Genomic DNA, 53,355 nt, shown 5'->3' on the forward strand with positions numbered 1-53,355 from the left:
CGTATCCTAATTTCATATAAAATTCACGGAGAAAACGCTGAACTTATCTTTAACATAAAGTTCAGCGTTTTTATCATTAATCAAAAAATTATTATTTTTGATCAAAAACAATGTCCGTATTGACCTTTAATTCATGTGAAGGAGCCGCCCATCCAGTTGCATCAAGAGCTGCTTTACCAACTTTCTTTGCATAAAAGGTAGCTGCTTCCGTACCATAAACCCAAGCTTTTGCTAGCCCTGAAGTTTTACCATATTCTACAGTTGGCTCTTGACTAGAATTTTCTAAGCTTACAACTTTAGTACCTAAAGAACTTGCTGAAGCTTGTGAAGAGAATAATGTTGTTCCGACTAGACCTAGTCCAAATGCACAAGATAATGCCACAAATTTAAACTTCTTTTTCATAAAAGTAATTCCTCCCGTTGTATCTTTATATTTAGTATTCGTATTAGAAAATACTAACATTTAAGAATTTACCATCCTTTTACAAAAAAGACAATATTATTTTTTTTGATTTATTTGTATTTACAAAAAAATATATATATTTGTAAAATATAAAAACCAAGGATTAATCAATATATTACAGTATCTGGTAGTCAAATAGTTTTATATTAAAATAATTATTTTAACCTAAATTTATAAATTAAAATTTTGAAAATTAATTTGGAATAGTTTTTAATGCACTAAATATATTGAAAAAACAATATATTTTTATTATTATCAAAACGCTAGGATATATTTATTTTTTGAGAAGAGGGGAAAAAAATATGAAAAAAAAACCTTTTAAACTATTACCTATCTTTACTGTAGCGATACTACTACTAAGCTATACTTTGGGGTTAGACAATCACTCTACCTATGCAGCAACACAAAAAAATTATTTATATTCTATACCCATGGATGAAAATATCATACCTATGGAGCGACTTGCAGAATCCTTGAAAAAACAAGGTAGAATAAATAATTCTGCATCAAAAGAAGCAGAATTACAAGCTGTCGAAAATTATATTAAAAAAAAGAAAATGGACACTGAAAAAGACCTTGTATCTAGAGATGAGATTACACAAGAAGCTTCTAATTTTATGAAAAGAGTTAAAGAATCAAATATAGAATTAAAAGAAAAATCAGCTCAAGTAGCAAACAGTAACGCAAGTAATCAAAAAGCAGGGACAAGAAGCTTAAATGGTAAATTACCCGTTCCTCCAGCAAAATCAAAGGAATATCATGGAGATATTCGTACGGATAAAGTCCTAGTTTTACTCGTTGAATTTGATGATTTTAAACACAATAATATTGAACAAGTGCCAGGTTATATGTACTCAAATGATTTTAACCAACAACATTACCAGAACATGTTATTCGGTGATGAACAATTTACCCTATCTAACGGAACTAAAATTAATACATTTAAACAATATTATGAAGAACAATCTGGTGGGAGTTACACCGTAGATGGTACAGTTACAAATTGGATTACAGTCCCAGGAAAGGCATCCGATTATGGTGCTGACGCAAATGAAGGTCGCGATAATAAGGGACCTTTAAAACCAAGAGATTTAGTTAAGGATGCTCTAAAATCAGCTGTAGCTAGTGGGCTTGATTTGTCGGAATTCGATAAGTATGACCAATACGATGTAAATGAAAATGGAAAGTTAAATGAACCTGATGGAATTATTGATCACTTAATGATTATCCATGCTGGCGAAGGCCAAGAATCAGGTGGTGGAAAATTAGGAGATAATGCCATTTGGTCACATCGTTCAAAAGTTGCCTTAGAACCGTTTGCAATTGAAGAAACAAAATCTTCAGTGCCATATTGGAATAATAAGATAGCTGTTTATGACTATACAATGGAGCCTGAAGATGGAGCAGTTGGTATATTTGCTCATGAATTTGGACATGATTTAGGACTTCCGGATGAATATGATACAAAATATTCAGGACAAGGTGAGCCAATTGAATCTTGGTCTATTATGAGTGACGGAAGTTGGGCTGGAGAAATCGCAGGTACAACTCCTACAAGCTTTTCGCCTCAAAATAAAGAATTTTTTCAAAATACAATGGGTGGTAATTGGGCAAATATTATTGAAGTAGATTATGCTCAATTAAATAAAGGTATAGGGTATGCAACATTTTTAGATCAAAGTGTAACAAAATCAGATCGGCCGGGAATTATTCGTGTCAATCTACCTGATAAACAAGTGAGAGACGGAATCCAACCCGAATTCGGTAAAAAATATTACTTTAGTACACGTGGTGACGACATTCACACAACACTAGAAACTCCTACATTTGATTTAACAAATGCAACAAGTGCGAAATTTGATTTCAAATCCTTTTTTGAAATTGAAAGTAATTCTGATATCGTTGAAATCACCGCTGTAGAAGAAAATGGGAATAAAACAATACTTGAGCGAATTGGCGAAAATGAAACACAAGATAAGTTTACTTCTACCAATTATGAATGGATAGATAAATCCTATGATTTAAGTTCATTTAAAGGTAAAAAAATAAAATTAGTGATTGAATATATTACGGATGGAAGTTTAACTTCAATGGGATTTGCGATTGATAATGCTAGCCTAAGTATAAATGGAGACGTTGTATTTTTAGATGATGCTGAAAGCGAACCAAAATTTAAATTAAATGGTTTTATTATGGCTAATGGCATTGAAAATAAAAAGCATAATTATTATTTGGAGTGGAGGAATTACGCAGGTTCTGATAAAGGCTTAAGATTTGCACACGCAATTTACAATACCGGGCTTGTTGTATGGTATGCAGATTCAAGCTATACGGATAATTGGGTAGGAATTCATCCTGGACGGGGCTTCTTGGGTGTCGTAGATTCTCACCCAGAACCAATTGTAGGCGAGTTAAATGGAAAACCTACTGTAGCAAACAGTACAAAATATCAAATTTCTGATGCTGCATTCTCACTTAATCCAACACCCAGATGGATAATTGGAACCCCAATGTTTGGGACTTTTGATTATGCAAGTTTACCAGGTGTTTCAAAATTTGATGATTCTAATAAATATATTAACAATCAAATTCCAGATGCCGGACGTGAATTACCAAATTTCGGTTTAAAATTCGAAGTAGTTGGTCAGTCTAGTGATAACTCTGCAGGTGCAATTCGTGTCTATCGCTAATAGAATCTTAAACTAATATTTTTCAGGAAAAATATGTATAAAATGACACAACAAAGAAGGGTTTTTTATGAAGTTTATAAAGCGTTTTAAGTATGTATTTATTACACTTCTGATAGCTTTTATTTGTAATGATGCTATCTTTACTTTTACTTCAATAGACGGCAAATCTATGATGCCAACTTTACATAATAAAGATAAAATTTTTATAAACAAAGCTGGGTATATTTTTAAAGAAGCTTCTCGATTTGATGTAGTAGTAATTGTAGATAATGATAAAAATCAACTGATTAAAAGAATTATTGGTTTACCGGGAGATAGTATTGAATATAAGAATGATATTTTATATGTAAATGGAAAGTCTTATCAAGAAAAATATTTGGATTTCTCCCAAAAGAAGGATGACCAAGATCTAATAACTTCTGATTTCAATTTAAAAAATCTAACTGGAAAACAAGTTGTTCCATCAGGGCATTTCTTTGTTTTAGGGGATAATAGAAAAAACTCTAAAGATAGTAGGTCTTTTGGCTTTGTACCTGAAGCGAAAATTTTAGGAAAAGCAGAATATATTATTTGGCCTGTTACTAAGATATGAGTATCAAAATAATATTAAATATAATGATTGAAGAAAAGCAATTCGATACAGGTATTATCATGACAGTTTCCTTTGCAAAAATATCCATCAATTGTTGATTTGAAATAAAGTTTAATCAAAAAAGCTCCACAAACACATATTATATGGTAAATAAGAAGACTCCATTTTGAAAAAAGATTAATCAAAATGGAGTCTTTTGTTAGAAATCTGCATTTAGTTTTTATAAAAAAGATTGATCAAAACTCATGAACATATTATCTATTATAATCGTTTACATATAGCATATAGTCCATTCTCTTCTTTAAACACTATAGAAACTTTATTGTCATTTTAAAATATGGGTTCATTATTTTTAAATTCTTGGACAAGAGAATTCAGGTGCTTTCTATTCTATACGGCTATAGCACATAGAATGCAATTTTCTCTTTTATCATGCCAATTCCATCTTTATCTTTCCCCTAAATTCTTCATTTTTTAATGTTTTTAAATTAAATTCATTTAGACTCTTACGTAACTTGAAAGCATCAATTCTATTTAACTCGTTTGCCATAAATACAATTTCAAATGAATCGCCTTTTTTATTTGTTGCATATAAGCCATTAGTTAAAACAAATGCAGTAGAACCACCCTTTTGTCCTGCATGTAAAAACCATTTTTTATTATGTTCATTTTCTATTACAGTCTCTAGAATTTTGTCCAATTTTTGATGCACTAATTCATCATAATAATTTTTGGAATTAATTTTTTCTAGCAAAGAGATATAATCAGAAGCTGCTGCTGATGTCAAACGATTTGACCAATTCTTTTGCAAGTCTAGTGAAAACATATTCAAATTCGGCAGCTGATGTTCATTTTTCATTAATTCATTTATTTTAAACGCATACTTCTTATATTCTTCTTGAGAGAGATTATTTAGATGTTTTACTAATTCCTTCTTACTTAAATTAAATTTCTCCTGCAAGAATCCTGGAATATATAAAGCTGACACAAATGGATATACTTCTTCATGATGTTTAAGACCTAATTCCTTTATATTTTGATTAATATTTTCAATCCCAAGTATATTTATTAAATATTCTGTATTTGCATTCGAACTATATTGTAACATTCCCCTTGCTATATTCTGTAAAGTTACACAATCATTTTTAATCTGATTATTTTGTATCATATCCTGTTCCCATTTTGGATGTGCGCCACCATCTGTGTTTTTGATATAATATTTCTTTAATTCGCTTAAAGAAATATATTCGTTTTCATTAATGATCCCGTTAGCACTTTGTTTAGCAAATTCAATAGCAATTATTAATTTAACCATACTTGCTAACGGTAACCTCTTATCTTCATTAATAGAACATAGAATTTCATCATTTTTTTTTATAATTAATGCACATGTATTCTTCTGTGCGTTTTCTTTAATATACGACAAAATATATTGTGGATCCGTTTTATTCATATCCTTCCTCGCTTGCATAAACACAATAACCAAAACCACTATACAAATAACTACAATCCCTAACAAAACATTAATAAACATTATAAATTTCTCCTTATTTAATTTTGACTTATATTTTTTGAATTGATATAAATACCAGATTTAATCGATTACTAGGAGGAATCTATCCAATTAAATAAATACCTACTTCAAAAAAAAGAAATAAAAACTACCATTCCTTTCTTTAATTCGCAAGAAAGAATAGCGTATTTATTTCAATATAATCCATAACAATACAGTGTTAATCTGAAGACAATCCTGAAATTAATCCAGGAATCTTTTTCTTATTTCTGGTGATGGTAACATACAATGTTCTTGCTTACCAAACCACCTGTATCTATTTTTTGCGAATTTTTCGTAACAAAGGTTCCGAATCGGCTTTGGAATTAATAGAAAGATAATAAGAAATTTCCATATACCTTTTAAATTTTTACAAATGTTTAGTATAGCATCTGATTTAATATAACTATTATTTTTGTCTATTAATACTATGCTATCTATTGTTTCATCTATTTCATACTTTTTTAACAATTTTTTACCCAATTCACTTTGAAGCGATGCGAATTGAAAATATCCTTTAGGATCTCTGTTAATAATGAACTGAACACTCTGATTACAGAAATTGCAATCACCATCAAATAGTATAATACTTTTCATAATTTTCTCCTTTCGGTAATTAATAGTATCTTATATAATTATTACCAATATGTATTATCATAATTTAAATATTAAGAATAAACAAACTCGCAGACTTAAAAAAATATATTTTAATACTAAGAGATACTCTATGAAATTTCTAAATATCGACTGACATATATGTACACCAATATAGTTGTAACATATATTGTGGAAAAGCCCATTATACTACTAGTACAATGGGCTGAGCCTTGAAAGTTAAATTATCCAAGACATTTGTGATGGTAATAACAATTTAACATAAATATACAAAAAAGTGAAATTACTCATGACGAAAAAATTTTAGAACGTGTGGATAAAGTTTATGAACTTACTAAAAGGTATTTAGAACAAAGAGAGAAAAATTCAAAATATAAACATGTTATGACCAAATCATATATTTATCAAAAAACACAACTTTTTTATTTTTTTACATTAATTATAAAATATGTTATTTATATTAATTTCAATATGGTACAATACTTTTATACAATTGAGGGATATTATGTAATAAAGATCTGTAATTAAAGCCGCTTGGAAATACATATTTAATAGATAGTATGATATAATATTTCATTTTCAAATAGCATGAAAAAAGGGATATTTTTAATTTATTTTTTAACAAGCCTATCTCTATATAATTTAATGAATGTTCTCTTCTTTTCTGCTCAAATGATCTGTAATTAAGATATGGAAGTGATTAATATGTGGCTTTTGGTTTTGTATAATAAAATTCCTAGCCATTATATATTTCGAATTACTCTTAATATGGTACGTGAAATTATATGAATGGGACTAATTATATTTCCTTATCAAATCACTAAAAAACTATGTATGGATTTCTTTCATCAAACACATAGTCAAGAAACTACTAAAGTCTCGCCGGTAAATTTAATGTTATGGGCTGAATATGCAGATTTGTATATTCAGCCCATAACATTAATAACACGGTAAGATAATAAAGAAAGCGATTTCATTTTTTTATAATTATTAATCAATTAATTTCACATAAATAATAGGGATAACATCTAATCTTTATATTTTTCATTTAGCTATCTATATATCGAAATAATCAGAAAATTGACAAAAAGAAAAAAGTTGTTTTCCTAATTTTCCTAGTACAGAACAACTTCCAATTACTAAAAAAGATGCTTGTAAAGCATGTTTTATTGCTTTATTAAATATAGTGTACATTTTTAAAACGGTTTTTCAATAGGCTTGATTTCCTATAACTAAAAAAAGAAACCGGTCTTTTTCTTTTTGTCTCTAAAAGGAGCAATAATATCGTGAGTAATATAATTAAACGACGTCATACAAATCAATATGCTCAAATACATAATAACCCCTTACAAAATGATTTAGTTGATTTACGAGCAATTGGTCTTCTTTCCCATCTTATGAGCTTACCTAGCGATTGGGTAATTTATAAAACGCAACTCTATAAAAAGTTTAGTAGGAAAAATATAGATGCAGCTTGGAAAGAACTTGCAAATAAAAACTATATAATTGGTTTTAATTGCTACATAGATGGAAAAAAGAAATCTTTTTATAATGTTTCGGATATTCCATTCGTATCTGAGGAACTTTCCGAATTCATTCTTGAGACTTGCTCAGAACTAATAAATTCGGGTGCATCCGTAAAATCTTTAAACCTAATGAGTGGCGGAACCCTTGTTATTACGGAGAAATCAACTGATGTACTAATGGTACATCAGTTGATTTCTCCAAAGAAAATTAGTGATGTACCATTAGTACAGCACTCTCAGTACAGTACTAATGGTACATATACAAAAGAAAAATATACAAAAGAAAGAAAAACAAATATTGATGATGAAGATATATCGAATTTTTTATTTTCAAGTAAAAATAGCATTCAAAATTCAAAAATTAATCATACTAAACATGCCCCTACTGCAGATAAAATTTGTTTATCAGATAAACAAATTTCAATAATTACCAATAAAGTTCGAGATCTTTTTAAAGATAAAATACAAAAGAGATCCTTTGATTCTATCTTAAAGAAATGTGTTAATAACTATAAAAAAGGCAATGTACCAAATTATGAAAATTACTTAATTACCTCCATAGAAAATAAGATTACAGATCTTGAACTTCGGAGGGAACGTGAGAAACAATTATTAGACTTAGTACCAAAATCTAATAATCAGAGAACCAAAAGACGAGAACTTGTTCCAGAATGGCTACATGCAGAAGAAACAGAGCAACCTAGTAAACAGAATTCAGCAAAAGTCATTGAGGCGGAACGTCAAAAACTCTTTGAAGAACTCCAAAAATATAAACGGAAAAATTAAAAAGGTTCAACAAAATATAGTTTATAGAAATATTCGTTCATTAAAGTAGGGTAATAGCAACTTGTAGCTATTACTAGGAATACTAGATTCCATAAAAACATTATAAGTTTTTCTAATTTTACATTTTATTTATATGGACTTTAAGACGACCTAGTAGTAATAAAATTAAATTAAATTAATTAAAGCGAATATAATGGATTGGTTTGCTATCGACAAACTAAGAAATAAATTTAACAAATTCATAGATAGACACAATTTAAGTCAACAAGATCTAGTTAGAGAAAGTAGAGTGAGTAGCGGTACAATTAGTTAATAATGTAAAGTTAAATTTTTATTTGCATAAAAAATAGAACCTATAAATAGAATATACAACATTTTGAGTCTTTAACTTCATTCCACAAATTGGTATCATATATATAGTATTTTGTTTATATGAAAGGAGTAACTGAATGTTTTTACAAAAATATAAAGGTTTGATTATTGGGATAATTGGTGCTGTTATAGGGGTAATATCCTTTGTTTATCTTAAAGATTTAGATTATATATATAAGACATGTCTTAAGGTATTTTCTGTAACATTAATAGTTATTGGATGGGTTATTACCTCTAATTCAGATCATTTCTACAAAAAAAAGAAGAGTAGTGACAGATAAATGTCATTACTCTCCTTTTTTTATGCTTTATTAATAAGAGGAGCAAATAGCAGAGTTAAAACATGTAATTCAAATCAAACTTTTTTATAAGAGACCTTGCAACAGAGTGCCTTTTTGTATTTTTCAATAAACACATTTAATTTATTGTTAAACAAATTCAGATTTTATATTTATTTGTATTTTTTTAAAGTTCCTTCATAATAAGCTACAATCGAAAACTTGGAACGTTCCTGAGAAACAAGATTGAGTGTCCCATGATAAACACCATCATCATATGTAAAAGTATTAGGGATGCTTATTATTGGACCGAGGAAAGGATTTGGAAATGTTTTAAAACAGCTTTTCACATATTCGTTTGCTTCTACATTTTGTGTAACGTCTTTACATATCCCATTATTGCTAGGAACATTCAATCCCTCCGCTTGTGCAGAGATTCCTCCCATAACAAGAAATCCTAATGTTAATACACTTACAACAAATTTTTTAAACATATAATCATCCCTTTTTATTAGTTTTCATCCTGATGAGAATTAATAACCGTGAACTACTCGCCACTTAGCAAAGCTTGAAGTGGGAGCTTCTCAGTTCCACGACGAAAGTAACCTTTCGTCTCCCTGAGCGTTACTTCGGGGTGTTCCACCCCTAGATGTCCAACGCATGGATGCTCTTTTGGTACGGTTGATATTTTACGCAGGAACCGAATGGCTTGGTTTTCGCACTCTATTTTCTTCCTGCAACCTTCTATATCAAGTTATCAAAGAACTTCATATAGCAAGTTTATCAAAAGTTTTTGGCTATGCTAAACCGAAATTCATCTCCCACCTATCGTTGGGCTACGCCCTTCACACGCTTGAGGAAGGAGAATTCTTTCGGGGAATACGTTAAAATACAGTTATTTTTTCAATTATAAACAATCTAAAGAGTGAGTTCGTTTTGTAACACTAATACAAATTGAGCACTAGCTGTTATAGTATATTTCCACTTGAATATACAAAATCCTCCTTTTTTAGGGTATGGAGACATCGCCGTTAAGTTAACAAAAACAAGATACTCCATTCCTATCAAGTTAAGAAAAGCAAATACCCAAAATGAGAAAATTGACATATTTAGGTGAAAATGTACAATTTTTTGTTTTGGGAGCGTTATAAAATTCTTAAGTTGATGGGCATATATGGTGACCCCTATTAGAACTTAAGATAAGCAATTTTTATAAGATGCTAAAAGAATATGAGACCACACAAGACCAGCTTTAATTACAAGTCTAGTTCCATTAAAAGAATAGCGAAAGTTACAAAACCTTCAACTTTTTAAAAAATGAAATAATAACCAATACCTATATTTCACTTAGTCGTAGAAATCAAAAAAACATACAAACATTTAACATTTTTATACTCTAAGCTTAATAGTGATATAATACTTCCTCAAGAAATAAGCCCCCAAAATATAATGAATTCAAAGAAAAAAAGAACCCACTGGAGATCGGGTTCTTTCAGAAGTGATGATGTTTTCTCGGCTTCACAAAGTGAGAAAATACAAAAATATAATACATTGAGTGTTAGAGAATTTCAATATTAAAAAACTCTTTCGGAATGAAAATTTTTTTATGTAACACTAGTATCTTTTCTTACTTCTATTTCTTTTAATAAGTCCATAAATTTTATCCATAATAAACTCTTCTTGTTCTTTCCAAATAGCTTCAGCTTCCTCTAATGTAGCTACTCTCACTAACTCCTCAATTGCTGTATCTTTAACTAAAAATGTAGCTATAGCCCCTGTAGCTGTTGAATATTTAGTAATAACTGAATCTATAATAGTATCAATTTCTAGTAACTTATTATTAGACTCCTCTTCATTTTGACTACTTTCGTTTAATATTTTTTTATCAGAAAGTTCTTTTAATCGAGAATTTAGAATAAATTCTACATAACCGATTGGCGAATCAATATCTGAACGAAAACGTATATCCTCAATTATCTCTAATACAATTTCTTTATGCTCTGCCCATTTCTCAAGCACTTTAGGAAATACTTTTTCTTTACAACGTTCTTCAAATCTTTTGATTTTTTGTTCAAATGTATTTGGCTGTTGAAACTTATCTAATTTTTTTTCAAAATGAACTAAATCAGAATCTTTCTTTTTCTGAGCACGAATGATGAATCTAATTTTTTGTACTTTCCTACCTATTTTAATTTCCTCAAATTCAAAAGAAATATCTGTTTTTTGATTTAATTCTTTTTGAGAGGGCTTCAATACACGTTGCTTGAAATTTGCATAGTTAGGGTATACATCCATTGCATCTAAATAATACCTTAAATTTTCTAAACTAATTGTACGTTCTTTTAAATCTTCATATTGCTTAAGTAGCTCATAAATACGTATAGCATATGTACTTTTTAATTTAACAACATTAGCCAATCTATAGCTTGTAAATTTGCTACTTAGTTCTAATAAGAATGGCTTTAATAAAGGATCAAAACGCATGTCAATTGTCCCTTTATTTCTATTGTAAATTGCTGAAGAAAGCCAAGATACTTGTATTAATTCTTCCCCAGCTCGGATTTCAATTACTTTAGATAATAGTTCCTTTGTAATTTTACTTAACTCTGTATATTTAGTAGATCCATTCAAACCAAGTAAATCATGAAATTGTTTAATTGGGAATGTGTATGTTTTAAAGTCCCGGTCGTTGGGTTCAATATTACTAGCCAAACAAAGTAACATTTTTTGTTCAACTAAATTCAAACGTGAATTAGCTTCAATCAATGTATTTGATTTGGAGACAATATTATTCTCTTTAATTTGTAAATCTTGATTTATAGACATATCTACATACGTCATTCCTTTCCTACCCCTATTACTAAATTAACTATAACAAACAAAATCACTTTGTTATAGTTAATTTTTTTCAAACCCTTATAATCGATTTCCCACTGTAAGATATCTAAGTACTCTACATAACATAATTATGTTATGTAGAGTACTTAGATAATGAAACTTTATCTTTTTAAATTTATAAAAATGTATATCATGTACCAAATTTGTTATCTTTAGAACCGTTTTTGTTATAGATGAAACCAAATTTGTTATCTTTGAAACCATTTTTGTTATAGATAGATAACCAAATTTGTTATCTTTAAAACCATTTTTGTTATAGATGAAACCAAATTTGTTATCTTTAAAACCATTTTTGTTATAGATAGATAACCAAATTTGTTATCTTTAAAACCATTTTTGTTATAGATGAAACCAAATCTGTTATCTTTAAAACCATTTTTGTTATAGATAAGTATTATAACCCCTTATATATCAATATGTTTCAGCTTCCTAAAACATATAAACATATAAAACATATAAAACAATTATTATATAAACATACAAAACATATAAAATTATGTTGAATGTATTAAAATATATTATCTTTTTATAAAAACTCCATATGGAATTTCAAACTATGATGTGTTTATAAAACCAAATTTGTTACGTTTATCTCTTTTTACATAGTTATAAATCATGCAACAAGCTTGCGAGTTGTTGTCCCTCATCAAAATCCTTTTATGCTATACCCTTAGAAACATTATGCTAATTAAGATTAGCAACAAAGTAATTCCAACTAAAGATCAAGATTTGAAGCCAAATATCATTGAATGGATATATAATTATTATTGAAGAGCAATCTGTAGGTCACATAGGTACACTTCAAAAGAGGAAAGCACTTTAAGTAAGTGCTTTCCTCTCCTTCTTATTATCATAATGGAGGTACCACAATGAAAGAACATAACAAAAATCATATTATATAAGAAAATACACATAAAGAGATAAAAGTACAAAATCAATTAGAGTTGAACCCTGGCGCTCTTTTAAAGAGGAAATGAAGGTGCTTGGTATTACGGATAATGACATTTTTCAAATCCATTTGATTAAAAAACGCATGTGAAATTGCGAATCCTCTTGTAAGTGTTGTAATATAAACACAAAAAGAGAGCAACATGCTACCAACATGTGCTCTCCTTTAGATAGCTGCTACCATCAAATTGGCGGTGGCCACTAAATAATAACACCTACAATATTTTAGGTGTTGTTTTTAATCATTTAGGCTTGTAAAATATTTCGTATTTCTTCTATACGTAAATTTGTAAACTTTGCAATATCTTCTATTGGCATTCCGTTTTTGTGCATACCACGAATAAGCTGTATCTTCCCTTGTTCAATGCCCTTTTCAATCCCTTTTTGTTCTGCATAAGCAAACTTTGCAGCCTCATCCATAAGAGCTTTTTCCCTTGCTTCATACGCTTGTCGGAAAGAAGAATCTTGACTCATACATTCCCATTTATTCATGGCTTTTTGTAAAATCGGGTCTTGGTTCATCGCAATATCCTCCAATGTTTGGGTTAAATGTTCATCTTCATTCGCTGGAAGTAGTAATAACCAGCGAACAAACGAATCTTCCCAGGGATTTACTTGTTCATTCCGCCACTGTTGCATGAGTTTTGGAATCTCCACAATATGAACTTCAATATCATCACTTAACTTCTTTTGCTGTTGTTGATTCCATAGGATTCCTGTTGTATGGAACGCTTCATATTCTGGAAACATGACGAAATTTAACAAATTAATTGTAATTGTTTTGTGAAGAGAACTATATGGCATTCCCTTTTGTAGTTGGGATGTATATAGCCTTCCCCAATAATATAAACTTCTCTTAATCATGTCATGATTATTATTCAGTTGTATTTCTACATTTACCTTTGTTCCTGTATCTAATGTAGCGGAAATATCTAAAATCGATAATTTATCCTCTTCATGTTCTCGGTGCAAGTGTGGATCTTCTAGTTGTAACGAAACAATGGGTGATTCTAAAGAATCTTGTAACATCGCATTTAAAAAAGCAATGAGAATATCTTCATTTCCACTTGTGCCAAATAATTGTTTAAAAGCAAAATCAATGCGTAAATTCACTAACTGTTGGTTAGACATGGGTTTTCCTCTCCCCACCTCATACGATGTTTTTCTTTTATTGTACAAAATAGAGTGGTAACCATGCAAATAAGTCCTTATCACCACAGACATAAGAATTTACCAAGATATTTATAATATATCACTGATTCTTATGAATTTAACATTTTGTATCTTTTGTAAAACTCGTTTAATGAATTATTAAATTAAAAATGCACCAAAACTTTTAAGTTATGAACACACCCCTTGTGATTTATTCCATTCACTTATCTTTTTAGTATCCTTATTTTCATATAATTGAGAATTTATTCTTTAGGCACAACTCTAATCAATGTTAAAATATTACATGTACAACTTAACAAAATAGGGGGTCTTAATTTCATGATTACAAATTCTGTACCAGAAGTTTTAACAACAAATGAAATTCGTGCCTTTCTTTCATTCTTAAAATGTGAAGAAATTTCCAATGATAAAGCTCTAGACGTTTTAAAACGTGATTGTTTTAGCGCAAGGAAAGTTCGAGGGGCAAATTACTACGCTACAAGTGAAATAGAAGAAGTATATAATTATTTAAAAGAAAGATATGCATTGCATTTTAAAAGACGTAATATCAAAGACTTTGAAGATTTATATGAAAGAGCTTTTGATTATTGCGAAAAACATCGTGACAACTTCTGCAAACCAATTAATCGCTACATATAAAATTATTATATTACCAGGAGAAAGCTGTGATGTTTTATCATTTAAACGTAGACAGGAGGACGATCAACATTGAAATTAACAGGTCTTGAACCATTATATCAAAGCATGCGCGCGCAAAAAATGACGCGTACAAAATTCAAAATCACAATAAATAAGGCTATCTTTAGTATCATTTATTTTATTGATTCGAAACCTCATAAACTTGCTATTGGAATCCATGCTAAAAATGTATTCTTTGAAATTCCAGTAAACAAAGGTTTCACGATCAAAGCTTATATTGACAAACATTACAAAGATGTATACGAAGCCTTAGGGTTATCACCAAATTCTACAAATCCATTTAGCTCAAGGGCTTTTTTTGAAGAAATCAACAAACGTATACCCACAACCACCAATCCAGGTAACACCCCAAAACCAAGGGATGTTATATATTTTAGAAAAGACGTAGAAGAGGCTGAAAAAATCTATTTTTTCGGTTGGAAAGACAATGATATCCGTGGCGAAAAATTAAGTGATGAAAACCTTCATAAAACTAGACAATTATTGGATGAAAAGGCCTACATAATGTGCAAAACCTATAATATCAGTAGCCGTTGGACCGATGATTCAGCTAAAGAAGTCGCTTATACATCACCCCGAAAAGGAAGATTAGGAAAAAATATTCCAAATTAGACTTGGATTAAAATTTAAAATCGGTAAAGAAAATAAACTGTAATAAAAACAGCCTACTTTGCCCCTAAACGCAGCTACTCTGGTACTGGGCCTTATAGGTTCATACTTTTAGTAAATCTTAAATTTATCAAGTATACTTTTAGGTGAAGAGTAACTGTAAGTTAACGGAGAGAAAGCACTTGTTTAAGTGCTTTTTTCCCCTTATTATGATTGAGGATTCACGATGAAAGAACATGAGAAACAAAAATCATATTTAATAAGAGAATACACATTACAAGATAAAAGCACAAAATCCATTAGGGTTGAACCCTAGCGCTCATTTAAAGAAGAAATGAGAGTGCTTGGTATTACAGATAGTGACATTTTTCAAATCCAACTGATTAAAAAGCTCATAAAATAATAAAAAAGCCTTGCTGTATAAACAAGACTTTTCTCTTTTATTTTATTTAATTGCATACCGACTATCTTCGAAAGCACATAAACTTACTGTATTCACTTTTATGCTACATTTTCCTAATCGCCGCTTTACTTCCGATTGTAATTTCTCATTTGCTTCCTCTAAAGAACTTGCTGGAATAATCGTAGATTGTGAGTCTGTTACCTTGCCACTATACATCACTGAAAAGTTCAATTCATATTGATGTATCAAGTTTTCTCCACTCCTTTTTTCCTGGACTTCCTCACAGATCATTCTTACTTGTCGCTTCTTCTTGTAGTTTTTAAAGATAGGTATGTATTTGCGGTACATACCAGCTTTTTCTTAATCGGATGATCGCGATTCCTACAATTAAAATCAAAAAGACTTGTAGGAAAATATCTTGTGTTTCCCATAACGTGCACAAATACAGAAGACTTTCCGAACAAAAATAATACATGGCCAATAATAGATTTATATTTGCGATTATCATTTGTTTCTTTACAATAGCGGCTATTCCTGCTAAAACAACTGTACAAACTCCTGTACTTAACAAAATATATGCAATAACTTTTAAAAAAATCATTCCAACACCCCTTTTTCTCCAAAAAACTCATTTAAACCGCTTAAAAGGCCGCATAAAGAGCACAATCTTATTCGATACCAAAATGTATTAATACCTCTTCGAAAATTAATTACAAACGAATCTGAAACGTCATTTTTTCTGAAATGGAAACTTTTTGTGTTGAAAATCATATATACTTTGTTTTCCGACACATCCAATCGAAAAGCCTGTAAAAAAAGTTGCACCAATGATTTTCAATCCCCATTGCCACGTGTTTTCTTGTAAAAAATGATGCGATACATAGAGGCATACCCCTGTACAAATAATGATCCAAATTCCATATTCATCATATTTTCTTTGTTCTAATTTTTGTTCGTGGAACGGATACACCCGGATAAACAAAAAGGCTATCAGCAAAACTGACAGCCCAATTCCCAATACAATCATTCTTTATCGCCCCATTTCCACTCGATTAAACCTCTTTATAACGCTTCTGTAACAATTGCTGTACACGTGCCGCATACATTCTAAAATAAGGAATATTTTGTGCGGCAACCTTTCCAAAATCCATTTGCATTAATGTTTCTTCTAACAGTTTGAACTCGAATTCTAAAAATGTATCATGCTGTTTCTGAATCGAATGCGGGATATTATGCAAGGCATCCGCAATTTCTCTTACATATGTCACACTGGATTCATCTTGGCTTGAATAGGAAAATACATTTCGAATTAATACAAACGTTTCTTGCAATATTTCATACCCGATATGATGCAATACATTTTGATTTACCAACTCCCCTCATTCCTTTCTCTATGGTCCTTCAATTCCTGTATTGATTTGGAACTCATAATTTTCTACAAACCATTTTTCACCTTCTAATAGTAAATTTAATTTCATGGTGTGTTTTTCTTGTTGTTCTGTTCCATCAACCGTTACATCTGCTTTATTATCAGCGGTTTTGATGTAGTACATATCTGTTATCTTTGCTTTCGTTTGAATGTGCATAGATCCATCATCTTCTATATGGTTATGTGCATCCTCTGGCGTATTTAATAATTTGTTTCGTGCTTCTCCTGTTATCATTTCTTTGATCTTTTCAAATCCTGGCTTTTCTTTTTGCTTGTTATCATTCTGTATTAACAGCTCTACAAACTGTTTTGCTACTTCTTGCCCTTTACCTTGGGTATTTTCTGTTAAAACTGTTACACGCTTTTCCAATGCTCGATTCTCTGTTTTTAGCTCTTTTACTTGTTCCGTCCATTTCTTTTCTGTCTGCTCAACTTTATACTGTAAGGTGCGATTTTGATTCCATAACCATACACTGATACCCACTAGTACAACTATGATTAAACCAACGATTCCCTGTTTCATCCCTAATCCTCCCTTTCTTTCCGCTTATTTCGGCAAATAAGGTGCTGGGTCGACTTGACCAAACGTCAAAGATGTTTTGATCTCAAAGTGAAGATGTGGCCCTGTTACTTGCCCTGTTCTTCCGCAAACACCTACCTGTTGACCGACTCCAATGTTTTGACCTTCCTGTACAGTAATGGACGACATATGACCGTATAAACTCCAATATCCATTCCCATGATTGATTACAACTACGTTTCCATATCCGCCAAACCCCGAACCGGAAGCGCCAAATTTCGCCAACTCTACAACGCCACCTTTCGACGCGGCAATTGGTGTGACACCGTCTTGGCAAGAATAATCAATACCTTTATGAATAGTGCCCCAGCGTGGCCCAAATGGGCTTGTAATCATTGTTTGAGCGATAGGACGAATAAACCCTTGTGAGCTTGCTGATCCAGTATCTACAACGCCGCCTGGCTTTCCCGCTTCACAATTAAAAGTAAGGCCGCCCATTTGCGCCACGAACTTTGTTACTAATACAGGCCATAAACCATTTGTTCCATGCGGATCATTTGCGGCTCCTGGCGGTGCATATTTCGCTCCTATTGCTTCTATTGTTGTAATCCCCATACCGATATAATTTTTATATAAGTTTCGTGCCATAGCGTTGATTCCTTCATCTAAAGTGGCGAACTTCATGAATCCTTTCATTTGTGAACTACCAGGGTCCATGAGGCCACCAGGGTTGTTATAGTTCTTTACTGCATTAGAAGTACCGTTACCCGTTTCCAATCTTGCAATGGCCGCTAATAAAACGGGATCGATTTGGTTTTGTGTTCCTGCATTTAAAAAGGCTTGTGCTTTCCCTGTAAAAACGCCGCCTAAATCTGTAGACAGTATACATACTAATATTCGTGATTTTTACCATAAATATATAGTACAGCACTTTAAAAACAAACGATCATTCCTGTCCATTATGAGCATTTCAGTAAAGAGAATAGCCTCAGAATTAATTCAGAATAATATGAGATAAATCTACAGAATTAGTTGCGACAACATACTTATGTTATTCTGAACTTATTCTTATCTTAAACTCATTGGTAGAACTAGGTTCCGCGGAATGTTTAGAAACTTAGATTTACCTTGAAGCTCTCCTGGTAAGGGTATCTTGATTCAGCTATGAATCAGATTCCGTTGCTAGGCAGATTTTCATAAAACTACGTAGGCGGGGCGGCGGCCATTCCCATTCCTCGCATATCGTCCTCCTTCAACATCGGCCCATCATTCGCCTTCCACTCATTCCTACACATCTATATATCCACCTATATCACAACTCCACGCCCTGTCTAGCCATGCCCACATGTCTCCGCAGGGCCACGCAATGTCCTGGCCCTGAACTCCCACCAAGCCCCAAAGAAAACACCTCGACCTAGAATCCCCTATTGCTTGTTTTTAGGGTTCTCGTATATAATTGCGGTACACAATTTTTAGGACAAAGGAGTATATAAACATGACTTGGGATCTTTCTGTTGATGTTTTCCTTGCTGATCTGTTAAAACATGGCCGTAAATCTTCCACCGTTAAACAATACCGCTACGATCTCACACTTTTCACATCATGGATTCAGAAATACGTCAAATTGCCTCCAGAATCGTTTTTTCATTCTTTTGATACAAATGTATTAGAAAGATACTTAAAAGCTCTTAAAAAGGAACGTGGAGCGTCGATTTCTAATGTCAAGCGTGTACGAGGCATTCTGATTAACTTTTTACAATTTCATGGTGCGGCCCAGGATTTAAAAAGTGATGTCTCCCCTCCTGGACTAACTTCTAAGCACTTTGCATCGGATAAAGAAATTAAAAAGCTATTCCGCGTTATGCGTAGTTATAACGGATTAACCGACTACCAGGCGTCAGGAAGAAAGTTTATTCTAGAACGTAACCTTTTATTGATTCATTTCATGTTAGATTACGGACTATCCATCCAGGACATACTCACGCTTTCTATGCATGATGTACACTTTGGGACAAATACGATTACCCCAGGAGGGCTACACGCCCACAAACGATCTATTACCCTTTCAAAAGAGTATGTAAAACTTGCCTTATCTTATTACAACAAGATTCCTAATCTGGTTAGGCCGCGCCAACAAACGGGCGACCCCTTCTTTGTGGCGTTTGATTTCGCCCCGCAAACGTTCCGCTGGGACTATGAAAAAGATCAACCCGCCACTTTGACTCGAATCGCTGTACAACGCATGCTACAGAAAGAAGCAAAACGCGCTGAAATTCATGTCACGCCTACCATGCTACGGAACCGTTTCATATTAAATGCGCTACAGAAGGGCATGAAACCCATTGAAATCAAAGCATTGTTGGGATTAAAAAGCGTTGAGGCCCTACATAGATACGTTCAATTTTGGAATAACCAGCAATAGAAAAAGTTTCATGTAAGCAACAAAAGCTCTGGTTTTGATTGCACCAGGGCTTTTGTTATGCTATTTTGGGTCAATATACATGCCCATCAACATAACGCAAATTTCGTACGCTTAGAAAAAAACTTTGCTACATATGTAGCAAAATTTTTTTAAATTATTTAATTCTCGCTCTACCATCAGCTTTGTTAACTAACACTTTAATGGTTTTAACAACCTTTTGTTTAATTCCCACAATGCTGTTTTACTACTAGAATTTTTGTGTGTAAAAGAAAATACCATTTTTATTTCATTTTATAATCAATTCGAAAGTAAACTTTTAAATATTAGTTTACATTAGGTTTGGTTATCTATTAAATTAAAAAAGAGTCCCGTTAAAGGACTCTTTTTTATCAATAAAGCATATTTTATTAGAATCCAAGCTTTTTCAAAGTATAAAGCCCGGCTGCTTTAGACATCATTTCTTCCCAATTTTCAAAATCAGTTACTTCGTTTATATACTTATCCCATTCATCATCAGGAATTTTTGCAAAATCCTCATCCGTTTCTACTTCAAATGCACTATTTTCAAAAAGTTCATCTATATTATTAAACTTTGTATATTTTTTCATAAAAGAATTGTTAAATAGAACGGGAAAAGGAATAGATTGTTTTCCATCCAATTCTTTTGCTGCTTTTTCCATGTTTTTTAAGTCTTTCTGTAATTTATCTAGGCCGTTCATTTCAAATTTAAACATTAAATATATCCTCTCCTTTAATTGTAATTATTTTTTCTTAGATTTTGCTTGAGATAAAGCTGACGCTGCGACACTTTTTGTTGCTTTTCCATATTTACCGTCTCGTAAAATCTTAGAAGCCGTCGTTGCAACTTTAGAACTTGTGACACGTTTTGAACTAGATTTCATAAACATATACCTCCTAACTCTATTTTTTTGTTACGAACGTTCGTTCCCTATAAATCTATTATATTCCAGTTAAACCCAAAAATAAAGTGTATATCGTGTTTCATTTTTGTTGCGAATACTATATATAGATTTCATTTTGATAACAAACTTCAAGTAAGGGTTTATGCATTTTAGGGTACAGCTAGCGTTTCGGAACCCCCCACGCTAAGAATATGCAAGATTTTATACAACTTTTCGGATAATCCAGTAACAAATGAGAACCCGAAAACCCACACTATGATAGGAATGTATAAAAAATTGCATAGATTGATAAAAAGAAAAAAGACGAATCTCTTACGTCCATAAGGGATTCGCCTTTTTCTTTGCTACCGATAATAAGGCGTTATGTTAACTATGTATGTATATGATATTCATATGGAATGTTATGTATTTACACTTCTAATTATGGTAAAATTTTCATAAAAAAAGAGGAGAAAAACTATGATTATAAATTTTAAGTTACCAGCCCTTTTATTATTTATAATTTGGGTTATTTATAAAGTTATCTATTATAGCTTAAACAAAAATAGGTTTAAATTACATAAGGAATTACTTTCTACTTCATGTTTTATATATGTTGTAGGAGTAATAAGTGTAACTATTTTCCCTTTAGCGATAGGTCTTCAAGAATCATTCCCAACAAGACACAATTACATTCCTTTTGCGAGCATAAACGAACTACTACATAATTCTTATTTTATAGTTCCTTTGCGCAATATAGGAGGAAATATTCTACTGTTTATACCTTTTGGAATTCTAATTCCAATGAAATTCAAAAAAATAAATAAAGGATTAAAAATAGTATTATTAGGTTTGTTAAGCTCTTTAACGATTGAATGTATCCAATTAGGGCTTACTTTTAGGTCATTTGATATTGATGACATTATTTTAAATAGTTTTGGAGTATATATTGGATTCTTAATCTATAAGTGGGTAACTCTGATTTTTATAAATAAACAATCCCATAAAAAGATACATCAAGAGCTTTAATCCAACTTCTGATAACGAGAATTATGTAAATGAGCTGTCCAAATGGATGGCTTATTTTATTTTTTACTCAGCATGGGGTTTTTCAAAAATGCTGGCGGTACCCCAACTTAGTGAAAATACTTTATATAAAAGGGTTTCTTTACCTTTATTGAGAATATAGTTATGTTCTTGATTTGTTAATTAAAAGGGAGAGTTAATAATGAAATTCAATCAATTATTCATATTTATTATTGGGGCATTTGTATGTAGTTTAGTATTTAATTTTGCTACAGGTAGATCTGAATGGAATGTTTTTTTCTTATTGACACTAGGGGCAATTTCAGGTTATCAAATTGGTAAAAATGAAATCAAAAAACAGATAAACAATATGAATTAAACTACAGATAACGAAAATTATGTAAACACAAAAGTCCTCCAGTTAAACAATCCGGAGGACTTTTAATAGTTTTCTAAGTTATCTTCCAAATACACTCAATCCTAAATAAATCAAACTATAACTAATTAAAGCACTTGCAAGCATCAAACCTATTTTTAATAATTTGTCTTTTATATTAGGCTTTACTTCACTTACAGGTTTTCCCTCTATAAAATCAACTATTTGACGATAAGTTTTTAAATTATGCTCTTTTTTTATATTTTCAACTTGCTGTGATGAAAACATAAGCAAAATCGTAAGTCCCACAGGTATTATAAGGCCATAATAACCCAAAAAGTAAAATATAGGTGCAATAGAAATAGGAAGTAGAATCATTAATGCTAACATGATGTAACTCCACTTAAAGAAAGTTGATTTTTGAAGTTCTTCTTTCATGATCTTTACATCTCCTTTAACTAAATCATCCAGGGAGACATTAAAGAGAATACTCATCATTAGTAAATTATGAATATCTGGATAGTTCCTTTCATTTTCCCAGTTAGAAATAGATTGTCTGGAAACATGAATTTTTTCTGCTAACTTCTCTTGGGACATATTATCCCGTTTACGAAAATATTGTATTTGTCTACCAATATTCATCTATACATCTCCCTTAAGTTTGAGGTTAAGTTAAAGGCTAATTAAAGACTACCAAATTTCTTTATAATAACGTGATTCTAAGGTGTAAAAATGTTTTATCATGCTATTTCCCCTTTATTTTTAGGTATAAGTGCTGGATCAACTAATACAATTGCTGATCAAAATTAAGCAACTGTTTAAAGAATAAACCTCTTTTGGATGGGAAAAGTTTGCTTTTAATTCCTACAACGAGAATTATGTAAATGAGCTGTCCATATAGGCAGCCCATTGTATTTTTTCCAAGACGCTGGCGAGAACCATATAAAAAATAACATATTAATAGCAAGGAGATACTTGTAGACTGAACTGTGCTATATTCCCCAATAGTTAAATTAATTAGAAATCAAAAAACATTCAATTCCTCCACTGAAATTCATAAGAGGAAATCTTCTATCGAATAAAACCCAAAGGTACAAACATATATCTTGTGAAGAATACATATAAATTAAAAATAAAGTTAACAATCTTTTTTATAGTTAACATAAATACAATATAACAAAAATAAATCATTATAAACCCTTAAAAATATAAGGTTAATAACGATTTCTTTTTGTTAACTAATATTGAAAAATACCTTCCAATAGATATGAAAAAATGTTATATTGTTAACAATATAACTAAAGGAGTGAATAATTAATGAAAATTACTATGATGAATAAGGATTCTGGAAACTCACTTGATATGAACTTAATTGATGGTTTCTATATTGAAACTCCTACAAACGTTGTAGAAATCAGCAAAGATGAAGCTGACTCTCATTTTGTAGCAACCATTACCAATCCTAAAGAATTATTATCTCGCCTACTTATTTCAACAACAATTCCAGGAGAAGACACAGAAAGATTCTTCTTAGTTGGAGACGAAGCTGCAAAACATGCATTAGCTAACAACCATGTCAATAAACTTCATGACAAGATTACAAGCCCTATCCCTTATGTGATGTTTTTATCAGCTGTTTCTTTCTATCATGCTATTAATGAACAGCGCGAATCGGATGACAATACAATTGAAATTGAATATTTCCAAACAATGTTACCTATATGGTTACTTAAACGAACAGCCAAATTTAGTGAAGCTCAAAATGCCATGGCAGAAAGATTTGCTGGAGAGCATGAAGTTACAATACATACTCCAGGAATGGAAAAAACTTTAAAAATAACTGTAGAAAAAGCGACTTGTCGTATCGAAGGCGAAATTGCACGTTTAGCAATTAAAAAGAATTTTGAATTAGAAGATCGTGAAGAAGCAAGCCAATTTGATAACAATGATACCGTACTTGTTGATATTGGCGGTGGAACAATTGATCTAGTATTATCACCAGCCGGTTTAAAATCACCTAAGAACCGTGATTCTATGCAACCGATAGACAAATTATCCTATCTATCTCATATTGAAAAATTAAGAAAAGAAAAGTTCCTAGAAAAATTCTCTGATTTACGTTCATTTGAAACATTTATAGTAAACAATTTCCAAAAGCCGAAAATGGAATTAGTTGATGGAAACACTGGCCAGCGTGTAGATTTAACAGACAAAGTTCGCTCTTCTTTAAAAGAGTTTGCTAAGTTTCTAATTTTAAAAATCCAAGATGTAATGCCTGCACCAGCTGATAAAGTTTATAAATATGTTTATTTCGGTGGTGTTGCCCCAATACTAGAGGCTAGCATCCATGAAGTCATAGAAGAAATGTATGGAGCTGAAATCGCTCAAGCAAATCATATTTTCTTACCAGATTCACGCAAATTAAATCTATATGGTCTTGAAGTAAAAAGTCGCGGCGAAATGCTGCAAAAAATAGAGAAATAAGTATAGTCAGAAAGGAGGAGCCGCATTATGGGGCGTACTAAAAAGACCGAGAAACAAACAGTCTTTGGACTTCGAACAGATCACATGAGCGAAGAAGTTTATAATCACCTTGAGCAAAAAGCCCGCTCCAAAAAGCTTGCAACTTATATTATTCAATTAGTTGAACAAGACTTAACACAGAAAGAGCCCTTTGATGCAAAAAAAGAACTTCTAAAAGTCTCAAAAAATCAAGAACAAATGATGAACGCCATAAAACAAATTACACAAACAATTTCAGATCTCCAGGTGGCTCCTGTATCTTCTGTCCTTATGCAAAACGAAGAGAATACCCATAATTCTCTGGCAGACGATTTATTAAAAGACGTAGGTCAAATGGGACAATTACTAACTAATACCAACATTACAGGATCATTAGATGAAGACGATTTAGAAGACCCAGATTTCTAAAAACAAAAAGAGTTGCTCTCATATGAGCAACTCTTTTTGTTTTGTCTAAACTTAAAATATCCCAAATAATTTCTTCCTTTTGGGTTCTTGGTTAGAAATATCAGCTTTAGCGTTGATTTTTTCTAATTCCGTCATAATAAGATCAAGTTTCTTTTCTAATTTCTGATTTTTTTCACGCTCTGCTTCAAGCTCTTGTTTAAATACATCATTGCTTTGACGTTCGATTTCAAGTTCTTTTCGAAAACCTATAAATTCAGTCTTTATATCTTCTAAGAAATTCCGAATTTCGCTTGATATAGATTGTAGCGCGTATTGCTCCTCTTCACTCTGAGACCTTGTCACAGCAACTTCTGAACGCGCTACACCCTGTGTCGCACGTGTTTGCTGTGTCATCAACACGCTAACAGCGTGATTCAATGAAACCTTAGTTTTTTCTCTAATCTCTTTTAGAGTATTAAAAACTGTCACATCATCGGCATGATACAGTCTTGTATCGCCATCTTTATTAAACTCATAGCCTTGTTTTTCGAGTTCTAAGCTATATTTTCTGATTGTACTCTCTGCTAGATTGGTGATACGGGAGACATCAATTGTTTTTAAGTACACTTCACTTACAACATCATCTTTTCTCTCCATTCAACCACCTCCATTATAGTATCGCTACACTCTTACCACAGTATCATTTTACTAATCCTTAATACCCATTGTACACTTTTTATTATGCTTGCAAGCAAGAATTTTTCACCTCTAGATTTCCACATAATATTTGCAAGGGAATCCCCATCACGGTTCGCATTCTTTGCTATTAGTCTTTGCTATTAGTCTTTGCTTTAGTGATTCGGCGTACCTGTATCAATTCTATAGCACATATAAATTTTGATTCTTGTTCTGGGGATCCCTAATTTTAGTCAATTAATTACTTTTCAATCCTTAGAATACCTTTTCCTGTCTTCCCATTATTTTAGTTGATTCCTTAATAACCATTTATATCATAGCATTCATCTCGTGCTATAGCAGTGATATACTCTTGAATGAACCAATTATTAATGCAAATCCGCAATCTCATGAGATAGAAATAGAATTTATTTTTATTCATCCCTAATCATAAACATTTTTTAATTGATATAGATATTTATGAAGTGACTGCAAGAGCAAGAAAAAACGAATCAACAAATCCTCCAAGAGTTACAATCTGCTAACGAGGTGAACTACCCGCCACTTAACGTCCTAACGGACTGTTTGAAGTGGGGGCTTCTCGGTTAGTCGTTACTTTTGATAGCTAACGAATTCGTCCTAAGACAGCCGAGCTAACTCCCTTGTTCCAAAGGTTATTTTATTGCTATTTATGCTAACGCTAATAGACGTATTGCTTCATTTTTGATATTGATAGCTGCGTTATAATCTCTATCGAGATTTACACCGCATATACAAGAATATACTCGTTCAGACAATGACATATTTTTTACATTTCCACAACTGCTACATGTTTTTGTGGAAGGAAACCATTTGTCTATTTTCACAAGTTGTTTTCCTTGTTCGTATAGTTTATAAGCTAAAAAAGAAGTGAACATTCCCCAACTATTGTCAGCGACACTTTTTCCAAAATGAAGTGCTTGCGACATTCCTTTCATGTTTAGGTCTTCAATAGCTACAACATCAAATTTAGTAGACAATTCTTTAGACTCATGATGAAGGAAATTCTTACGTTGGCTAGCTACTTTCTCATGTAACTTAGCTACACGAATACGTTGTTTATTCCAACGCTGAGAACCTTTATTGCGTCTTGCTAATACTCGTTGTGCCTTTGCTAATCGGTCTAACATTTCACGGTAGAACTTAGAATAATTGGCTTTCTTATCCTCAGAACTAACGTATAATCCATCCATCGCAAAGTCTAATCCAACAACTGTTTCTACTTCTTTTTGTACAATCTCTTTTTCGTATTCAGTCAAAATCGACACATAGTATTTACCAGTAGGTGTCATAGAAATCGTACATGACTTGATTATATGGTCTAATGGTATTTCTCTATGCTGTTTGATACGTACCATTTTCAGTTTTGGCAATTTGATATGACCATTAAGCAACATAATATTTCCGTTTACTACATTCGTTTTATAAGATTTTCTGTCTTTTTTACTTTTGAATGTCGGGAAGTCATTTTGACCACTAAAGAAATTCTTATAGGCAGTTTGCAAGTTTAGTTGAGCATTTGCCAAAGCTAATGAATCAACTTCTTTTAACCACTCGAATTCTGCTTTATATTTCGCAGGAGTTGGAAGCTTTTGTTTCTTTAGTTGTTCCTTGTCATCTTTGTACTTTTCGTACGCTTCTTTCCGTTCTGCTAACATTCTGTTATACACGAAACGTACACAACCGAAGGTTTTACGCATAAGGTATGCTTGTTCTTCTGTTGGATACAAACGAAATTTATATGCTTTATTATGCTTTGTCATATCATTTCACCTCACTTTTCACCTTGGTTTTCAATATATTTCTTTACTACATCTATTGGCGAACTACCAGTAGTTAGTAAGCAAAAACTTCTTGACCAAAACATCTCTTTCCAAAGTTTCTTTTTCATTTGTGGAAAGTCTCTCTTGATTAGTCGAGAACTTGCACTTTTATAAGCATTGATGAATTTTGTCATTTCTGTATTCGGATGTGCCTTGAACAAAATATGAACATGGTCTACATCATGATTCCACTCTACCAATGTTATGTTGTAATTCTCGGATAACCTAACAAACATGTCTTTTGCATAATCTGACATATCATCATCAAACACATTTCTTCTGAATTTTACGACCAACACAAGATGATAATACAACAAGAATACTGAATGATTATTGCTGTCTAATTTCATTGATATACCAAACTTTATACTTTATAAGACTGATTATATAAGAGGCAAAATAAAAAGCAAAGCCTTTTGGATACGCCCTTCACGCGCTTGAGGAAGGAGAATTCTTTCGAGGAATTCGTTAAATAAAATTCTATTATTGCAATATGTGCAATTAAAATAAAATTTTGATGAAATGCGTAAATCACAAAAGCTTATAGCATCCAGCCAAGAGCAAAAACAAGGATTCTGGTCTAGGATCTTTTCAAAAAATAAAGACGTATGATGAAAAACTACATCATACGTCTTTATTTTTCTTCTAACAAACAAGTTCTGATTCTTTAGAAGGTTCTATCCCTAATTCATTTAATGTTGCTATCAACAAAAGTATTTGTTTTTCAAATCCATTATTTAAAGAAATATCAGTAATACGAATCACTTTCCAACCATTTGTTTTCATGTATTTATCTCTTCTTCTGTCTCGTTTGGTTCCTTCTGGTGTTCGATGAAAAGGCCCATCAATTTCTAAATCTATCTTTAAACCCTTTGCAGAAAAAAATGCAAAATCTAACTTAAAACGTTTACTAGGTACTTTATATTGCACAATCGGATAATAACCATTAAAGCGCAATGCATCATATACTCTTTTCTCTAATTTGTTAGAGCATTTTGCCCTTTGTGTGTCACTGTTTGGATTATAAGTAGATGGTGGAGTAAAAATTTGTGCCACAAGAAAAAATACAAGTGTGCATCCCAATACAACGAATAAACCGGTCATCTTTTCACGCCCAATACAAATTTGAGTTAATACTCAAAATGTAATATGTCCAAACCCTGTCTATTTATCCAATTTTTAATTACTTACCTTATACGAGTAAAACAAAATTGTCCTTATTCATGTTCTCTAAGAATAGACGAATTTAATTTTTTTTGGAAAGTGCTTTGCAAAGATTTGTTGTATGATGCGTAAGTCAAATCTTTGCATTGTATGTATACCTCATTCCAAGTGAAATTATCAATAAATCGTTCGTGCAAATACTCTATGAATCTCGTTCTCTTGTATCTTACTTAAGTTTAAGTTGAATTGAATTGTATATGAATTTAACTTCCTGTCCATAATTGTAAATAAAAAATTAAAGACAGGAGAGTGAGATAAATGTTTTTCCGCAAAAATAGGACTAAATTAAAAAGATGGTTAGATCGGCAAGGAATTGAACAACAGGAACTATCCAAAAAGTCAAAGGTTTCTGTTCAAACCATCAGTAAAGCATGTAGAGATACAGATTACATCCCCAAACCTGAAATCATGAAAAAAATATTAAATACTATTAGAAAAATTGATCCTCACGCCAAAATCAATGACTTTTGGGACATGTAAAAAGCACAAGAAACAGTATCTTGTGCTTTCATAATTTTGCTTTGACTGAACCTATTTGAACCGAAATGTCTTTAGGTTTCTGTACTTGTATAAGAAAATGCTGAATAGAGGGCGCTTGAAAAATACGAAAATTAGAACTAGAAATCGGATATTTGAGGTCAGTAAGAATTAAAAGTGAGGGAAATACCATATTATGTTTCGGTTGCCAGGATTCTTTTTTCCATTCCATGCTACGAAAATACGATTCATAACGTTTGATTTTTGTTTGGATCGTAGCCTTATTATAAATGGAGTTCTGGACTTCTATAAAAAATGGACTTTTATGCCAAATGGTAAATATATCGGGTTCCATATAACCTTTCTTATATTTAGGTTCTACTTGAAATATCTTCGGTCTTTCGGTTCGTAATAACTGCTTATATACATCTACAATCGCTAAAAAATGACGTATCTTTTGGCTTCCTTTACGAATTGTATTTGGATAAGGAAAATACACATATGGACGTTGTGATGTATCCACATCGATATATCCTTCGCGGCTTAAACGCTTTGTAACAGTATTACAACATGTTACTGCATTCTTTACATTTCTAAAATGGAGATCAATAATATCATCACGCGACATACATCTAAATTGCTGTAAATGACCTATAATTTGTTTATCTCTATTCGTTAGCATCATCTAACACCCCAAAGATTTTGTCTTCTTGATGCTCTGGTTCTTCCTTCTTTATACTTTGCTCTTTAGATAAACGATACGGTTCTATTATTTCTTTCGCTTGGTCCAATGCCAAATAAGGAGCCTGCACCTTCTTTAAACCATCTAATTTTAAAATCATTTGGCCCGATTGACTTAAATTTTCTGATCCAGGCGTCCCTACAATGTTACTGTTAATTAAATCCGCACATTTAAAGCCCATTCTTACCGTCAAATTGAGCTTTAACTTGCCATCAAGTATTTTTGCATCTGGACGTTGCATACTTAGCATGAGGAAGATACCAAGCGATCTGCCGACAGCTGATATTTTTTCTATTATGGTGACACATTCCTTTTCGTCCTGTAGCATTGCTACTTCATCAATGGCAATAAAAATATATGGTAAGGGTTTATCTTTTGTTATTTGATTGTATTCATCAATATGACCTAGCTCATATTTTTCCATTACCTTTCTTCTATGCAATACCTCTTTCCATAATTTTGCTAACATGTTCGTCATTTCATGTTCTTCCATGCAAACATACTTCACATGCTTCACTCTTCTTAAAAAATGAAACTCTGAATTTTTTAAGTCTCCCAGGTACAAATGTAAATGCTCTGGTGACATCTGTTGGATTAATGTGGCTAAAATCACACGTACTATACTACTTTTTCCGCTTCCTGTTTCTCCCGCAATCAGTAAATGTGGTGTGTTTGAATCAACCATATCATACACAATCGTATTACCAAATTGATCCCGACCAACCACGATTGGAAGACGATATTGTTTTAATAATGGTTGCCATTGTTTATAACTGTAATCGTAAGGCTGTAAACTTGCATTAGAATGAAATACATGGAGTACAAATTTTTTAATATTACCTTCCATCATAAGATTTTCACCTAGTATTTGCTGAAAACAAAACCATTTCTTATGAATTTGAGCTGGATCAACGCCATTGGGTAGTGTAAAAGTGTACCGTACACTTTCTTTTCCTGCGTAAACATCATGAATCTTAGGATAAATAGGGACCTTCCCACCTCGTGTAACGTGCTCATCGTATAACTTCGCTTTCTTAAATACCTCTTCTAACTGGTATTTGTATCTCTTCTTTTTTAACCATCCTTTCATTTTCCATCCCCCTTACAACATGAGTAAAATACGAATAAATACATAACCAATAAACCCAATCCCGCCAATTCTTACACCGTAATATAGACCATTAGAAAGGATATTGGATGCAAAAACATAATCATTTCGTACTAAGTATTTCTCTAACAAAACAGCTCCAATTGTAAGTCCACCTACTATTCCCAGGGCTACATACGTATGAACAAGCGGTGAAGACATATGAAAAAATGCGAACGGACTAATAGGGCCAACACTAAATATTTTTGTTTGCTTTTTCTTCTTATAAGATTGGTCCATAAAGGCTTGAAAAGAAATTGTTTCTTTTCGATTCAGCATGTTTTCCCTCCTAAAACAAAGAATATCGTTAACAAATTTGGTATCCAGTCCAATACAAAACATATACAATCTAACACCATATGAGAGTTATTCTTAATGAGTTCAAATGTATCAACAGGTACATGTGTTATGAAACTCGCAAGTTCGTCTGATAACTTTCGTATTTCTTGTGCTGTACTGTCTAATGGTTCGGTCACATACCAACTAATCCACTTATATAAGAAATCTGTTGTATCCGTTACACTCATTGCATTTTGATTGAGCGCATCCCACCCACACATAATTTCATTTGTTGAACTTCCACACCATTCTGTAATTTCTTTCACACTTCGAAATTGCGGACTAGGTATGTTGTTCTAGCCTCTCGTTGGATCATCCCTCAAATAATATTTAATTTGATTACCGATAATTTCATAAGAATTATTCATTGTTTCCCCTCCTTTTGCTCATTCCATTTCTCCTACTATAAACAAAACTCAAAATCCCCTAAAAACATGTGATAATCAATGATTTCTTTTGATAGTACTATCATGATAGATTCTTTGGTTATAAGGTTGATATCCACTTTGGTAATTGCTTTGGTAAAGAATATGCATCGTTGGTTGTCTGATATGCAATTCCAAACCTTGTCTTTACAAATAAACCTTGCTACCGTCCCACTTCATAAAATTTAATGATACAATATAAAAGGAATTTCAAATCAATTCAGAAAATAGAGGAGGAAACAACTATGTCACTTTTACAGCAACATTTTGAAGCAAGAAGAGAATACATTTTCAATCGTCTTAAACAACCAGAATACATGGAAAGAAGCATAGAAAAAGTTCGACAAGCTCAAAAAGAAATCAAAAATACAGTGCGAACGATTAAAGATTTGTTACTTCTGGATAAAACAACTGATCCTTGTTTACCAGAAGTCGCTCAATTTTCTCTTCAACACATTATGAATTCCGAGTCGTTTGAGAATGTCAAAAAACTTGTTCCATCCTCTATAAAAAAGTTAAGTGAAGAAGAACGCGCAAAAGTATTAGATGAAACATTAAGCGTAGCAAACCAAATCATGAATCTAGAACGTACTGTTTTTATCATGATGTTTAATACAAAAGAGAAAATCCTCATGGATGCTTATAAGAAAAAGCCTAGATCACAAACAGAACTTCATTACGATGTTGCTGACAAAGAAGGGTTCGACAAAGCGTTTTATGAAGAGCGTATTGATTCATTACAAAATGACATTCGTGTACTATCTTTCAAAAAGCTTTGTGAGAATGAACCCGCACCAGAGGATTTAGAACTATTCAAACAACGTTATGAAACAATTATTTTACCAAAGGTACAAGAGATTGTTTCCCTAATTGAACCAAGTTTAATAGATGTAGACGTATTTTTAAATTCAGTAATTGAGTATGGTGTAGGAGAAATCACTTTAGATGAAATGATTCAAAAACTACACAAAAACCTTTCTCTATTTCACGAATTATCAAAGGTTGAATATTGCCCAACGGTTGAGCTAACAGTAAAAGAATATGTATTCTTAGAAGCTATGAACCGTTCCGAAAAAGGAGAGGAGTTGCAACCATCAAAATGATGTATACACAAGAGAAGTTTTATGAAAAGTTAATAGAAGAAAAAAAAGAAGTGACGGTTTTTCTAATAAACGGTGTCAGGGTACCTGGAAAAATTATCGCTGTTGATAAATTTTCGGTACTAATTTTAAGCAATGGAAAGCAAATGTTCCTTTATAAACAAGCGATATCAACTGTTTCTTTATAGAATAACAAACTTTCAAAATCTTACAATTATAACCTTTTTATCCTTTTTTAGGCATATATAATTCAAAATTTTCCATACATAATGTACTCTTAGATATAAGAGTTAGTTTTTTCCTTTAAGGCAAGGCTGGTTTCAGTCTTGTTTTTTTGTTTGCATTTTTTAAATACAGTTTTTTCATCATACTATGTATAAAGGAGTTTAAAAGAAAAAGTGGATATGAAATTACTACATGAGATGATAGAAGATAAAAAAAAAGAATTGGAGTATCTTGTAAAAACATATGGTTTTAGACATCAAAAAGTAATTAGTGTTAGTCAAAAATTAGACCTTTTAATCTATAAAGCAATGAACAGATATAGATTAGATTACAAAATTAGAACAAAAAAAGAATCCTTATACTAAGGATTCCCAACAGGAAGATAAGAGACAGATATAGAAATAAAAAGAATTAATTATATTATAATTCAAAAATATGAAAAGCCATATTGAGAAAAAACGTTAGATTGAATTTTCTGGTTAATTGTTTTAAAATAAAAACGAGTTGTAGTAACAAGCTGTCATTAAATCCCTTACACGAAAAAGATTGGCAAATATCCAATCTTTTTTTATGTAGATAGGCTCTCTTGCTTTTCTTGCATGAGAGCCTATTTACATTCGGGAACTACCTCTCATTATTATAAAGAAATAATCCATATAAAACCAATGGGTTTTTTGATATTGAAACGCTACATTTTCTATATTCTATGTTAAAATTAATAATTGAGGGTACAATTTTTCAAGAGAAAAAGGCAAACAATATAAATACTTTCTGAAAGTGTTCAATTCAAGTTCAACAAAAAGCATTTGCTATTCTATAGCAAATGCTTTTTGACAAATGATCTCCTTTTTTATAACATAAAAAAAGAATTGAGTGTACGAGACTCAATTCCTTAGGTGAAGTCATTTGCCAAGTAACTTTAATTCCATCTTATTGATTTTTTAATAATAAATATACAACCTAGTAATGATAATAGATATACAATGAGAATAATATATAATTGTTTTGGTTCAATGCTATCAAAATAAAGACTCATAATTGGATATGACCAAGGGAATAGTATCCAATAGTTTGTATGAGAGATAAAAAAGCTACCAAGTCCACCTATAACCCCTACTAATAATGAAAGTAACGGGATTTTATAAAATATTATATTTATTAAAAAATGTAGATTCACAATAATTAAAGAGCTAATTACCAGAAAAAGTATAGAAAAACTTAAACTTTGATAAACAGTCCCTAGATTATCAACCGTTAATACTATAGGTATACTAGTTATGATTAAAGCACATATTAAATAACAAAAAGTAAATATTAAGCAAAAGAAAAACTTATTACTTAATATAGTTTTTAAAGTGATCCCATGATAAATAGCAGACATGTATCCTTTTCTTCTGAATTCGTTTACAAAAGAAAATGACACTAATAGACCTATCGCAATAGGTAAAAATAACCTACAAAAAAGGCTCAGAATCGCTATATGCATGAAAGCGCCATCATTTAATTGAGGCGATACAGTTAGAAAAACTTGAAAACTAATTGGTACCAACAGAAATACTAGTAACAGGATATACAATCCATTATGAAGACTTTTTTTATATTCACCTAAAATACCCACTTATTTCACCCTTTATTATTCATATGTATAATATTTAAAACTCACAGTCAATAACATAATTCCTAAAATATATATTGAAGAACTTGCAAGATATAATAAAATAGTTGTTTCTTTAAACATTACGTCACTTACTATATTCAATGCATAAAATATTGGAAATGTCTTTGTAAATATTAAAGGGAATAATCCATATGTTACGATAAAAAATATCCAAATTACTGACAAGGATGCCGCAAGAATACCCTTTTTTATAATTAAGTGAAAAAGCAATTGAGAATATGGTATTGCTAAAGATAAAATAGTACAAAGTATCAACATTTTTAAAAAATAAAGTATTGATATTTCATATCCATTTATAAAAGTATAGATGCCCATAACCGAAAAATTCAAAATATTAAAGATCAAATAGAACAGTATAAACAATAAATTTTTAGCTACCAATAACTTGAATTTCGAAATGGGCTTTGTATAAATAATGGCCCAAGTACCATATTTATTTTCAGAAGAAATGATAAAATACCACATACAAGCAGAAAAAATACTTAACGTTAGTGTATTAAAGTTTACTGTAATTGCTATAAGATTTGTAGATTGAAACATGTCGGGATTATTCTTGTTAAAAATAAAATAACTTATACACAAAAAGCTTGATAATAATGAGAAAAACAAAGAAATTAATAATAATTTTCTCCCACCAATTTTCCTCATCTCACTATTTACACTTTTAAAGATAAATTGCATTATTATAGTAACTCCTTTTGTTTAGTTAAAGATAAAAATACTTCCTCTAATGTTGGCTTTTTAGGGCTAACTTCAAAAATATCTATATCATTTTTAATTATTATTCTGGTTAAATTAGGAACACTATCTTGATCTACTATTATTTTGAATACCCCTTCTTTTTCTATACTATAAGGTATACCCTCTGTATTTAAAATCCTCTCTGTGGCAGCAGTATCATTAACATGAACAATATATTCTCCAGAAGTAATAATACTGTTTAAATTCCCTTCATAGAGTAAGCTACCCTTATGTAGTAACGCTATGTGATCTGCTATCATTTCAATTTCAGCTAAATTATGACTAGAAATAAATATAGTCTTCCCCTCATTTTTTACTAAATGAAGTAATAAACGCCTTATCTCGTGTACTCCCTCTGGGTCTAATCCATTTGTCGGCTCGTCAAGAATTAGTATTTTAGGATTATTAAGAATAGCAAAGGAAATACCTAGCCTTTGTTTCATTCCCAAAGAAAAATCTTTAACTTTTTTATCTTTTGCTTTATATATTCCTGTAGTTTTTAATACTCTATCTATTTCATCTAAAGGTTTATTGATCATTTTTTGTACATAGGCTAAATTTTCATATGCTGTTAAATTAGGGTAATAGGTAGGTGAATCAATAAAACAACCCACATTTTCAAATAATTCTTCTTTCCATTCTTTAATATCTTTATTATTAAATAATATCGTTCCTTTATCTAATGGAATTAATCCTAATAACATTCGCATAGTTGTTGTTTTTCCTGCACCATTTGGTCCAATAAAAGCATATAAACTTCCTTCAGGAACAGATAAGTTTAAATCCCTTACAATGGATTGATTTTCAAAAGACTTTGTTAAATTTTTAGCTTGAATTGCTAATTTCATTTTGTTCCTCACTTTCTCATTCCCAAATAAAATTAAGTACCTAGTGAACTACCCGCCACTTAACGTCCTAACGGACTGTTTGAAGTGGGGGCTTCTCGGTTAGTCGTTACTTTTGGTAGCTAACGAATTCGTCCTAAGACAGCCGAGCTAACTCCCTTGTTCCAAGGGTTATTTTATTGCTATCTATGCTAACGCTAATAGGCGTATTGCTTCATTTTTGATATTGATAGCTGCGTTATAATCTCTATGGAGATTTACACCGCATATACAAGAATAGACTCACTCAGACAATGACATATTTTTCACATTTCCACAACTGCTACATGCTTTTGTGGAAGGAAACCATTTGTCTATTTTCACAAGCTGTTTTCCTTGTTCATTTAGTTTATAAGCTAAGAAAGAAGTGAACATACCCCAACCATTATCAGCGACACTTTTCCCAAAATGAAGTGCTTGTGACATTCCTTTCATATTTAGATCTTCAATAGCTACAACATCAAAATGAGTAGCTAACTCTTTAGACTTATGATGAAGGAAGTTCTTACGTTGGTTCGCTACTTTTTCATGCAGCTTAGCTACACGGATACGTTGTTTATTCCAACGCCCTGAACCTTTTGTACGTCTTGATAATACTCGTTGAGCATTTGCTAATCGGTCTAACATTTCACGATAGAACTTAGGATAATTGGCTCTCTCATCCTCAGAACTGACGTATAATTGATCCATCGCAAAGTCTAATCCAACAACTGTTTCTACTTCTTTTTGTACGATCTCTTTTTCGTATTCAGTCAAAATGGACACATAGTATTTACCAGTAGGTGTCATAGAAATCGTACATGACTTGATTATATGGTCTTGTGGTATTTCTCTATGCTGTTTGATACGTACCATTTTCAGTTTTGGCAATTTGATATGACCGTTAAGCAATATAATATTTCCGTTCACTACATTCGTTGTATAAGACTTTCTGTCTTTTTTGCTTTTGAATGTTGGGAAGTCATTTTGACCACTAAAGAAATTTTTATAGGCAGTTTGCAAGTTTAGTTGAGCATTTGCCAAAGCTAATGAATCAACTTCTTTTAACCACTCAAATTCTGCTTTGTATTTTGCAGGAGTGGGAAGCTTTTGTTTCTTTAGTTGATCCTTATCATCTTTATGTTTTTCATACGCTTCTTTCCGTTCAGCTAACATTCTGTTATACACGAAACGTACACAACCGAAGGTTTTACGCATAAGATGTGCTTGGTCTTCTGTTGGATACAAACGGAATTTATATGCTTTATTCTGCTTTGTCATATCATTTCACCTCACTTTTCACTTTGATTTTCAATATATGTTTTTACTACGTCTATTGGCGAACCACCAGTAGTTAGCAAGCAAAAACTTCTTGACCAAAACATCTCTTTCCAAAGTTTCTTTTTCACTTGTGGAAAGTCTCTTTTAATAAGTCGAGAACTTGCACTTTTATAAGCATTGATGAATTTTGTCATTTCTGTATTAGGGTGTGCCTTGAACAAAATATGAACATGGTCTACATCATGATTCCATTCAACTAATGTGATGTTATAGTTTTCAGATAGTCGAACAAACATATCTTTTGCATAGTCTGACATATCATCATCAAACACATTTCTTCTGTATTTCACGACCAACACAAGGTGATAATACAACAAGAATACTGAATGGTTATTACTATCTAATTTCATTTATATACCAGCCTTTATAATTTATAAGACTGATTATATCAGAGGCAAAATAAAAAGGAAAACCTTTTGGCTACGCCAAACCGAAATTCATCTCCCACCTACCGTTAGGCTACGCCCTTCACACGCTTGAGGAAGGAGAATTCTTTCGGGAAATTCGTTAAATTCTTGATTTATTAAATATCTATTTATCCTTTACCTAATGTTTGCAATCTGGATTTAGAAGATATTTCTCGTTGTTCTAATTTTTTATCAGTAAGTTCATAAACTCTATCTACACGCTCTAAAATATTTTCGTCATGAGTGATAATAATCTTAGTGGATGGTATGGCAAATATATTTTCAATAACAGTATTTGCCGTTTCTCTATCCAAATGGTTAGTTGGTTCATCTAAAATAAGAATCGGATATTCTTTCATGAACAGGCGTAACATAGCTAACCTTTGTCTTTGGCCACCGGATAAATTTGTTCCTCCCTCAGATATAAAAATATCATTTATACTTTGAAATTGAATATAATTACTTAGATTTAGTTTATCTATAGAATCCTGAATTTTTGAAGGGTCGTAATTTATATCAAAGTAAGATAAATTCTCAGATAGATTTCCTCTAAATAGAACTCCATCCTGAGTCATTAGTCCTATCTTTTTTCTTAATTCCTCACTGTTCCAATATTTAATATCTCTATCGTCTATAAATATATTACCCTTATCGGGAGTATGCATTTTTAATAATAAGTTAGCCAAAGTGGATTTACCGCTGCCACTTTCTCCAACAATAGCAATACTTTCGTTATTTTTAATGTTCAAACTTAAGTTTTCTATAATTTTTTTGTCATCAAAACTAAAAGAGATATTATTGAATTGAATTGAGCCTCTAAGAATGTTTACTTTAGTATCCGATTCATCTTTTTCTAAGTCCTCATCCAAGATGTCTAAGGTTCTTAATAAAAGTGGTTTAATTGAATTCCAATTTAAGATTGATCCTATAATTGTTGAAACCGGAGAAAATATAATACTAGCTATAGCAATGAAGAAAAAAATATTGCTTAGATTCCCTTCTCCTTTACTAAAATTATAAAATCCTACAGCAAGCATTATGATAATAAAAATTGTCGATAGGGAACCATTAAATGATTCTAAAGCATTTTGTTTTAGCGCTCGTTTATGTACCGTATCTAGATATTTATTATAATCTTTTTGCCATACAGATTTAATTCTAGAAAAAATCCCTGTGGCCTTTACATAATACATTGCTTTTAATGATTCATTAATTTTCCCTCTATGTTCTCCTAGGTAATAATTTTCTACTAAATTAGCATTATATATAAATTTCCCTAAGAAAATATTGATAAATAGGGAACTAGCAATAAAAAATATCAATATTAAAGTATAAAAAGTCTCCGTATATAATAGATACATCAATAATGGAATGATAACTACTATTGATATAATCATTTCAATTAGATCATCTAAAATATATCCTCGTATTGACTCTAGACTCATAATTCTTACATTTAAATCCCCTACATGACGTGTAGTAATCTTTTCTATGGGGATATTAAACATATGTTCAAAGACTTTTGTTGTACTTTTTCTATCAATTTCTTTTTGAAATTTTACTTTTATAATAGTAGTTATAGATTTTATCCCTATAACTACTATTAAACTACCCAATATAATTAAAAGATATCTTACATCCACTTGCTTTGAAGCATTCAAAATATCCATAAAATTTTTAAAAATAAAGGGGAAAGCAAAAAATGAGATTTGTGCTAACAATGCTAATAGTGCTAGTAAAATAATCTGACTAGGAGATACAAAATGATCAATATATCTAAGTAGTATATGTTTTTCATTTCTTTTAACATTTGGCTGTATGTTCTCTTTCTTTTCCATTACTAAGATATAGTTACAGAACATCTCTTCAAAACTTCTTATATCGATTACCATTGGCCCCGCCTTAGGATCTACAATATAAAATTTATTCTCTTTAACCCTTTCAATAATTACAAAGTGATTAAACCCCCAAAATGCTATCATTGGCTTTTGTATCCTTTGCAAATCACTTATATTTTCTATCCTATATGCAGTTGCAGAGAGTTCATACGATTCACTAACTTTTTTAATATCTAACAAACTCCATGCTGATTTTTTATTAATAATTTTACTATTTCTAATTTCTGAAGCCTGTACTGCTAAACCATAATAATGCATAATCATTGCAAGACAACTAGGTCCACAATCAAAAGATGTCATTTGCGGTATAAACTTAATTTTCTTTCTTAACATATTTATCACCTATTCTAGGCATTAAAGTATAAAATGCTATTTAGTTTATCATTCTCTAACCTTTGTAAAAAATACAAAATACTTCCTAAACCTGTAAATAATGCGATTTTATGAGGATTAAAATCTTCTATAGCAAAATTATTCAAAAAGTTATTTGTTACTTTCATAACAATTTGTTTTTCATTTCGCTCTAGCATTCCTCTATTTTCTAACTCCAATAAAAAGTCTAGTTTCCCCATTAAACCATGACATAAACAATAATCACTATTTTCATATAATGTACTTAAGATTTGATTTTTAAAAAAGATTAAATCTGATTGTATATCTTCATTTTGATATAATTCTAAAATTTTAATTCTTGATATTCCCATTCCACTAAACCCTTTACACCAACTATCTGTATAATTATATTCATTCATACTCATTTTCTCACTTTTATGTATACAATGTATTACCCTATCGTACTTATTGGTTTTTAATATGTCTTTTAACTTATAAAATGCGAGAAGTTGTCCTGATAATCCATGAACAAACCCCTTTAATGAATCTTCTAAATTTAGAGTATCGTGAGCTTTCCAATATACAAATTCATTATGTGTTTGCATATTATTTACAATGTAGTCGCCGAGATTTTCAGCCACTTTAAGCAAAATTTTATACTTAGGGTTAATTTGATAGAACTTAACTGCAGTTAAAATTAGACCAGCTGAACCCCCTAATATATCAAAAGTATTATCTTTATATTCGTCTTTTTCGATATCCGAGTTGATATCCATAAATATTTGTAATATCACCTTTTCATTAAGAGGGGTTATATATGGTAAATTCGTTAAATAGTAAGAAATAATGGCATTAGAACCATTTACAAAACCATAATTATTTTTATTTTTGTTTAGTATTTCTTGCAAGGCTTTTTGTTCGAGTTTATTTATAATTTCAATGTGATTAGGATCAGCATTATTTCTCAATAATGAACTTATTCCCAATAATCCATCATATATTCCATTATTCAAATGGTTTATCTCAAGCTCACCTTGCCAATTTGTTTTTAATCCAATAAAATCTACATCTCCATCTTTTGATATATAACTACCATCAAGGATTTTCCCTGTAAGTGCTTCCTTTATTTTATTTGTAGATAAATTAGTTTGAAAATTAATTGTTTCCTTTACTGTATTCAGCTGATCTAGATTATCATTTTGATTAGAAAGGGACATTTCTATAATTTTTCTTTGTAATAAAAAGTCAGCATATGAAATTTTTTCGAATTTCATTTCTAGATCTATTTCATTATTTGAAAAAGTCTCGCAAGACTCCCATTCATACTTATTAGAGAAATATGGAACATCATAGGATAATAGTGCCTCTATCTCTTTTTGAATAATATCTTTCCTAGTAGCCAAGTAGGTGTTTTTTTCAAGAATATTTCGCAAATATTTTATAGTCTTTAATTTATTCTCTAATAAATCCGGAACATTTAGTCTATCTAATAAAAGAGTATAGATTTTTGTATTTCGATATACTTTTCGATAATTCCATTTAGAAACACTACTTTTCAATATATGCATGTATTCTTCTTTATTTTTTAAGGCTCCGTTATACGCATCCTCAAAACCTTTAATAATATCTTTTATATAATTATCATACTCATATATATCATCGTAAAAAAACGGTAAATTCTGAACTGTATCTTCTACTATTGTCTCTTCTCTAATTTCAATTGGGTTCGATGTAAATTCATTTTTTATTTTAATTTTTTTTACTAAAGTTTTCATTACTCTCCCAATTGCACTGTAATCTCTTATTACCTCTCTACCTTCACTAAATCTTATGGGTAACATTCTAGAATTTAATACTGAATTAGATAATTTAAAACTACTAGTTTTTTCAGTGATACTTGGATTTAATGTACTTCCTAATGTCTCAAAATCAATTATGACTGGCGAGGTTTGTTTAGCGATGATATTTTCATTATGTATGTCACTTCCATTAATCAAATATATTACAGAAAGCACTACACCTAAATTATAATAATAACCTTTAATTTGCTCATTAGATTCACATGATTCATGATTAATATATTCCATATATCCATAATTATTTTTATTAACTACTTGTGGAATAAAGATATCTGTATTTAAATCCTTATTCAGTTGATTAATTAAACTATGATATAGAATAGAATTTGTCAAATCAACTGGTTTTAAAATTACCTTATTATTAAATTTATCTTCTAAAAGTATTGTTCTCCTTCCATTATTATGATAATCACCTAGGTTAATAACTTTTTCTACATGCATAATATTAAAACCCGACATTTTATGAATTTCTTTTTGATCTTTTTCAAGAGCTCCTTGTAACCATATTATATAATTTATTTCATTTTCAATTATTGTAAAAATCTTTTCACTTAATAAAGGTAACATTCTAAAAAAATTCATATGAAATTTTTTAAAATGAAAGAAATTATTTGTAAAATACTTGTATTCTTCATTGGTATCAATTCCTATTAAAGCTTTTTCTACTCTAAGTTTATTTATGTATACAATTAAGGATGGCCTTAATACTTGATATAGTCTTTTTTCTAAATCAAACATTATCGATTTGGAAACCGTCTCGAAATTACCAAAAAAATCAATTTTATTTATTATCATATTTTCAAAGAATACTAAATATGTTTGTATTATATTTTGAAAGTTATAGCTTTCATCATTCTTAATAACATCATTACATGAAAAATCCTCTAAAAAGATAACAAAATTTTTTTCTAGGTATTCTTTTGTTACCAAAGAATGTGACCCATTATCTATTGTATTCAAAATTCCATATGAATTATTTTTCATAATAACCTCTTCTTTTTATAGGTAGGAGAAATAGTTAGAAATTCGTTATCATTAAAGAGAGTAAGGCCTTTCGCCTTACTCTCTTTAACTATTAGTAGCATTTTTTACAAATTTTTTGTCCCATAATTATGACACATGCTGCAGGTTGCTTCCAAGGACAATCTTTAGTTAAAGTTTCAACCCAACCAGGTCCTGCACCACCAACTAATTGTTCAAGCTCTTCATCTTCTACAACTTGTAAATATTTTTCAGTTTCCATTTCAATCCCTACCTTTTTATTTTTTGAAAATGATGTTATAAATTCAATATTTTACCACAACATTGTCTAGAAATAATATATCATTAAATATTCAAAAAAAAAAGGTGTTTTTAGAAAAAAATCCAAAATAATAAAATAATTAGATAACTCACTATATAAATATACTAAATAAAGAACTATATATTATTTAACCACCTAAAATTTAGGTGCTATTTTCGGTTCTGGTGCAAAAATAGAACAAAAGAGAATAAAGCACATATAATTCCTAACGGAATCGTATCTTATTTTGCAAGCCCAAACAATTGATGGATGAATTCTTTTTGATTTTGGACAGACTGGTTCCGTAAAGCAATCTGTTCTTTTTTAATCATATGCATGGCTTCTACTCCAGAAAGAATGGATGTAGCTGTGTCAAAAGTTTTAAGACCTAGCGTAGGACAGATTCGCTTCTTTATAAAGCGATGATCTTGTTTTACTATGTTATTCAAGTACTATAGGATAAGCTGAGTTCTTATCGACTGTTATCATACGTAGCTTTGAAACATGAAAAGACCGCAAAGCTTTCTTGAAAAAGCGCTTTGCAGCCTTATGATCTCTTGTTTTACTTAGGCAAAAATCGATTGTGTTTCCGTTCGAATCAACAGCACGATACAGGTACATCCATTGACCTGTTACTTTGATATATGTTTCATCGACTCTCCAAGAGTCATTTATTTGTTTGAGGTTTAGGACCATACTGATGAATCCAACGCATAATCGTTGTATGAGAAATGGATAAACCACGTTCCTCCATCATTTCCACCAAATCACGAAAACTTAGGTTGTACCGTAGGTACCATCTTACCGTTAATAAGATAATATCAGGCTGATAGTGCTTCCATTTGAACCAATTTTTCTTTTCCATACCAATCACACACCTTTTTAGAGTAATAGTATCAGTATATCCAAGTTTGATAGACTATTTTCATATATTTCAAAGTTTTTGCACCAGAACAGCTTTAAATATGTCATGAATCTCATTTTAAAATCAAAACATATTTTGGTAGTCTCAAAAGGTACACCTTTTGATGCATAGTAAACTCTATTAAATTCAGTGCTTCAAAACGTTAAAAAATACATTTTTGAAGTACTAAATAATATATTATACCTTTTGAAGTATTTTTGTTATAATTTTATCAGGAATATTTTTTGAAGGGATGTCTATTTATTTTGAATACAAGAAAATTCGGATATATAAGGGTTAGTAGCAAAGAACAAAATGAAGATCGACAGCTCGACGCAATGAAACAACTCATCACGGACGAACGAGATATTTTTGTCGATAAACAAAGCGGAAGAGACTTTAACCGTGAACAATACCAACTTGTAAAACGCATGTTAAGAAAAGATGATATTTTATATATTCACTCCCTAGATCGTTTCGGAAGAAATAAAGAAGCTATCCTTCAGGAATGGAAAGATATTACCCAAAATATACAAGCTCATATTGTCGTATTAGACATGCCACTTCTAGATACAACTCAATATAAAGATAGTTTAGGAAATCTTATTACTGATTTGGTACTTCAAATCTTGTCCTGGCTTGCTGAAGAAGAACGAACAAAAATAAAGACTCGTCAACGTGAGGGTATTGAAGCTGCAAAGAAAAAAGGAAAGCATTTGGGTAGACCCAAAACTGAAATAACACAGGAATTTATCGATGCATATAACGATTGGAAAGATGGAAAGGTCACAGCGCTATACGCAATGAAAAAGTGTAATATGACAAGTCCTACATTTTATAGAGTAGTCAAAAGGTATGAGGATAAGGAGTGACAAATATAGTATGACTACAAAAGAGACCCAAAATACAATACAAGGCTTCTCTTCTTATTTATCAAACAAAGGAAGAAAGCCTTCTACGATCAAACGATATATCTACGATGTGCAAAGTTTCATTCAATGGCTGCACCAATCAAAAAGGTTCACTAACGATAATGTATGGGAATCACTACAGAAAAAAGATTTCGAAGTATTTTTTGACTATTTAAAAGCCGAACATCAATACTTCGAAAAAACTGTACACCGTATATATATTGTTTTAAACAGATTATACGAATACTCAGATTTACCAAGTCCGATTGAAGGCGTTATACACATAGATCCACCTAATCGAGCATTGCGTAGAGAAGATTTCATTTTTTCCCAAGAAGAGAAACGTCTAAAACAAATAGTTGCTTCATTTGAGGGACTGACAGAAAAATAACAATCCATACGCCCCATGCTCTTAAAACGAAATGTTTCTATCATTATATTACTCCTAGACTACGTATTGTTTTCGGAAGACTCAAAAATAAATCGTATCATCCATTTGAAAGAAGAAGACAAATTACATTTATATGATTATTATAAAACCATCCCTGATCCTGTTCGTCCTAATTATCACAGCAGCAATCCATTATTTGTTGCTTTTGACTTTACTCGTAGAACATACCATTGGAGCTATGACGATGATGCACCAAAATATTTAACTGAAATCTCTGTACAAAAAATGATCCGTTTAGAAGTAAAATGTGCCAATCTTCGAAAGGGAATTTCTGCCCAACATTTCAGAAACAACTTTATATTTAGAATGATCCAACAGAAAAACACTTCTGAACAAATCATGCAGTAAATCAGCTTTAAATCGTAATATTTTTAAAAAGATATTACGATTTATTATTATAGGAAACACCAACCAAAAACAGATTAAAAACCATCATTTAATATGTAATTTTTATATAACTACAGTTTTTCAATTATTTTAAGGAGGATTGGAGAAAATACAATGAATAAAATGAAAAATCATATTACGTACATGAGTATACGCTACTAGATAAAACTACTAATTCTATTAAAACCGAATCCTAGCATTCATTTAAAGAAGAAATGCGTGTCCTGGGAATAAAGGACTGCGATATCTTTCAAGTTCAAATGATAAAAATAGAATCAAGCCAAAATTAACATAGCGCTATACCAACCTTATTTAAATTACCTTTTTTCACATTATATTTGATCAAAGTTAAATATAATAATTATCAATCATTATATGCATATTCATGATAATATTTAAACTAAGATTATCAATTACTGGAGGATTACAACATGAAAAAAACAAAAGAATTCCTAAATAATCCATTTATTAAATATCCGTTAACTATAATTTCAGCTATAACTATATTAAAAACAGGTTATGATTTAGGTGTCTTTATTATCAATGTGAAATATATTTAAATCATCATAATGAAAGCGACAAAATATCACAATTTTCATAGAATCATCGCGACTTAAAATCTAGGTCTACACTAAATACATAAATAAAAAACCAACAATATAACGCTATGCTGCTGGTGTTGGTTTGGAATAAAATTTGATAGACCATTTTCATATACTTCAAATATTTTGCACCAGAATGATAGTAAGCTCTACTCTAAATATGAATGGATAGCTCAATATCATAATTACTTTTGTGATGAATATATCATTCCTGAGGGAATTGTTTAATATGCTATTGGTTTAAAATAAAGTGGGACTGTTTATAAAAACTAAACACCCAATCACAAAGAAAGAATCCATTTTGTTCAATCTTTTTTCAAAATGGATTCTTTTTATTTACCATAGAATGTAGTTTGTATGATGTTTTTGATCAAACTTTATTTCAAATCCACAACAGATTCTCTGGGCGGGAAATCCCCTCCCTTAAGAGATGGGTAGATTTGTAAAAAAACAAATTTAAAATAGCCCTTTTTTGGGTTATTTTAAAATCAAATTCTATCTATTAAATATATACTTCCAAACTGCTTTAATTACTCCTGGATATGGCATGGTATCCCTCCTTCTTATAAAATTAGTATACCACGATTAAATTAATACAAATATCATTTTTTTGAAATTATGTAAAAATAATCAAAACTTATTATGTTTTTGCTAAATATATGATTTAGTCATATCATGTTTATATTTTGAATCTGTATCTCTTTGCTCCAAATGTCTTTCAGTAAGTTCATAAACCTTGTCTACACGTTCCAAAATTTTCTCATCATGAGTAATAATAATTTTAGTTGAAGGAATATGAAATAAATTCTCAATTATAGTATCTGCTGTTTGCCTATCTAAATGATTAGTAGGTTCATCTAAAATTAAAATAGGGTATTCTTTCATGAATAAACGTAACATAGCTAATCTTTGTCTTTGTCCACCCGATAAATTTGTTCCTCCTTCGGATATAGCAATATCGTTTATACTTTGAAATTGAAGATAATTATTCAGATTTAATTTTTGAATAGAATCTTGTATTTTCAAAGGATCATATCCAATGTCAAAATAAGCTAAATTTTCCGAAAGACTCCCTCGAAAGAGAACGCCATCTTGAGTCATTAATCCGATATTTTTTCTTAATTCGTCATTTTTCCATTCTTTAATATCTTGTCCATCTATTAAAATATCCCCTTTATCTGGAGTATGTATTTTTAATAGCAAATTAGCTAAAGTAGATTTACCACTACCACTTTTTCCAGTGATTGCAATACTTTCATGCTTATTAATATCTAAATTTAAATCGCTTAAAATAAGTTTATTATTAAAGCTAAAAGAGATATTATTAAATTGAATTGCACCTGTTATGGATTTTTTCTCGGTGTTTAACCCATCATTTTCTGAATCTTCATCTAATACATCTAAAATTCTTAATAATAGAGGTTTAATTGCATTCCAATTCAAAACTGATCCGATAATGGTTGTAACGGGTGAGAATATAATACTTGAAATAGCAATAAAAAAGAATATTTTGGTTAAATCCCCTTGTCCTCTACTATAATCATAGAAACCTATAGCAAGCAGTATGATAATGAATATTGTGGATAGGGAACCATTAAATGACTCTAAAGCGTGTTGTTTTAAAGTTCGCTTATGTACTATATCTAAATATTTATCATAATCTTTTTGCCATACATTTTTAATTCTTGAAAAAATCCCTGTTGCCTTAACATAATACATTGCCTTTAAAGATTCATTTATTTTCCCTTGATGTTCTCCTAAGTAATACTTTTCTACTAAATGAGAATTAAATAGGGATTTTCCTAAAGAAATATTTATAAATAGAGAACAGAGGATAAAGAATATAAGTATTCCAGTGTATAAAGGTTCACTATATAAAAGATAAACAAGCATAGGTATTATAACGAATATTGATACTAACATTTGAATTAGATCATCTAGAATATAACTCCTAATTTCTTCTAAACCCGAAATTCTTACATTTAAATCTCCAACATGGCGTGTTGTAATATTCTCTATAGGAATATTAAATATATGTTCAAAAACCTTTGTCGTACCCTTTCGATCAATATCTTTTTGAAACTTAATCGTAACAATTGAACTCAAAGATTTAATTCCTATAGCAACTACTAAACCACTTATTATAATTAAAAAGTATTTTATATTCAATTCTTTTGAGGTGTCCAATATATCCATAAGTTCTTTTAGAATGAATGGAAAAGAAAATAAAGAAATTTGTGCTAATAAGGATAGTAACCCCAACATAATAATTTGATTAAGTGATAAAAAATGATGCATGTATTTAAATAGAAGATATTTTTCATTCGATTTATTACTTACTTTTACATCTGCTGTACTTTCAATAAGTAAGATGTAGTTACAAAACATCTCTTTAAAACTCTTTTCATCAATAATCATAGGACCAGCCTTAGGATCAACGATATAGAACCTATTCTTCTTAACTTTTTCAATTATAACGAAATGATTTAGCCCCCAAAATGCTATTACTGGTTTATTTATCATTTGTAAATCATTAATATTATCTATTCTGTAAGCATTCGTTGAAAAACCATACGAATCACTAACCTTTTTAATATCTAACAAACTCCATGCTGTGTTTTTATTCACTATTTTATTTTTTCTAATGTCTGAAGGCTTAATGGATAATCCATAATAATGCAAAATCATAGCAAGGCAACTAGGGCCACAATCATAAGATGTCATTTGAGGAATAAATTTAACCCTCTTTTTTATCATATGTATCACCTGTTTTAGTAATTAAAGTATAAAATACTATTCATCTTACTATTTTCTAATCTTTGAAGAAAATATAATATACCGCTTAAACCTGTAAATAATGAGGTTTTATACGGATTAAAATTCTCTATAGTAAAATTATTTACTGCGTGTATAAAGATTTCTTTTTCATTATTTTAAAGAAACCTCTTTTATATAATCATAACAAAAAAGTTAAATTTTACCTCAAAACCGCAACATGAGTAAGAATCAGTATTATAATTTAGAGTTATTTAAAGTTTTAACTTTAAATAACTCTAAATTATATTGTGAAATGATTCTAAGATTTTAAAGTATTTTATCCCAATTAAAAACTATGAATATTTTTATTATCATCACCATTTTTCAGGTTAGTTTTGAAAATAAATAAAAGAGGAAGAATTTTTATTATTCTTCTCCCTTTTTAATTCTTCACAAAACATTATCAAATAAATACAGAGGATAATCATCCAATGGGACTCCTGATAGAGTATAATTTTTTATTTATTACATAGAAAATATAGTAAATAAAAAATAGAACCCTATTATAACTTTATTAAATGTGCAAATCATCGGTTAAATCTGTTTAAATTTAAATTATTAGAATCAGTAACTCCAATAGCTTTTTTATTTGACCTTTTCAGCCGCTACTACACACAAAGTATATTTATCTATAATTTCACTTCATGCTAATCTTAATATACCTATTTTAAATACCAAATTTTCTTCTTAATCTAATAGCATTTTTCCGTGCCTGCTTCCAATTGATAAATCCATCACCACCATTAATATTTTCCATTTCTGTTGGCGTTAATTTTTGTAATTTTAAACTTTCTAATTTTTGTTCAGTGCATGATTTTGAATTTTTTGGTATATTCATATTTAGTCCTCCTAATATATAGAAATATCTGACATTTTTCATTATATTGAAAATAGCAAATATAATCAACCTTTTTTTTGAAAAAAAGGAAATATTATAAAATAAAAAAGATGTTCTAAATTAATTAGAACATCTTCTATTACATTACTTCTGATCAAAAATGATATCAGCATTTCCTTTGAATTCATTAGCTGGAGCAAGCCCACCATTATCAAGATACATTTGAGCAACGTCTTTTGCATAAAATTTAGCTGCTTCCGTACCATAAACCCAAGCTTTTTGTCCAAATTTAAGTAGCCCTGAAGTTTTACCATATTCTACAGTTGGCTCTTGACTAGAATTTTCTAAAGATACAACTTTAGTATCTAAAGAACTAGCTGAGGCTTGTGAAGAAAATAATGTTGTTCCGACTAGACCTAGTCCAAGTGCACAAGATAATGCTGCGAATTTAAATTTCTTTTTCATTAATAAACCCATCCTTTTTTGCTTTTTTTTACTTTCATGTAAATTTTAACCTTTAAACCTATAAATTTCAATAGAATAATGGCATATTATTAAAATTTTTCGATATTTCAATAATAATTATCCATTAAACTAAAAATATCTATTCTTTTAACAAAACGTTCTTCATTATCGACATGCTTTACATCCGTTTCTTCAAGAGGCCTAATGTCTACTAAAATTATTGATTTATATTAAATAATTTAAACTACAAAATAATTAAGACTAAAGCAATTTTCTCTTCGTTTTTTACAAAATGATTTTTAATTATAATTAAAAATCATTTTGATTTATATAATTCTTTATTTTCAACTCTTGATATCTTACTCTTCCATAATATCGAAATTTGTTTATACCAATCTTTTAACTTTTTAGTATATTTTTGATACTCTCCGTCAGTAAATATTAACAATTCCATGGATATCATAACTATAGAAAATGAATATAAACCCATCCCTATACCAATACCCGCGTGGAAAAAGCAAATAGCTATTACCCCAAAGAGTTTAGTTCTTTTATTTATAATTAACAATGGAAAAGCAAGCTTTACAAAAATACTAAGATAAGTAAATATAACAGCAAGATATACGTAATTATTTACCCATTCTTTTAAGAAAGGAGTGGAAACTGAGTTAACCTGTGATACATAGTATAAAGCTGTACCATTATTCCAAAGATTACCCATTACTTGATATATTCCTGATGTTGCATAAACAACACATACTTGAGTGATACAAAAAAGAATTGAAAAATTATGTAATATTGTGCTTATATTGTTTACTAATGTATTGTTTCTATTAGTGATTTTTTTTCCTTTAATAGCATCAATAGAGAAATATCTTGTACAATCAGCGAATAAAAGAAAGAATAAACTAATACACATTAAGTTATCTCCACCATCACTAATCGGACCCATACGAACATATAATGAATAGTAGAAAATAAAATTTAATATACTAATAAATCTGCCCTTATATCCAATTGTATAAATAAAAGTAAACAGTATTCCCAAAAGATATATTACATCAAAATATAATAATGAAGAATTCAAACTATAAAGAGAGGGAGCAACCCCAAAATAGTTAGCATTATAACCAACCTCAGAATACAAAAAATGACGCTGACTGTATTGTATTAAATAGAAATAAAGGGTTAGTATACCAAAAGATATTCGTAGTAAACTTGCACCTTTATAATATTTCTCTTGTAAAAAGCAATTTAATATTCTAGTTGAAATACTCTGATTCATTTATTACACCTCGATTATCATTTAGTAAAAAGATATTACATCTTTATCAATTTTTCTCCATCCTAAATCATTATCATACATTAGTTCGGGTTTAGGATTTTTAACGCCTCTTTGTGAAAACGGAATAACATTATACGAAGTTACCCTTACCTTAATAGAATCGATATTCTTATTAGGATATAATGCTTTGGCATAAGATGAAGCATATCGATATATGGTTTTTTCCCCTTTTTCTTTAATTCTTTTTGACTGCTCATCAATCATTTTTTTTCCATCATTCTTATTTTTATCTTTATCTTTATCTTCTTTTTTTACTATAGCTTCCTCATATTTTACTATAAGATCATCTGAAATTTGTCCTGCAACTTCAGTATGAAATCCATCTACAATTCGAACAATTCGATTATAAGGTGTAATAACATTTTTATGATTATTTTCAATTAATGGTGATGCAATATCAATCCATTCCTTATCCTCTTCAGCTTCATTATCAAATTTAATCTGCATATATATATAATTATTTTTAGTAAGTGGGTCCGGAGCAAATAAATGCCAATTTTGAGCAAACCATGTCTTATCCAGATACTTAGAAGTTATCGGATTTAAATTGGTGGATATTGGATTGGTAGGGCCTACTGCAAAAATTACCATTACATAATGGAAGCAAAAATATAATGACAAGATCGATATTATAGTAAGTAACATGCATTTATGTTTCAAAATCTTCACTCCAATATTAAGTTATTAATTCAATTCACCTGATAAATATTTAATAGCTTTTCTATACTGGGAAGTTAATATAGAAAATTAACAAGACGGAGGTAATACTTATATGCCTCTATTCAAAATCCAGAAATAATCTCTTTTACATATATGGGAGTTATTATA

General features: G+C 30.5%; 51 protein-coding genes and 4 pseudogenes. 18 read left to right on the forward strand and 37 right to left on the reverse strand.

Annotation, left to right across the window (positions count from 1 at the left end):
- Nucleotides 1-91: 91 nt before the first annotated feature.
- Nucleotides 92-403, reverse strand: a complete 312-nt coding sequence (locus F0362_RS30140) for a hypothetical protein (RefSeq protein WP_225989664.1) — start codon at nucleotides 401-403, stop codon at nucleotides 92-94.
- 362 nt (nucleotides 404-765) lie between these two features.
- Here F0362_RS30140 and F0362_RS30145 point away from each other — a divergent pair, with 362 nt between their 5' ends.
- On the forward strand, nucleotides 766-3,153 hold the full coding sequence (locus F0362_RS30145; RefSeq protein WP_000728976.1) for an immune inhibitor A domain-containing protein: 2,388 nt from the start codon (nucleotides 766-768) through the stop codon (nucleotides 3,151-3,153).
- Between the two features lie 67 nt (nucleotides 3,154-3,220).
- Complete coding sequence (gene lepB, locus F0362_RS30150) at nucleotides 3,221-3,745, forward strand: signal peptidase I (protein WP_000668732.1); 525 nt, start codon at nucleotides 3,221-3,223, stop codon at nucleotides 3,743-3,745.
- Between the two features lie 430 nt (nucleotides 3,746-4,175).
- Here the strand turns inward: lepB and F0362_RS30160 are convergent, their stop codons facing one another.
- Nucleotides 4,176-5,279 (reverse strand): serine hydrolase, encoded by a 1,104-nt coding sequence (locus F0362_RS30160; protein WP_000470475.1) that lies wholly within the window; start codon nucleotides 5,277-5,279, stop codon nucleotides 4,176-4,178.
- Between the two features lie 222 nt (nucleotides 5,280-5,501).
- Complete coding sequence (locus F0362_RS30165; protein ID WP_000835760.1) at nucleotides 5,502-5,894, reverse strand: thiol-disulfide oxidoreductase DCC family protein; 393 nt, start codon at nucleotides 5,892-5,894, stop codon at nucleotides 5,502-5,504.
- Nucleotides 5,895-7,198: 1,304 nt separating this feature from the next.
- Here F0362_RS30165 and F0362_RS30170 point away from each other — a divergent pair.
- Together F0362_RS30170 and F0362_RS30175 are read left to right on the forward strand one after the other, a co-directional pair.
- Complete coding sequence (locus F0362_RS30170; protein WP_149890236.1) at nucleotides 7,199-8,224, forward strand: hypothetical protein; 1,026 nt, start codon at nucleotides 7,199-7,201, stop codon at nucleotides 8,222-8,224.
- Nucleotides 8,225-8,673: 449 nt separating this feature from the next.
- Nucleotides 8,674-8,877: a hypothetical protein gene (locus F0362_RS30175; protein WP_000479688.1), complete on the forward strand. Its 204-nt coding sequence runs from the start codon at nucleotides 8,674-8,676 to the stop codon at nucleotides 8,875-8,877.
- 170 nt (nucleotides 8,878-9,047) lie between these two features.
- On the opposite strand, the gene F0362_RS30180 is transcribed toward F0362_RS30175, so the two are convergent.
- The 3 genes from F0362_RS30180 to F0362_RS30195 form a co-directional block, all read right to left on the reverse strand.
- Entirely contained in the window at nucleotides 9,048-9,368 is a 321-nt protein-coding gene (locus tag F0362_RS30180; RefSeq protein WP_000473092.1) for a hypothetical protein, read from the reverse strand.
- A 1,120-nt stretch (nucleotides 9,369-10,488) separates the two neighbouring features.
- Nucleotides 10,489-11,700, reverse strand: a complete 1,212-nt coding sequence (locus F0362_RS30190) for a replication initiation protein (RefSeq protein ID WP_033659126.1) — start codon at nucleotides 11,698-11,700, stop codon at nucleotides 10,489-10,491.
- Between the two features lie 1,266 nt (nucleotides 11,701-12,966).
- Nucleotides 12,967-13,851 (reverse strand): Rpn family recombination-promoting nuclease/putative transposase, encoded by an 885-nt coding sequence (locus F0362_RS30195; protein WP_149890237.1) that lies wholly within the window; start codon nucleotides 13,849-13,851, stop codon nucleotides 12,967-12,969.
- A 360-nt stretch (nucleotides 13,852-14,211) separates the two neighbouring features.
- Here F0362_RS30195 and F0362_RS30200 point away from each other — a divergent pair, with 360 nt between their 5' ends.
- Both F0362_RS30200 and F0362_RS30205 read left to right on the forward strand, forming a co-directional pair.
- Entirely contained in the window at nucleotides 14,212-14,532 is a 321-nt protein-coding gene (locus F0362_RS30200) for a hypothetical protein (protein WP_000632269.1), read from the forward strand.
- A 69-nt stretch (nucleotides 14,533-14,601) separates the two neighbouring features.
- Nucleotides 14,602-15,204: a DUF6037 family protein gene (locus F0362_RS30205; protein ID WP_000778652.1), complete on the forward strand. Its 603-nt coding sequence runs from the start codon at nucleotides 14,602-14,604 to the stop codon at nucleotides 15,202-15,204.
- Nucleotides 15,205-15,646: 442 nt separating this feature from the next.
- On the opposite strand, the gene F0362_RS30210 is transcribed toward F0362_RS30205, so the two are convergent.
- The 6 genes from F0362_RS30210 to F0362_RS30235 form a co-directional block, all read right to left on the reverse strand.
- Nucleotides 15,647-15,853, reverse strand: a complete 207-nt coding sequence (locus F0362_RS30210; RefSeq protein ID WP_000581815.1) for a hypothetical protein — start codon at nucleotides 15,851-15,853, stop codon at nucleotides 15,647-15,649.
- 70 nt (nucleotides 15,854-15,923) lie between these two features.
- The gene (locus F0362_RS30215; RefSeq protein WP_016090772.1) at nucleotides 15,924-16,205 is read right to left on the reverse strand and encodes a hypothetical protein; all 282 of its coding nucleotides are present in this window, start codon (nucleotides 16,203-16,205) and stop codon (nucleotides 15,924-15,926) included.
- Nucleotides 16,206-16,334: 129 nt separating this feature from the next.
- Nucleotides 16,335-16,631, reverse strand: coding sequence for a hypothetical protein (locus tag F0362_RS30220; RefSeq protein ID WP_000636255.1), 297 nt, complete (start codon nucleotides 16,629-16,631; stop codon nucleotides 16,335-16,337).
- 25 nt (nucleotides 16,632-16,656) lie between these two features.
- Entirely contained in the window at nucleotides 16,657-16,977 is a 321-nt protein-coding gene (locus tag F0362_RS30225) for a hypothetical protein (protein WP_000248033.1), read from the reverse strand.
- An 18-nt stretch (nucleotides 16,978-16,995) separates the two neighbouring features.
- A complete protein-coding gene (locus F0362_RS30230; protein ID WP_053446553.1) occupies nucleotides 16,996-17,556 on the reverse strand; it encodes a hypothetical protein in 561 nt (186 codons plus the stop codon).
- A gap of 24 nt (nucleotides 17,557-17,580) precedes the next feature.
- Nucleotides 17,581-18,450 carry a peptidoglycan DD-metalloendopeptidase family protein gene (locus tag F0362_RS30235; RefSeq protein ID WP_033659342.1) on the reverse strand — a complete coding sequence of 290 codons (870 nt, stop codon included), beginning with the start codon at nucleotides 18,448-18,450 and terminating at the stop codon, nucleotides 17,581-17,583.
- Between the two features lie 598 nt (nucleotides 18,451-19,048).
- Between F0362_RS30235 and F0362_RS30240 the strand changes: the two genes are divergently transcribed.
- Nucleotides 19,049-19,975, forward strand: coding sequence for a tyrosine-type recombinase/integrase (locus F0362_RS30240; protein ID WP_080326886.1), 927 nt, complete (start codon nucleotides 19,049-19,051; stop codon nucleotides 19,973-19,975).
- 407 nt (nucleotides 19,976-20,382) lie between these two features.
- Here F0362_RS30240 and F0362_RS30245 read toward each other — a convergent pair whose 3' ends face one another.
- The gene (locus F0362_RS30245; RefSeq protein ID WP_016090768.1) at nucleotides 20,383-20,709 is read right to left on the reverse strand and encodes a hypothetical protein; all 327 of its coding nucleotides are present in this window, start codon (nucleotides 20,707-20,709) and stop codon (nucleotides 20,383-20,385) included.
- 27 nt (nucleotides 20,710-20,736) lie between these two features.
- Complete coding sequence (locus F0362_RS30705) at nucleotides 20,737-20,877, reverse strand: hypothetical protein (RefSeq protein ID WP_016090767.1); 141 nt, start codon at nucleotides 20,875-20,877, stop codon at nucleotides 20,737-20,739.
- Nucleotides 20,878-21,357: 480 nt separating this feature from the next.
- Between F0362_RS30705 and F0362_RS30250 the strand changes: the two genes are divergently transcribed.
- Both F0362_RS30250 and F0362_RS30255 read left to right on the forward strand, forming a co-directional pair.
- A complete protein-coding gene (locus F0362_RS30250; RefSeq protein WP_016090766.1) occupies nucleotides 21,358-21,906 on the forward strand; it encodes a VanZ family protein in 549 nt (182 codons plus the stop codon).
- A 199-nt stretch (nucleotides 21,907-22,105) separates the two neighbouring features.
- Nucleotides 22,106-22,282 carry a hypothetical protein gene (locus F0362_RS30255; RefSeq protein WP_016090765.1) on the forward strand — a complete coding sequence of 59 codons (177 nt, stop codon included), beginning with the start codon at nucleotides 22,106-22,108 and terminating at the stop codon, nucleotides 22,280-22,282.
- Nucleotides 22,283-22,360: 78 nt separating this feature from the next.
- Here F0362_RS30255 and F0362_RS30260 read toward each other — a convergent pair whose 3' ends face one another.
- Nucleotides 22,361-22,921: a helix-turn-helix domain-containing protein gene (locus F0362_RS30260; protein ID WP_016090764.1), complete on the reverse strand. Its 561-nt coding sequence runs from the start codon at nucleotides 22,919-22,921 to the stop codon at nucleotides 22,361-22,363.
- Nucleotides 22,922-23,596: 675 nt separating this feature from the next.
- Here F0362_RS30260 and F0362_RS30265 point away from each other — a divergent pair.
- On the forward strand, nucleotides 23,597-24,763 hold the full coding sequence (locus F0362_RS30265; RefSeq protein WP_000705231.1) for a ParM/StbA family protein: 1,167 nt from the start codon (nucleotides 23,597-23,599) through the stop codon (nucleotides 24,761-24,763).
- A 27-nt stretch (nucleotides 24,764-24,790) separates the two neighbouring features.
- Nucleotides 24,791-25,210, forward strand: a complete 420-nt coding sequence (locus tag F0362_RS30270; RefSeq protein WP_000533812.1) for a hypothetical protein — start codon at nucleotides 24,791-24,793, stop codon at nucleotides 25,208-25,210.
- Nucleotides 25,211-25,261: 51 nt separating this feature from the next.
- Here F0362_RS30270 and F0362_RS30275 read toward each other — a convergent pair whose 3' ends face one another.
- The 4 genes from F0362_RS30275 to F0362_RS30295 all read right to left on the reverse strand — a co-directional run bounded on the left by F0362_RS30275 (nucleotide 25,262) and on the right by F0362_RS30295 (nucleotide 28,830).
- Nucleotides 25,262-25,846: a hypothetical protein gene (locus tag F0362_RS30275; RefSeq protein WP_000439929.1), complete on the reverse strand. Its 585-nt coding sequence runs from the start codon at nucleotides 25,844-25,846 to the stop codon at nucleotides 25,262-25,264.
- A gap of 707 nt (nucleotides 25,847-26,553) precedes the next feature.
- Nucleotides 26,554-27,666 (reverse strand): RNA-guided endonuclease TnpB family protein, encoded by a 1,113-nt coding sequence (locus F0362_RS30285; protein ID WP_000160670.1) that lies wholly within the window; start codon nucleotides 27,664-27,666, stop codon nucleotides 26,554-26,556.
- A gap of 11 nt (nucleotides 27,667-27,677) precedes the next feature.
- Complete coding sequence (gene tnpA / locus F0362_RS30290) at nucleotides 27,678-28,076, reverse strand: IS200/IS605 family transposase (protein WP_000762741.1); 399 nt, start codon at nucleotides 28,074-28,076, stop codon at nucleotides 27,678-27,680.
- A gap of 295 nt (nucleotides 28,077-28,371) precedes the next feature.
- A complete protein-coding gene (locus tag F0362_RS30295; RefSeq protein ID WP_000147171.1) occupies nucleotides 28,372-28,830 on the reverse strand; it encodes an endonuclease domain-containing protein in 459 nt (152 codons plus the stop codon).
- 378 nt (nucleotides 28,831-29,208) lie between these two features.
- Between F0362_RS30295 and F0362_RS30300 the strand changes: the two genes are divergently transcribed.
- Nucleotides 29,209-29,430 (forward strand): helix-turn-helix domain-containing protein, encoded by a 222-nt coding sequence (locus tag F0362_RS30300; RefSeq protein ID WP_000466112.1) that lies wholly within the window; start codon nucleotides 29,209-29,211, stop codon nucleotides 29,428-29,430.
- A 28-nt stretch (nucleotides 29,431-29,458) separates the two neighbouring features.
- On the opposite strand, the gene F0362_RS30305 is transcribed toward F0362_RS30300, so the two are convergent.
- The 4 genes and pseudogenes from F0362_RS30305 to F0362_RS30320 all read right to left on the reverse strand — a co-directional run bounded on the left by F0362_RS30305 (nucleotide 29,459) and on the right by F0362_RS30320 (nucleotide 32,023).
- Entirely contained in the window at nucleotides 29,459-30,112 is a 654-nt protein-coding gene (locus F0362_RS30305) for a replication-relaxation family protein (RefSeq protein WP_002105922.1), read from the reverse strand.
- Nucleotides 30,096-31,259: an FtsK/SpoIIIE domain-containing protein gene (locus F0362_RS30310; RefSeq protein WP_149890238.1), complete on the reverse strand. Its 1,164-nt coding sequence runs from the start codon at nucleotides 31,257-31,259 to the stop codon at nucleotides 30,096-30,098. Before F0362_RS30310 ends, F0362_RS30305 begins: the two co-directional genes overlap by 17 nt.
- A 12-nt stretch (nucleotides 31,260-31,271) precedes the next feature.
- A complete protein-coding gene (locus F0362_RS30315) occupies nucleotides 31,272-31,595 on the reverse strand; it encodes a hypothetical protein (RefSeq protein WP_000934652.1) in 324 nt (107 codons plus the stop codon).
- A pseudogene (locus F0362_RS30320) lies at nucleotides 31,589-32,023 on the reverse strand (hypothetical protein). The gene F0362_RS30315 and the pseudogene F0362_RS30320 overlap by 7 nt, the downstream one beginning before the upstream one ends.
- Before the next feature lie 302 nt (nucleotides 32,024-32,325).
- On the opposite strand from F0362_RS30320, the gene F0362_RS30325 reads away from it, so the two are divergent.
- The 3 genes from F0362_RS30325 to F0362_RS30335 all read left to right on the forward strand — a co-directional run bounded on the left by F0362_RS30325 (nucleotide 32,326) and on the right by F0362_RS30335 (nucleotide 33,770).
- Nucleotides 32,326-33,183: a hypothetical protein gene (locus tag F0362_RS30325; protein WP_000055172.1), complete on the forward strand. Its 858-nt coding sequence runs from the start codon at nucleotides 32,326-32,328 to the stop codon at nucleotides 33,181-33,183.
- On the forward strand, nucleotides 33,180-33,368 hold the full coding sequence (gene hfq / locus F0362_RS30330) for an RNA chaperone Hfq (protein ID WP_000990397.1): 189 nt from the start codon (nucleotides 33,180-33,182) through the stop codon (nucleotides 33,366-33,368). Before F0362_RS30325 ends, hfq begins: the two co-directional genes overlap by 4 nt.
- A 210-nt stretch (nucleotides 33,369-33,578) precedes the next feature.
- A complete protein-coding gene (locus F0362_RS30335) occupies nucleotides 33,579-33,770 on the forward strand; it encodes an aspartyl-phosphate phosphatase Spo0E family protein (RefSeq protein ID WP_000367310.1) in 192 nt (63 codons plus the stop codon).
- A 554-nt stretch (nucleotides 33,771-34,324) separates the two neighbouring features.
- Here the strand turns inward: F0362_RS30335 and F0362_RS30340 are convergent.
- The 9 genes and pseudogenes from F0362_RS30340 to F0362_RS30380 form a co-directional block, all read right to left on the reverse strand.
- The gene (locus F0362_RS30340) at nucleotides 34,325-35,023 is read right to left on the reverse strand and encodes an ABC-2 family transporter permease (protein WP_000511809.1); all 699 of its coding nucleotides are present in this window, start codon (nucleotides 35,021-35,023) and stop codon (nucleotides 34,325-34,327) included.
- Nucleotides 35,024-35,038: 15 nt separating this feature from the next.
- Nucleotides 35,039-35,764 carry an ABC transporter permease gene (locus F0362_RS30345; RefSeq protein WP_001159645.1) on the reverse strand — a complete coding sequence of 242 codons (726 nt, stop codon included), beginning with the start codon at nucleotides 35,762-35,764 and terminating at the stop codon, nucleotides 35,039-35,041.
- 2 nt (nucleotides 35,765-35,766) lie between these two features.
- The gene (locus tag F0362_RS30350) at nucleotides 35,767-36,672 is read right to left on the reverse strand and encodes an ABC transporter ATP-binding protein (protein WP_000761416.1); all 906 of its coding nucleotides are present in this window, start codon (nucleotides 36,670-36,672) and stop codon (nucleotides 35,767-35,769) included.
- Nucleotides 36,673-36,855: 183 nt separating this feature from the next.
- Nucleotides 36,856-37,968: pseudogene (locus tag F0362_RS30355) on the reverse strand (RNA-guided endonuclease TnpB family protein).
- An 11-nt stretch (nucleotides 37,969-37,979) separates the two neighbouring features.
- Nucleotides 37,980-38,378: an IS200/IS605-like element ISBth16 family transposase gene (gene tnpA, locus F0362_RS30360; RefSeq protein WP_000762752.1), complete on the reverse strand. Its 399-nt coding sequence runs from the start codon at nucleotides 38,376-38,378 to the stop codon at nucleotides 37,980-37,982.
- Between the two features lie 185 nt (nucleotides 38,379-38,563).
- Complete coding sequence (locus F0362_RS30365; RefSeq protein WP_149890240.1) at nucleotides 38,564-40,666, reverse strand: peptidase domain-containing ABC transporter; 2,103 nt, start codon at nucleotides 40,664-40,666, stop codon at nucleotides 38,564-38,566.
- 14 nt (nucleotides 40,667-40,680) lie between these two features.
- The gene (gene lanM / locus F0362_RS30370; protein ID WP_000794855.1) at nucleotides 40,681-43,509 is read right to left on the reverse strand and encodes a type 2 lanthipeptide synthetase LanM; all 2,829 of its coding nucleotides are present in this window, start codon (nucleotides 43,507-43,509) and stop codon (nucleotides 40,681-40,683) included.
- Between the two features lie 91 nt (nucleotides 43,510-43,600).
- Complete coding sequence (locus F0362_RS30375) at nucleotides 43,601-43,768, reverse strand: type A2 lanthipeptide (protein ID WP_000447117.1); 168 nt, start codon at nucleotides 43,766-43,768, stop codon at nucleotides 43,601-43,603.
- Nucleotides 43,769-44,049: 281 nt separating this feature from the next.
- Nucleotides 44,050-44,672: pseudogene (locus tag F0362_RS30380) on the reverse strand (IS6 family transposase).
- A 305-nt stretch (nucleotides 44,673-44,977) separates the two neighbouring features.
- Here F0362_RS30380 and F0362_RS30385 point away from each other — a divergent pair.
- From F0362_RS30385 to F0362_RS31330, 3 genes and pseudogenes are all read left to right on the forward strand, one after another.
- Entirely contained in the window at nucleotides 44,978-45,583 is a 606-nt protein-coding gene (locus tag F0362_RS30385) for a recombinase family protein (protein ID WP_001097386.1), read from the forward strand.
- Nucleotides 45,584-45,593: 10 nt separating this feature from the next.
- Nucleotides 45,594-46,418, forward strand: a pseudogene (locus tag F0362_RS31205) (phage integrase N-terminal SAM-like domain-containing protein); the annotation flags it as partial.
- Nucleotides 46,419-46,891: 473 nt separating this feature from the next.
- The gene (locus F0362_RS31330; RefSeq protein ID WP_000751436.1) at nucleotides 46,892-47,020 is read left to right on the forward strand and encodes a hypothetical protein; all 129 of its coding nucleotides are present in this window, start codon (nucleotides 46,892-46,894) and stop codon (nucleotides 47,018-47,020) included.
- A 693-nt stretch (nucleotides 47,021-47,713) separates the two neighbouring features.
- Here F0362_RS31330 and F0362_RS30400 read toward each other — a convergent pair.
- From F0362_RS30400 to F0362_RS30415, 5 genes are all read right to left on the reverse strand, one after another.
- A complete protein-coding gene (locus F0362_RS30400) occupies nucleotides 47,714-49,819 on the reverse strand; it encodes a peptidase domain-containing ABC transporter (RefSeq protein ID WP_000592624.1) in 2,106 nt (701 codons plus the stop codon).
- 727 nt (nucleotides 49,820-50,546) lie between these two features.
- On the reverse strand, nucleotides 50,547-50,717 hold the full coding sequence (locus tag F0362_RS30710; protein WP_001025053.1) for a hypothetical protein: 171 nt from the start codon (nucleotides 50,715-50,717) through the stop codon (nucleotides 50,547-50,549).
- 144 nt (nucleotides 50,718-50,861) lie between these two features.
- Entirely contained in the window at nucleotides 50,862-51,182 is a 321-nt protein-coding gene (locus F0362_RS30405; protein WP_000726233.1) for a hypothetical protein, read from the reverse strand.
- A 316-nt stretch (nucleotides 51,183-51,498) separates the two neighbouring features.
- Nucleotides 51,499-52,467, reverse strand: a complete 969-nt coding sequence (locus tag F0362_RS30410) for an HTTM domain-containing protein (RefSeq protein WP_001076451.1) — start codon at nucleotides 52,465-52,467, stop codon at nucleotides 51,499-51,501.
- A gap of 21 nt (nucleotides 52,468-52,488) precedes the next feature.
- Entirely contained in the window at nucleotides 52,489-53,187 is a 699-nt protein-coding gene (locus F0362_RS30415) for a DUF5819 family protein (protein WP_149890243.1), read from the reverse strand.
- Between the last annotated feature and the right edge of the window lie 168 nt (nucleotides 53,188-53,355).

The organism is Bacillus sp. BS98, from assembly GCF_008432245.1.
In the GTDB taxonomy this organism is placed as follows: Bacteria; Bacillota; Bacilli; order Bacillales; family Bacillaceae_G; genus Bacillus_A; species Bacillus_A toyonensis.

What these genes read in the sequence shown, in the direction of transcription:
- tnpA (WP_000762741.1), bottom strand. Translation starts at nt 28,076, where the DNA reads ATGAAATTAGACAGCAATAATCATTCAGTATTCTTGTTGTATTATCAT.
- F0362_RS30365 (WP_149890240.1), bottom strand. Translation starts at nt 40,666, where the DNA reads ATGTTAAGAAAGAAAATTAAGTTTATACCGCAAATGACATCTTTTGAT.
- F0362_RS30300 (WP_000466112.1), top strand. Translation starts at nt 29,209, where the DNA reads ATGTTTTTCCGCAAAAATAGGACTAAATTAAAAAGATGGTTAGATCGG.
- F0362_RS30410 (WP_001076451.1), bottom strand. Translation starts at nt 52,467, where the DNA reads ATGAATCAGAGTATTTCAACTAGAATATTAAATTGCTTTTTACAAGAG.
- F0362_RS30270 (WP_000533812.1), top strand. Translation starts at nt 24,791, where the DNA reads ATGGGGCGTACTAAAAAGACCGAGAAACAAACAGTCTTTGGACTTCGA.
- F0362_RS30325 (WP_000055172.1), top strand. Translation starts at nt 32,326, where the DNA reads ATGTCACTTTTACAGCAACATTTTGAAGCAAGAAGAGAATACATTTTC.
- F0362_RS30180 (WP_000473092.1), bottom strand. Translation starts at nt 9,368, where the DNA reads ATGTTTAAAAAATTTGTTGTAAGTGTATTAACATTAGGATTTCTTGTT.
- F0362_RS30145 (WP_000728976.1), top strand. Translation starts at nt 766, where the DNA reads ATGAAAAAAAAACCTTTTAAACTATTACCTATCTTTACTGTAGCGATA.
- F0362_RS30710 (WP_001025053.1), bottom strand. Translation starts at nt 50,717, where the DNA reads ATGAATATACCAAAAAATTCAAAATCATGCACTGAACAAAAATTAGAA.
- F0362_RS31330 (WP_000751436.1), top strand. Translation starts at nt 46,892, where the DNA reads ATGAAAAAAACAAAAGAATTCCTAAATAATCCATTTATTAAATATCCG.
- F0362_RS30200 (WP_000632269.1), top strand. Translation starts at nt 14,212, where the DNA reads ATGATTACAAATTCTGTACCAGAAGTTTTAACAACAAATGAAATTCGT.
- lanM (WP_000794855.1), bottom strand. Translation starts at nt 43,509, where the DNA reads ATGAAAAATAATTCATATGGAATTTTGAATACAATAGATAATGGGTCA.
- F0362_RS30160 (WP_000470475.1), bottom strand. Translation starts at nt 5,279, where the DNA reads ATGTTTATTAATGTTTTGTTAGGGATTGTAGTTATTTGTATAGTGGTT.
- F0362_RS30165 (WP_000835760.1), bottom strand. Translation starts at nt 5,894, where the DNA reads ATGAAAAGTATTATACTATTTGATGGTGATTGCAATTTCTGTAATCAG.
- F0362_RS30245 (WP_016090768.1), bottom strand. Translation starts at nt 20,709, where the DNA reads ATGTTTAAATTTGAAATGAACGGCCTAGATAAATTACAGAAAGACTTA.
- lepB (WP_000668732.1), top strand. Translation starts at nt 3,221, where the DNA reads ATGAAGTTTATAAAGCGTTTTAAGTATGTATTTATTACACTTCTGATA.
- tnpA (WP_000762752.1), bottom strand. Translation starts at nt 38,378, where the DNA reads ATGAAATTAGATAGTAATAACCATTCAGTATTCTTGTTGTATTATCAC.
- F0362_RS30195 (WP_149890237.1), bottom strand. Translation starts at nt 13,851, where the DNA reads ATGTCTAACCAACAGTTAGTGAATTTACGCATTGATTTTGCTTTTAAA.
- F0362_RS30375 (WP_000447117.1), bottom strand. Translation starts at nt 43,768, where the DNA reads ATGGAAACTGAAAAATATTTACAAGTTGTAGAAGATGAAGAGCTTGAA.
- F0362_RS30240 (WP_080326886.1), top strand. Translation starts at nt 19,049, where the DNA reads ATGACTTGGGATCTTTCTGTTGATGTTTTCCTTGCTGATCTGTTAAAA.
- F0362_RS30295 (WP_000147171.1), bottom strand. Translation starts at nt 28,830, where the DNA reads ATGACCGGTTTATTCGTTGTATTGGGATGCACACTTGTATTTTTTCTT.
- hfq (WP_000990397.1), top strand. Translation starts at nt 33,180, where the DNA reads ATGATGTATACACAAGAGAAGTTTTATGAAAAGTTAATAGAAGAAAAA.
- F0362_RS30350 (WP_000761416.1), bottom strand. Translation starts at nt 36,672, where the DNA reads ATGAAATTAGCAATTCAAGCTAAAAATTTAACAAAGTCTTTTGAAAAT.
- F0362_RS30265 (WP_000705231.1), top strand. Translation starts at nt 23,597, where the DNA reads ATGAAAATTACTATGATGAATAAGGATTCTGGAAACTCACTTGATATG.
- F0362_RS30405 (WP_000726233.1), bottom strand. Translation starts at nt 51,182, where the DNA reads ATGAAAAAGAAATTTAAATTCGCAGCATTATCTTGTGCACTTGGACTA.
- F0362_RS30400 (WP_000592624.1), bottom strand. Translation starts at nt 49,819, where the DNA reads ATGATAAAAAAGAGGGTTAAATTTATTCCTCAAATGACATCTTATGAT.
- F0362_RS30285 (WP_000160670.1), bottom strand. Translation starts at nt 27,666, where the DNA reads ATGACAAAGCATAATAAAGCATATAAATTTCGTTTGTATCCAACAGAA.
- F0362_RS30260 (WP_016090764.1), bottom strand. Translation starts at nt 22,921, where the DNA reads ATGAATATTGGTAGACAAATACAATATTTTCGTAAACGGGATAATATG.
- F0362_RS30175 (WP_000479688.1), top strand. Translation starts at nt 8,674, where the DNA reads ATGTTTTTACAAAAATATAAAGGTTTGATTATTGGGATAATTGGTGCT.
- F0362_RS30705 (WP_016090767.1), bottom strand. Translation starts at nt 20,877, where the DNA reads ATGAAATCTAGTTCAAAACGTGTCACAAGTTCTAAAGTTGCAACGACG.
- F0362_RS30230 (WP_053446553.1), bottom strand. Translation starts at nt 17,556, where the DNA reads ATGAAACAGGGAATCGTTGGTTTAATCATAGTTGTACTAGTGGGTATC.
- F0362_RS30250 (WP_016090766.1), top strand. Translation starts at nt 21,358, where the DNA reads ATGATTATAAATTTTAAGTTACCAGCCCTTTTATTATTTATAATTTGG.
- F0362_RS30215 (WP_016090772.1), bottom strand. Translation starts at nt 16,205, where the DNA reads ATGATTTTTTTAAAAGTTATTGCATATATTTTGTTAAGTACAGGAGTT.
- F0362_RS30220 (WP_000636255.1), bottom strand. Translation starts at nt 16,631, where the DNA reads ATGATTGTATTGGGAATTGGGCTGTCAGTTTTGCTGATAGCCTTTTTG.
- F0362_RS30190 (WP_033659126.1), bottom strand. Translation starts at nt 11,700, where the DNA reads ATGTCTATAAATCAAGATTTACAAATTAAAGAGAATAATATTGTCTCC.
- F0362_RS30345 (WP_001159645.1), bottom strand. Translation starts at nt 35,764, where the DNA reads ATGCAATTTATCTTTAAAAGTGTAAATAGTGAGATGAGGAAAATTGGT.
- F0362_RS30140 (WP_225989664.1), bottom strand. Translation starts at nt 403, where the DNA reads ATGAAAAAGAAGTTTAAATTTGTGGCATTATCTTGTGCATTTGGACTA.
- F0362_RS30310 (WP_149890238.1), bottom strand. Translation starts at nt 31,259, where the DNA reads ATGAAAGGATGGTTAAAAAAGAAGAGATACAAATACCAGTTAGAAGAG.
- F0362_RS30315 (WP_000934652.1), bottom strand. Translation starts at nt 31,595, where the DNA reads ATGCTGAATCGAAAAGAAACAATTTCTTTTCAAGCCTTTATGGACCAA.
- F0362_RS30275 (WP_000439929.1), bottom strand. Translation starts at nt 25,846, where the DNA reads ATGGAGAGAAAAGATGATGTTGTAAGTGAAGTGTACTTAAAAACAATT.
- F0362_RS30305 (WP_002105922.1), bottom strand. Translation starts at nt 30,112, where the DNA reads ATGATGCTAACGAATAGAGATAAACAAATTATAGGTCATTTACAGCAA.
- F0362_RS30255 (WP_016090765.1), top strand. Translation starts at nt 22,106, where the DNA reads ATGAAATTCAATCAATTATTCATATTTATTATTGGGGCATTTGTATGT.